The following is a 54,337-nucleotide window of genomic DNA, read 5'->3' on the forward strand; positions in this document are numbered from 1 at the left end:
GTCCGCCACACGATCTCGCCCTCGGGCCGGTACGACGCGACCACCCGGTGATAGTCCGCGAGCCACCGCATGGCGTCCGCGAGCACGCCTTGAGGACGGCGACGCGGTCGCCCATCGTCATGGCCTCGACCTGGTCGTGGGTGACGTAGACGGTGGTGACGCCGAGGCGGTGCTGGAGTTCGGCGATCTGGGTGCGGGTCTGGACCCGGAGCTTGGCGTCGAGGTTGGACAGCGGCTCGTCCATCAGGAAGACCTGCGGGTTACGGACGATCGCGCGGCCCATGGCGACGCGCTGGCGCTGGCCGCCGGACAGGGCCTTCGGTTTGCGGTCGAGGTACTCCTCGAGACCGAGCAGCTTGGCGGCTTCGAGCACGCGCTTGGCCCGCTCGTCCTTGTGGATGCCCTGCATCTTGAGCGCGAAGCCCATGTTGTCGGCGACCGACATATGCGGGTAGAGCGCGTAGTTCTGGAACACCATCGCGATGTCGCGTTCCTTCGGCGGGGCGTTGGTCACGTCGCGGTCGCCGATGTAGATGGAGCCCTCGTTCACCTCTTCGAGGCCGGCCAGCATCCGCAGCGCCGTCGACTTGCCGGAACCCGACGGCCCGACCAAAACCATGAACTCGCCGTCGGAGATGTCGAGGTCGAGCTTGTCCACCGCGGCGATGTCGGTGCCCGGGTAGACCCGGGTGGCTCCCTTGAACGAGACAGTTGCCATGTCGCGCTTCCTTTCCTTCGCCGGCAGGAACGTGCCGGACGATCCGTAGCAAAGGCCCCCAGGGTCTGGGTGTCTACCTAGGTGATGCATCACCAAAGCACTTGTTCCAACGGTTGAAGCCGGATTTACATTCCCGAGTGATGTAAACCACTTCATTGACAAGCGGATTTTTTACGTACAAACTTTTTTGTGTGATGAGAGACGTGATGCATCTGGAGCAGCTCGAACAGGCCGAGGCGCTGTTCAAGCCGCAGCGGATCGAGGTGCTGCGGCGGCTCGCCGAGCCGCACACCTGCGGTGAGGTGGCCGAGCAGCTCGGCCAGACACCGCAGCGCGTCTACTACCACGTCATGCGCCTCGTCGACGCCGGCTTGGTCACGCTCGTCGAGGAGCGCAAGGTGCGTGGCGTCCACGAGGGCATCTACCAGGCGACCGCCCGCTCGTACTGGCTGTCGCCGAAGCTCGTCGGCCGGATCGGCGGCCTGCGCCGGGCTCAGGACGAGCTGAGCCTCGGCTACCTGCTGGACCTGATGGAAGAGGTCCAGACCGACATCGCCGCGCTGGACCGGACAGCTCCGGAGCTGCCGTCCGTCGGGGTGTCCGGTGAGATCCGGGTCCCGCCCGAACGGCGGCGGGAGTTCTTCCAGGACCTGCAGAGCACGCTGCAAGACCTCTTCTCGCGCTACGGCGGCGCCGAGGGCGACGCCTTCAAGCTGGCCGTGGCCTGCTACCCCAAGGGAGACCAAGATCATGACTGAACCGCTCATCCTGCAAGTCCGCGCCAAGGCCGGCATCGACGAGGTCCGGCAGGCGCTGACCGACCCCAAGGCCCTGAACCTCTGGCTCGGCGAGCACTCGACCGTCGACCTGCCCGGTACCTTCGAGTTCTGGGGCCGCTACATCCCCGAGGGCGACGCGCCGCACCAGCGAGTGCTCGCGTACGACGGCCAGACGCTGAAGCTGGCCTGGTTCCTCGGCGGCGAGGAAACCACCACCGAGATCACCTTGACCCCCGAGGGCGACGACTCCACGGTCGTCAAGCTCGAGCAGAGCCACTTCGACTTCGCCGACGCGATCAGCGGGGCGAACATCCGCGGCGTACTGCAGACCTTCTGGTCGCTGGCGCTGGCCAACCTCGTCGACCACCTGGAGGGCCGCGAGCTCACCACGCGCCCGGACTTCACGTCGTCGACCTTCGAGGGTGAGGCGCTGATCGACGCGCCGATCGCCCAGGTGTACTCGGCGCTGACCGAGCCGGCGAAGGCGTCAGCGTGGTTCGGCTACCCGGTCGACATCGATCTGCGCAAGGGTGGCCGGTTCGCGATGGGCGGCTTCGACGCCGGGCCTGGCGTGGAGATCGTCGACCTGGTCGAGGGCCGGAAGATGTCGATGGACTGGGGTCCGGCCGGCATCAGTACCTGGGAGCTGGCCGACTCCGGTGGGAAGACGCGACTGACCTTCGTGATGAGCGGGTTCGACGAGGGCAACCCGCCGTACGGCGCCTGGCTCGGTTGGCTCAGCGGTGTTGCGTCGCTGCGTCGCTTCAACGAGCAGAAGGACTGGCAGTCGATCTGGGTTGCCTAGAAGTACGGTCCAGCTGACCGGACCGAGTCGGTGAGGAGATCGAGCAGGGCGGTCACCGCTCTGCTCGGTCTCCTGCTGCCCGTCGTGACCACGGACAACGTCCAGGTCAGGTCGGTGCCGGCGATGGGCTTCTCGACGACGCCTGGTGCGTTGGCCGGCTCCAGCTCAGGTACGACGGCAACACCGAGGCCGACGCGAACGTATTCGGGGATCGTCGTGAGTTCCGGCACCTCGACCTGGACTCGCCGTGGGATGCCGGCGTTCTCGAAGGCCCGGTCGACCGTGCTGCGGTTGCCGAATCCGCGCGGCATGTCGACGAACCGTTCGCCGATGAGCTCTTCGAGCCGGACCGCCGGCTCGTCGGCGAGTGGATGCGACGACGGCAGCAGTACGACGAAGGGCACCGTGGCGAGTTCGCGGACCTCGAGTCCGGGCAGTTCCGATCTGGCCTGGCCAACGAGCGCCACATCCATCCGGCCGTGCCGGATGTCGTCCGACAGCCCGCTCGAACCGGTCGGCGAGGTGGCCACCTGTACGTCGACCAGCGGGTACGTCCGGTGGAACGCCCCGAGCAGCTCAGCCAGATTGACCAGGTTCAGCCGTGCCAGCGTGCCGATCCGGATGTTGCCGCGCAGTCCGGCAGACGCCTCCTCGACCGCGGCCCGCGCCCGGTCCAGGGCCTCCAACGCAGCCTTTGCCTCCGGCAACAAAGCTTGACCGGCCGCGGACAGCGCCACCCGCCGGGTCGACCGGTCGAACAGCGTCGTCTTCAAGTCCTTCTCCAGCGCGTGAATGGCGGCCGACACGCTGGACTGGACCGTGAACAGCCGCCGCGCCGCCCGGGTGAAGCTCAGCTCCTCGGCGACCGCGACGAAGTACTCGAGCTGTCGGCTGTCCATGTCCTCTCTTCCCCGGTGCGTTTCGGCGTACCGCTCCTGCTGAATTATCGATGCTCTCGATAAGAGCTTGCAAGAACTTTCGTTTCTCTCGATAGATGATGTGAGCCACTCTGGATGTATGTCCAGCTTGACTGCCCAGCACGCGTCGGCCTCGCGCATCCGGTTCGCCCATGGCCCGGGCTTCTGGGTGATCGCCGCGGCCTTCCTGACCACGATGGCGTTCTCCACGGTGCCGACGCCGCTCTATGCGATCTACCAGCATCGCGACGGGTTCCCGACGTACGTGATCACCGTCATCTTCGCGAGCTACGCGGTCGGCGTGATGGCCTCGCTGTACCTCGCCGGCCACGTCAGCGACTGGCTCGGCCGAAAGCGAGTCGCGCTGGTCGCCGTACTCGCGGAGGCGTTGTCGGCGGTCGTGTTCCTGCTCTGGCAGGACGTGCCCGGTCTGTTGATCGCGCGCTTCATCTGTGGGATCGGGATCGGTGTGTTGACCGCGACCGCGACGGCGCACCTGTCCGAGCTGCGGCAGATCGCGCGTCCCAGTGAGGATCCGAGCCGGTCCGCGCTGACCTCGAGCACTGTGAACCTCGGCGGGCTCGCGTTCGGTCCGCTGGTGGGTGGTCTGCTTGCGCAGTACGTCGGGTCGCCACTGGAGCGCCCGTACGAGATCTTCCTGGTGTTGCTGCTACTCAGTGCGCTGGGGATCGCGCTGGTGCCGGAGACGGTGGAGCGGTGGGAGGAGCGGCCCGCGTATCGGCCGCAGCGGGTCGCGTTGCCGTCGTCGGCGAAGCCGCTGTTCTTCGCGTCGGCGATTGGTGCGTTCGCGGCGTTTGCGATCTTTGGGCTGTTCACCTCGCTGGCACCGACGTTCTTGGCCGGGACGCTGCACCACACCTCGCGGGTGCTTGCTGGTGTGGTGACGTTCGCCGTCTTCATCGCGGGCGCCGGCAGTCAGGTCGTCTTCGTCCGGCTTACCCGCCGGCACCAGCTCCGTCTTGGTCTGGTCGCGATGTCGGTGGGGCTGGTCGGGGTTGCTCTCGGCGGACTACTTCCGAGCCTGGGGATCTTCGTCGTTGGCGGTGTGGTCGCCGGCGTCGGTGTTGGCCTGGTCTTCCGCGGCGCCGTAGCCACTGCCGCCTCGCTGGCTGACCCGTCCTCCCGCGGTGAGGTGCTGGCCGCGCTCTTCCTGATCGCGTACGCCGGCCTCGCGATCCCCGTCCTGTTGATCGGTCTCGGCATCGCACTGCTCCCCGCGGACGTCGCCCTGCTCGTCTTCTCCGCTCTGATCCTCCTGCTGGTCAACGCCGCAGTCCTCCGCATGCTCGCCGCCCACAAGTAGTCCCCCGCGGGTAGCCCCCTCGCGGCCCGCTACGCACGCTCCTGTCGTCGCGTGCTGCGCGGGCCGCCCCACCCACCCGTCTTCACGCGGCTACGCCGCTTCTTTCACGCGGCTGCGCCGCTTCATCGACCGCGGTCGTGGACTGTTCGTCGTACGGGACTGTGGTGGGCGATGGAGGTGGTAGTCCCTCGCGGCCTGCTGCGCGCGCTCCTGTCGTCGCGTGCTGCGCGGGCCGCCCCACCCACCCGTGTTCACGCGGCTACGCCGCTTCCTTCGCGCGGCTGGGCCGCTTCATCGACCACGGTGGTGGGACTGCTAGCCGTACGGGGGATTGTGGTGGCGGGGGAGGTGGTGCCGTCACCGACTGCCCGTCGTACACGGGACCGTGGGGGACGCGGAAGGTGGTGATCACTCGCGCCCGCCCGTCGTACATGGATCAACCCGCGGTGGTATCGGTGCTGTCCTATCGTGCGGGGATGACTGTTGTGGGGTGGTTCGAGGACGACTATTACCTGCCGGAGGACGGGATTCTCGTTGTGCGGGACTCGAAGGCGGGATTCGGTGAGGACGAGATGTCCGCGAATGACGCGCATCCGTGCGGGACCGTCGTCCGCTCGGGGCAGGGATGGCTGTACGTGTCGGGCGGCGATGGGCCGTGTGTGGTGCGGCTGCAGATGCTCGACGGAGAACCGGACAACGGCGACGTGGACGACTGGGCCGATGTGGTCGAGGTTCCGTACCGGAGCCTTGCCGGCGACGTCGAGTTGGCGCTGCTCACGACCGGTTCGGGAGACGAAGACCTCCACCTTGGTGAGCCGGACCTTTATCGCGTTCGGGTTGCGCATCGTCCGCTGCCGGTGACTCCCCGGGTGGCAATGGAGGACGACGACGAGGATGAGCGCCTGCAACCCACCGACCTGTGGCAGTTGGACTTCTGGCCCGTCACCGGCGCACCCGAGCCGCCACGCTGGGTGCGGCGGCTGAGACCGGCCGTCCGGTCGGCCGATCCTGGCTGGTCCTGGGTGCTCGGGTTCCAGGCGATGGAGATCGCCGACCTTGTGCGATGGGTCAAACCCAGTGAAGGCCTGACGATCGAAGACCTGCGGACGTGGGGGATCGACCACTACCGCGGGGAGGCGTGGCTCGACCAACCACTCCGTATGACAGGAACGCGGGACGCCTATCCGAGCCTGGCGGAGATCGCCGCTCAGGTCGGCGTCGCAGGACCCGCGTCGAGACGCGAGATGCTGCCGCTGTTCGTTGCGCTCGGCTACCTGGCCTTCGATGGTGTCCGGTACGTCGGGGTCGAGCGACCGCCCATGGCGCAGCAGGTCCTGGAACTCTCCGCCGAAGGGGTGGCCTCCCTCGAGGCCTACCAGGCGGCACAGCAGTTCACTGGCTACGCCGCGGATCTGGTGTCGGTGGCGTTGTGGGGTGGCATCGAGCAGAGTGTCGCGTCTCTTGCTGCCCGCACTTACGCCTCCGAAGACGACGTACGGGGGGCACTTCACTACGTCGAGGGGCGAGGGCTCCTGCGGATCGACCGTCAGCCGGGCGATCGGTTCACCCTCGTGCCCCTCGGCGGGCGGGCAGGCTGACAGGACGTCAGGAGGTGGTGAGGATGACGAGTTGTTGGGTTGCTCGGGTCATTGCGACGTAGCGGTCGACGGCTCCTTCGATGCCGTTGCCGAATGAGTCTGGGTTGATGAGGATGACCAGGTCGAACTCCAGGCCCTTCGACAGCTCCGGGGTGAGCGATCGGACGCGCGTGGTGCCCTCGAAGGAAGGGTCGCCGATGATGCAGGCGATGCCGTCGGCGTGGGCAGCCAGCCAGGTGTTGAGGATCGAGTCGAGGTCCGCGACGGAGCCGTGGATGACGGGGAGGTCGCTGGTGCGGATGGAGGTGGGGACGTTGGCATCCGGGAGTACGGCGCGGATGACGGGCTCGGCCTCGGTCATGATCTCGGTGGGCGTGCGGTAGTTGACGCTCAGGGAGGACAGGTTGATGCGGTCGAGGCCGACGCGGTCCAGGCGTTCCTGCCACGACTCGGTGAAGCCGTGCCGGGCCTGGGCGCGGTCGCCGACGATGGTGAAGCTTCGGGACGGGCAGCGGAGGAGAAGCATCTGCCACTCGGCGTCGGTCAGTTCCTGAGCCTCGTCGACCACGATGTGCGCGAACGGGCCGGCGAGCAGGTCCGGGTCCGCGGTGGGCAGCGCGGATTCGTCGATCAGGGCTTCCTGGATGTCCTTTCCGCGCAGCATCGGCACCCAGCCTTCGTTGTCGTCATCGGCCTCGAGGATGTGGTCGATAACGCCGGCCATGCGTTCGCGTTCGGCAGCTGCGGCGGCCTTCTGGCGACGCTTCCGTCGGGACGACTCCGGGTCGCCGAGTCGCTGCCTTGCCGCGTCCAGGAGCGGCAGGTCAGACACCGTCCACGCGTCAGGGTCCTTGCGCTGCAGCTTCTTGACCTCCTCCGGGGTGAGCCAAGGAGCGCACATGCGCAGGTACGCCGGAACCGTCCAGAGGTCTCCGACGAGGTCGGTCGGTTCGATCAGCGGCCAGGCTTTGTTGAAGGTGGTGACCAGTGTGTCGTTCTGCTGCAGCGATCGGCGCAGCATCTCCTCCGAGATGTCCTCGTCCTCGTACTCCTCGGCGTGCTTGTCCACGAGGATCGTGAGCAGCTCGTCCCAGACCAGGTCGCGCGCGTCGTTGTGCGGCGTACCCGAGTCTGCTGCTCCAAACGCATCGGTCCAGTCGGCGGGGCTGAGCCGGATGTCGGACCAGTGGGTCTGGACGATCATCCCCTTGGTGGGCACTTCCTCATAGAGCCGTACGGCGGGCTCGATCGCCCCCACCATGTCCGCGGAGGCCTTCAACCGGGCCACCTCAGGGTCGGACTCGACCGCTGCTGTGGATCCTTCGGGAAGGAGGTCCCGCAGGGTGCAGGTCTGCACGCCCTCCTCGCCGAGGCTGGGGAGTACGTCGGAAACGTAAGCCAGATAGGGCTGGTGCGGACCGACGAACAGTACGCCGCCTCGACGGTGACCCAGGCGTGGGTCGGAGTACAGGAGGTACGCCGTACGGTGCAGAGCGACCACCGTCTTCCCCGTACCCGGACCGCCGTCGACGACCAGCGCGCCCCGGGAACTCGCGCGAATGATCGCGTCCTGATCGGCCTGGATCGTGCCGAGTACGTCGCGCATCCGGGGCGATCGGTCGCTGCCCAGGCTGGCGATGAAGGCGGACTGGTCATCGAGCGACGCGGCGTGCCCCTCGAGACCATCGGGGGTGAACACCTCGTCCCAGTAGTCGTTGATCCGGCCGCGGGTCCAGCGATACCGGCGGCGGCTCGTCAGACCCATCGGGTTGGCGTGGGTCGCGCCGAAGAACGGCTCGGCCGCGGGTGAGCGCCAGTCGATCAGCAGCCGGCGACCTTCGCTGTCCGTGAGGCCGAGGCGTCCGACGTACACGGGCTCGGAGTCGTCCTCGGTCACCATGTGGCCGAGGCACAGGTCCAAACCGAACCGCCGCAGGGCGCGCAGGCGCGTGGTGAGCCGGTGGATCTCCAGGTCCCGGTCCAGCGCCTCCTGACCGCTGCCACCGGGCGCCTTGCGTGCGGCGTCGAGGCGGTCGGACAGGTCGGCGATCGTCTGCGCGAGACTCTCGCCGATGGCCGCGAAATGCTTCTCGTCGCCGGCGATCAACCTCGAGTCGGCCTTGGCAGCGAGGTTGTCGGGAAGGTCGAACGCACTGACATCCCCAGACGTTGACGACACAACTCGCACGTTCACAAACCCCCAAGTTTCAGCCAGTTTTGCTGTCAGCCGACGATTGTGAGCTATGAACCGGGGCTTGCGGCAAGTCCCCCGGTGCGCTATACGTTAGACATGGCAGGGAGATCTATCTCCTTGCCCTTTCTTTTGCCTGATGACGGGTGAGTCCAGTGGTCCGACCCGCGGAGTTGGAGCGGGACTTCGGCCTGAGCGTCGCCGTACTGCGACCGCATGCGGGTGGCTATGAGAGCGACTGCTGGGTGGCGGACGACGCGTGGTTCGTCAAGATGTGGAAGCAGCCGGGCAAGCCCAACGGACTCGAACTTCTGGGAGACCTGCAGGTCCGCGGGTGGCCGACGGTCGCGCCGATCCGGACCACGTCGGGGAAGCTCTACGCGGTTCTCCACGGTCGACCGTACGCCGTTTTCCCTTATATTCATGGCCGTACGGCGACTCACGACGACTGGCGCGTGACGGCGGAGGCGCTCAGGCAGGTGCATGAGCTCAGCGAACCGCCGGACCTTCCGCGGGTCACCGTGGACGAGCCCGAGATTCGTCAGTTGGCTCAACGGCTGGATCATCCGTGGATCGTGGACCGGCGCGACGAGGTGGCCGCGGCGATTCGGCGACTGGACGAGGTGATCGGGCGGGTGAGCGCCACGCCGGTTCGTGAGGTCGTCTGCCATCGCGATTTCGGCGCGCTCAACCTGATGCTGGACGAGGACGGCGAGGTCGCGGCCATCCTCGACTGGGAACAGGCCGTCATCGGACCACGCGAGTACGACGTCTGGATCGCCGCCGAAGGCAACCACCTCGAGTCGTTCCTCACCGAGTACGGCGCTCACGACCTGGAACTCCATCACCTCGAGTACGCCCTCCTGGCCCGCGGTCTCCGAGACATGGCCGCCCGCATCCTGGACGGCGTCGACCGCCCAGGCGTAGACACCTGGGGCTTCGACCGCATAGCCCGCCTCGACCGCGACCTGACCGTGTTCAGCTCCTACTGCCGCCCGGCCGACGACCCGCACTAGGAGTCCTTAAGATGCGCTCATGGGTGTGACGGTGAAGGTTGGGGAGCAGGACGCTTATCTGGCGCGGGTGGGCCGGGCCGGGATGTTGTTGCTGCCGATGATCACGGGGATCGGGGAGCAGGTCCGGGTCTGGGCAGATGAGCTGGCGGGGGAGGGAATCACGGCGCTGGTGTGGGATCCGTTCAAGGGGCGGAGTACGGACAACTCGACGCGCGAGGAGCTCAGTGCGTTGCTGCGGGAGATGGATGACGACACCGCGTTGGCCGAGCAGACCGAGTTGCTCGACTACCTGACCGGCGAGCTCGGGTGCGCCAAGTCCGGAGTGATCGGGTGGTGCCTGGGTGGGCGGTTCGCGTTCCTGCTCGGCGCCCGGGACCAGCGAGTCGCGAGTGTCGTCGCGTTCCACCCGACCGTGCCGTCCAAGCTCCCACCGCATCACACGTACGACGCGATCGCCGAGGCCGGCGCGATCACAGCGCCGGTGCTGGTGAGCTACCCGAGCGCGGACACCGCCGTACCGAATGCCGACTTCGAAGCGCTGCAGACCGTCCTGCAGTCACGGACGACCGGCGCCACGTTCACGCAGTACTTCCCCGGGGCCGATCACGGTTTCTCCGACAAGTCGCGTCAGGACAAGGACGTCAACGCCAACGCATACCGTCTGGCGTGGCCGCAGGCGCTCGCGTTCATGAGGGCGACAGTCACCTAGCGGTCAGGCGGCGCGGCGATGCGCGGTGGGCGTGGTGCCGCGCACTCGCTTGAAGGCAACGCTCAACGCGAACGCGTTCGCGTACCCAACTCGCCGGGCGATCGTCTCGACGGTGTCCCTGGTCGCGCGCAGTTGATCCGCGGCCAGGGTGATCCGCCACCCGGTGAGGTAGCTCATCGGCGCCTCGCCCACCAGCGCGGTGAACCGACGGGCCAGCGATGCGCGCGAAACCCCCACCCGATCCGCCAGTTCGGCGACGTTCCACGGGTAGGCCGGATCCTCGTGCAGCAACCGTAATGCCGTGCCGGCGACGGGATCGGTCTGCGCCTGGTACCACCCCGGCGCGTGCGACTCCGGCCGCGCGAACCACGCCCGCAACGTGGTGATCAGAGCAAGGTCCAGCCATCGATCCAGCACACTCTGCTGCCCCGCCGCATCCCGCTGGATCTCGCCGATCACCATGTCCGTCACCGGGCCTGCGACTTCCGCCGCCGGTACGACGAGCACCGGCGGAAGCGCCGTCACGAGCCGCCGGCTGACGTCACCGGCCACCTGATAGGTGCCGCTGGCAACCATCACTTCTCCGGGCGCACGACTGCCGTACGTGCGCACCCCGAGCCGGGCCGAGTAGTCGACTGGTGCCCCAGGCAACGGTTCGCACACGCCGCCCGGGTGGATCCGCAACTGCGGCGCGGTCTCGACACTGTCCCCGACCACGTACGGCGCAGGCCCGGTGAAGATCGCGACATCGCCCTGGTCCATCCGCAGCGGCTCGATGCCGTCGCGGGTCACCCAGCCCGACCCGCGAACGAGCGTCGCCAGCGCGAGCGGTGCCTCGTCGCGGATCTCGATCGCCCACGGGGGATCCATGATCGTCAGGTTGAACACCCCGTCACGGGCGCGGGTCCCGGCCAAGAGGTCGTCGAGCACGTCCATGCTCCGATCTTAACCCGGTTGAGCGTCACAGACATTGAATTGCGTCGAACAGCCATGGTTTGTCTCACCGATCCTCGATGAACTGGAGCCATGACAACAACACCGATTCTGATCCTGAGTGGTAAGGGCAAGACCGGCCGCCGGGTGGCGGCGCAGCTCGACGCACGGGGCGTCCCGTACCGGCTGGCATCCCGGTCCAGCGAGCAGCGCTTCGACTGGTACGACGACAGCACCTGGTCGGCCACGATTGCCGGCGCGGACACGGCGTACCTGGCGCCCCCGGTCGGGCCGACCGGACTCGCGCAGGCCGGCCGGTTCATCCAGCAAGCGGCCGCCGAAGGTCTGCGCCGGGTGGTCCTGCTGTCCGGCCGCGGCGTCGGCAGCCCCGGACGCGACTTCGCCGTGTACGACGGCCAACTCGACCTGGAGCACGCGGTCAAGGCGAGTGGCGCGGACTGGACCATCGTCCAGCCGGCGTGGTTCGCCCAGGGGTTCAGCGAGGACTTCCTGCGCTACCACGTGCTCGCCGGAGAGATCCGGCTGTCGGTCGGGACCGGAGCCGAGGCGTGGATCGACACCAACGACGTCGGCGATGTGATGACCGCGGCGCTGCTCGACGAGTCGTACACCGGCCAGGTCCTCGCGCTGTCCGGCCCGCGCGTACTCACCATGACCGAGGTCGCCGATGCGCTCACGACCGCGACCGGCCGACCGATCACGTACGTCGACCTTGATCCCGAGAAGCACGTCGCCGAACTGATCGAGCAAGGCCTCACCCCCGAGGACGCCGAGGCCGTCCGCGATCTGTTCGCGGTCATCCGCAACCACCGCTCGGAGTACGTCTCCGACGGCGTCCAGCAGGTCCTCGGCCGCCCGCCCCGCGACTTCACGGATTGGGCCCGCGACACCGCGACGACCGGGATCTGGGCAACTGAGTAGGGCGGACGCCCAGCACTCATCAATCGACGCATCGCGGGTCGTCGCGCGCTCAGCCGTCACGTCCGAGGACGATTGTGGAGTGGTGGAGATCCGCCTCCCCGCCCACCTGAAGGCGGGGAGGCGGATCGCCGTCAGCGGTGCAGGGAGGTCCACTCGTCGTGGGTGAGCTCCTGCAGTTCCGAAGCCGGCGTCTTGGACTGGACGGTGCTGCCCTGGCCGACGGCGCCGCCGCCGAAGACGAGGCTCGCCCAGTTGTTCTGCGCGGTCAGCGAGGACGTGGCGTTGTCGTCGTTGATGTCCGCCGCGGTGGTGTCCACGGAGTCGCCGTCACAGTTCCAGTCGATCGGGCCGCTGGCCGGGCCGGCCGTCGTCCGGGTCGATCCGTTCGGGCACTTCCAGCTGGTCCTGAAGGCGGACGCCGTACTGCCGAGGCCGGTCGACTCCCTCAGGCTGGCCTCGTTCAGGGCCGGCGGGGCGACGTTCGAGTAGCCCCAGTAGGTGCTGCCGTCGGCCTTGAGCACGCCGCCGAGCTGGAAGAAGTAGTTCATCACGCTCAGGTAGTTCGGCTTGTAGTTCAGGTTGTCGGTGCCGCCGTGCTTGAGGCCGATGTTGTGGCCGAGCTCGTGCACGAACGTGCCGACGTTGTAGTTGTCGGTCGCGTTCCAGCCGCACTTCGGGCCGATCGTGACGATGAACGTGTCGTTCGGGATGTTGAAGGCCTGGCCGCTGCTGCAGCCGCCGTCGTAGCTGTCTCCCCAGATCATGTAGTGGAAGACGGCCTTGCGGACCGTGGCGAAGTTGGCGGCCTTGATCGCCTTGGTCTGCGTCGCCGACGGGTTCAGGTCGGCGTCGTACGGCACCTGGTTGCCGCCACCGAGGTTGTACGCCGTGCCGCGGGCGGAGCCTGCGTCCAGGTGGATCTTGACGCCGGTGGTGCCGTCCGGGTTGCTGACCGGTGCGGTGGCGAAGACCTGCACGATCCGGTCGAGCGCGGCCGTACTGGCGAGCCGGCCGTCCATGTAATCCATCTCGACGAACAGGTCCTTCTTCGTCGGCGAGGCGCCCAGCGCGGGCAGGTTCACGTCGATGACGCCGTCACCGTTGGCGTCGTACCCGTTCGTCTCCCAGGTGTCGGGGAGCGAGTCGCCGTCGGTGTCGGTCGCAGCCGGTGCGGCGACGGTCCGGACTCCGTCGGCGGATGGAGGAACGGCCGCCACCGCGCTCGTGGTGGCGAGCGCGGCGACGGCCAAAGAACTCAGCATGGTCAGAAAGGCGGGGCGGGGCCTCATCAGATCTCCTTGGGGGCGGTGGGTGATCTGATCGCTACCGTAGGTGATCCGATGCAGGTTGGGCGGCTCAGAAGAGCCATTGGCCCAATTGGGTCAGGCGGCTGAGCGCAGCATCGCCCGGATGCCGACGGTCAGGCCGAGAGCGGCGGTCACGATCGCGGCGATCCAGCCCCACAGCACCGCGCTCGAGAGCGCATCACCGGAGAACAGCGTCCGCTCGGCGTCGACGACGTACGACAACGGGTTGAACTTGGCCGCGATCCGCATCCACTCCGGGCCGGTCTCCAGCGGCAGCAGCATGCCGGACAGGATCATCAGCGGGAACAGGAACGTCTGCTGAACCACCCAGAACATCCAGTCCTGCTTGCGCACCGCGATCGCCAGCGCGTAGCTGAACGAGCCCAGCCCGATCCCGAATACCGCCAGCAGTGCCAGCCCGACCAACGCACCACCGACGTGCAGGTCGAACGCGAACGGCGTCATCACCGCGATCACGATGATCGCCTGCCCGAACAGCGGCACCATCTCCTTCAGTGCGCGCCCGACCAGCAGGGACGACCGCGACAGCGGGGTGACGAGCATCCGTTCGTGGGCGCCGGTCTGGAACTCGAAGAGCAGGTTGGCGCCGGTGGTCGACGTACCGAAGAGCGTCGTCATCACCAGGATCGACGGGACGAACCACTGCCACACGCCGTCGCCGAACGAGCCGCCCATCGATCCGGACAGCAGCGGGCCGAACAGCGCGAGGAAGATCAGCGGCTGGATCATCCCGAACAGCAACGAGAACGGGTCACGCAGGACGGGCTTCAGTTCGCGTGTCATCACGATGCGGATGTCCCGCAAAAGGTTCCGCGACGGCTGGTCGGCGGCCGGAGCCTGCAGGTTTGCAACAGTCAGCGTGGTCATCAGGCTGCCTTTCCGTTCGAGTCTTCCCGCAGGCTGCGGCCGGTGAGGTTGAGGAACACGTCGTCGAGCGTCGGCCGGTGGACCTGCGCCGCCGCGACCGGTACGCCGTTCTGCTGAGCGACCGTGATCAGCTCGGGCAGCGCCGCCGGGCCGTCCGCGACCCGGACACTGAGCTCGTCGCCGACGGCAACCACTTCACGAGCCCCGGGCAACTTCTCCGCCAGCCTGGACAGATGTGCGAGGTTGCTAGGAGCAACAGTCAGGGCGATCCGATCCCCGGCCAGCTTGGCCTTCAACGCGTCGGCGGTGTCGTCCGCGATCACCTGACCGTGGTCGACGACCACCACCCGCTCGGCCATCGAGTCGGCCTCGTCCAGGTAGTGCGTGGTGAGCACGATCGTCATCGCGTACTGCTCGCGCATCCGCAGGATGTGATCCCACAGGTTCGCCCGGTTCTGCGGGTCGAGGCCGGTCGACGGCTCGTCCAGGAACAGCAATGACGGCGCGTGCACGAGCCCCATCGCGACATCCAGCCGCCGCCGCTGACCACCGGACAACTCCGACACCTTGCGCTGGGCAAGTTCCCTCAGCTCCAGCGACTCCAGGAGTTCGGACGTACGCCGCTTCGCCGCCCGCCGGTCGAGTCCGTAGATGACCCCCTGGCCGACCAGTTCGTCGGCCGCGCGCTGGTTGTGACCCGCGCCGTTGCCCTGGCCGACGTACCCGATCCGGCGGCGGACCTGGCTGGGCTGCGCGGTCACGTCGTACCCGGCGACCGTCGCCGTTCCCGACGTCGGGGTGATCAGGGTGGTGAGCATCCGCAGGGTGGTGGTCTTGCCGGCACCGTTCGGGCCGAGGACGGCGACGAGCTCACCGGGTTCGACGTCGAGGCTGATGCCGCGGACCGCGTGCACGGTCTCGGTACGGCTCACCACGAAGTCCCGGGTGAGCGCTCGGGTGCTGATCACGATGTCTCCTTCGGTCTTGGCTTGATGCCTCAGACATTTCCAGCAGAAGAGGACAGGTCTTGACCGTTACTCGTGGCAATCTGAAGTCATGTCCGAGACCTCAGCCCGACTGCTCTCGCTGCTGTCCCTGCTCCAGGCCCGCCGCGACTGGCCCGGCGCGCTGCTGGCCGAACGCCTCGAGGTCAGCCCGCGCACGGTCCGCCGCGACGTCGACCGGTTGCGCGACCTCGGTTATCCCGTGCGTGCGAGCAAGGGGCCGGACGGCGGCTACCGCCTCGATGCGGGGGCGGACCTGCCTCCGCTGCTGTTCGACGACGACCAGGCGATCGCCGTCGCGGTCGCCCTGCAAACCGCGACGACCACGGTCACCGGGATCGAGGAGGGCGCGTTGCGCGCGCTCGCCACGGTCCGCCAGGTGATGCCCGCGCGCCTGCGCCAACGGGTCGACGCGCTGCAGGTGACGACCGTCGATCGGTACGCCGACACCCGCCGTACGACGGTCGACTCGGACCAGCTGATCGCGATCGGGATGGCGGTCCGGGCCCGAGAGGTACTGCGGTTCGACTACAAGTCACCGGGTGCGTCGGAGGAGGAGTGGGTGCCGCCGCGGAAGGTGGAGCCGCATCACCTGGTGACCTGGGGTGGGCGATGGTACCTGGTCGCCTGGGACCTGGAGCGGAAGGACTGGCGGACGTTCCGGGTGGACCGGATGAATCCGAAGACGCCGACCGGTCCGCGCTTCACCCCGCGGGAGTTGCCGGCGCCCGACGTGGCGACGTACATCTCCAGCCGGTTCAAGACCGGGGACCAGTTGACCTGCCGGGGCGAAGCGATCCTGCAGGCGAAGGCGTCCGACATCGTCCAGTGGGCCGGTCGCGGCGCGATCGTCGAGGAGATCACCCCGACGAGTTGCCGCCTGATCCTGACCGCCTGGTCGTGGACCGGGCTGGCCGCGACCTTCGGGATGTTCGAGTGCGACCTGGAGTTCGTCGGGCCGCAGGAACTGAAGACCGCCGCCGCCCACCTCGCCGCCCGCTACCACGTGGCCGCGTCATGATCGCCGAACTGATCGTCGCCGACGTGATCGCTTGGCGCGCCTGGCTCGGCGAGCACCATCAGGAGCCCGACGGGATCTGGTTGGTCCTCGCGAAGAAGGACGTGACCACGCCGACGAGCCTCACCTACGACCAGGCGCTCGAGGAGGCGCTGTGCCACGGGTGGATCGACGGTCAGCGCCGGAGCCGGGACGAGCAGACGTTCATCCAGCGCTACACGCCGCGACGCTCGCGCAGCATGTGGTCGCAGCGGAACGTCGAGATCGTCGCGCGACTGGCACGCGAAGGCCGGATGCTCGCGGCCGGTCACTCCGAGGTCGAGCGGGCCAAGGCGGACGGACGCTGGGACAAGGCGTACGGCGGCTCGGCCAGTCGTGAGGTCCCGGCAGACCTGGCCGAGGCGCTCGCCGCCGAACCGCGGGCGCAGGCCATGTTCGAGATCCTCACCAGCGCCAACCGATTTGCGGTGATACACCGGGTGACCAGCGTGAAGCGGCCGGAGACCAGAGCCAAACGGATCGCACAGTTCGTCGAGCAGTTGGCTCGCGGCGAGACGATCTACCCGCAGAAGCGCACGCTCTGATCAGTACAGCAACGGGTTGAAGGGTGAGGAGACGGTTTCGCCGGGCTGGTTGCCGGGCATCCAGGCGGCGAGGTCGGCCTCCTGGAAGCGGTTGGCCGGCGGGGCGATCTCCATCGCGGCGTCGACGTAGATGACCGTCATCACCCGGCGCGGTACGTCGGTCTGGTTCGCCGGAGCGTGGTGGAAGGTCCAGCCGAGGTGGTAGCTCACCTCGCCCAGTTCGTACGGCTCGGACACCTCCGGGAACTCCTGCTCGGCCAGCGCCTCCTGCAGGACCCGCTCGGACTCGTCGCTGATCGGCAGGTCCCGTCCGTGCTCGAAGACGTGGCTACCCGCGGCGAACGAGAGCGGACCCATCTCCATCGGCGTCTCCTGCAACGGCACCCAGACCGTCACACACCGGTCCGTCGCGAACGGCCAGTAGTACTGGTCCGCGTGCCACGGCGTGACGCCGCCACCGGACTCTTTGTACAGCGCCTGGTCGTGGTACAGCCGGACCGACGGGACGCCCAACAGTTGCGCCGCGATCCGCGCCAGCCGCGGTGACGACACGAACTCCAGCACCCGCTCGCTGTCCTGCCACAGGTTCATCACCTGCAGGAACGCCTTCCCGTAGGTGTCGCGCTCCTCCAGCGGCAGGTGCTGCGTGTTCAGCTCGATCACCTTGCCGGTGATCTCCGGCTCGTACGCCGCGATCGTGTCGGGACTGAGCACGTTCTTCAGCTTGACGAAGCCGTGCTCGGCGAAGTGCGCGATGTCGGACCGGCTGAGGGTGTAGTCGGTCTCGAGCTCTGGGCGGGTCAGAGTCATGGGACCTAAGCGTTCCGGTGTGCTTTATCGATGTAAAGATCAGTGATCAAATCTTTGCCCTATTAGTTAACTGATTCAGCCCGGTCGGCGAATCGCTCCAAAGCGGTGAGGACCAGATCTCGGGTGCTCTGCCCACTGGCGCCGTGACCCTCCTGCTCGACGAGGTGGAGCTCCGCGTCCGGCCACGCCTGAGCCATCCGCCAGGCGGTGTCCGGCGGGCTACTGATGTCGAGTCGGCCGTGAATCAGCACGCCGGGAATCCCGGTCAGCTTGCCCGCTTCACGGACCAGCACATCCTCGTCCAGCCATGCTGCGTGACCCCAGTAGTGGGTGACGAGCCGCGCCATCCGCAACCGGAAGACGGGATCGTCGTACCGGGAGTCGGGCCGCCAGTTCGGATGCGTGCGTACGTGCGTGTCCTCCCAGTCGCACCAGTCCCGCGCTGCCGTGTCCCGGATCGCGGGATCCGGATCGTGCAGCAGTCGGCTGTATGCGAGCGCGAGGTTCCCGTCTCGCTGGTCCTCCGGTACGCCGTCGCGGAAGCGCACCCATTCCTCGGGGAAGATCCGGCCCATGTCCCGGGTGATCCACTCGACCTCACGCCGGGTCGTATTCGTGACGCTGAACAGGACGATCTCCGAGATCGCGTCCGGGTGCTGCTCGGCGTACGCGAGACCCAGCGTCGCACCCCAGGACCCACCGAGCAGCAGCCACTTCTCGATCCCGAGCCGGCGCCGGAGTTGCTCGAGGTCCGCGATCAGGTGGGCGGTGGTGTTGGTGCTGAGGTCCACGTCCGGCTCGGCGGCGTCCGGCGTACTGCGGCCGCAGTTCCGCTGGTCCATCAGGACCACCTTGTACTTGGCGGGATCGAAGTACCGTCGCCACCACGAACCGGCGCCGGAACCCGGGCCGCCGTGGATCACGACCGCCGGCTTGCCGTCGGGGTTGCCGCAGACCTCCCAGTAGACGCGGTGTCCGTCGCCGGCATCGAGCATTCCGTGGTCGTAGGGCTCGGTCTCTGGATACATGCCGGGATTACAGCACCCCGGTGTAGGTCAGGGCGAAAGTGCCACAGGGGAAGAGGAACAGCGACGCCAGCACGATGATCCCCTTGAAGGACTGCGTCGGTCCGATCAGCTTGCGGTACGCCGCGATCAGCACCGGGACCATCACGACTTCCAGCGCCAGCATGCTTCTCGGGATGATCGTGTCCGTCGCGGCCAGGACCACCGAGAGTGCGGCGGCCGCGATCCAGGCGCCGTACCCGATCAGGTACGTCGTACGCGCGCCGAAACGGACCGCGATCGTGTCGTACCCGGCGGCGCGGTCGGCCTCCAGATCGGCGAGGGTGGTCGGGAGGTAGAGGCCCACCGCGGCAAGCGTGCCTTGCAGGCCCATCAGCCACGGGAAGTCGCTCAGGTCCGGGTTGATCGCGGCCCAGCCGGCCAGCGGTCCGAACGCGCCGAGGGCTAGGGCGTTCACCGCGACATCGAAGCCGGCGCGGGTCTTCAGTCGTACGGGCGGGACGCTGTACGCGTATCCGAGCAGGACGGCGAGGAGCACGCCGAGGGCGAACACGATGCCGACGTGCAGGCTCAGCCCGACGGCCGCGACCGCTGCCGCGAAGGCCAGGCGTTTCGCGGCGCGCAGGGTGATGCGGCCGTCGAGGAGCGGCGACTTCGCCTTGCGGGGGTTGAGGCGGTCGCTCGGCAGGTCGTACGCGTCGTTGACCGCGAGCACGGCCAGCCACACGAGCGGACCCATCACCACCGCGCCGACGATCAGCCGCGGCCACTCGTCCAGAGGCGGGATCAGCTCACGCGTGGCGAGCAGGATGCCCGTGTAGTACGGCACGATCGAAACAACCCAGAACGCCGGCCGCCCCACCGCCAGCACATCCCGAACCCGCGGTCCCGCAGCCCTCAGCCCCACCACCGTGGTCACACCACCACTGTCCTCCCGTGGAGCTCGCCCAGTCCTCCCTCCCGCGAGTGAACCCCCTCACTCTCCCGACTGACTGTGGTCTTCCCCACGATGGTGCTCGGGTCAGACGGCCACGTGGGCGACTGAACCCTTCTCCAGGGCGACCCAGACTGAGCCGTCTGTGGCGACGGCCAGGCCGTGGGGCTCGGCGCCTTCGCCCAGGTCGTACTGGGTGACGATGTTGCCGTGGGCATCCAAGTGCGTGAGGGCGGATACGCCCCACAGCGTGATCCAGCGGACGCCGTCCTCGGTCGCGACCACGGCGTGCGGCTTGGATCCGCTCGGCAGTGGGAACTCCTCGATCTTCCCGTCCGACGTGATCCGGCCGGCCCCGTCCGGTCCCACGCACAGCCCGTACGGCGCCCCGGTGATCGCGATCGCCGACACGGTTCCGTCGTACCCGATCCGCCCGAGGTGATCGTCGCCGTTGCGGGTGAACCAGACAGCGTCATCCGGCCCCGGCACGATCACACTCGGCCGAGACCCAGGCGCATCCACATCAAACTGCTGGTCGACGGCGCTGGACACCTTCGCGACCAGGCCGGTGTGAACGAGGGTTGTCCACACCGCGCCGCCGGCGACCGTAACGCCGCCCGCTCCGGCGTCCACCGCACCACCGTCTACCGCCGCTGGAAGACTGTCGCCGGTCTGCTCGTCGACCTGCTCCACGCCGGAATCGACGACACCTGGGAACCAGCGAACACCGGCGAACTCGAGGGTGACCTGATCAAGCTCAACCGCGAGGTCCACGCCGCCCTGACTGCGAGCCCATCGATCACCCAGGCCGTCATCGCCGCCTCCTTCCGTACGCCGGAAGCCGCCGAGGCCCTCACCCAGTTCTGGTCCGACCGCTACACCCGCAGCGAAGTCGTCGTACGCCGAGCCCTCGATCGCGGCGAGGTACCACCGGGAACCGACGCCCACCAGGTGGTGATGACCGCCACCGCCCCGCTCTATCACCAGCTCGTCCTGCTTCGGCGACCGATGCCTCGTGCAACCGCTGACCGCTACGCGAGAGCGGCCGCCGCAGGGGCGCGAGCGGGACTAGGGTCGTCTCACACCTGAGTTGAGGAGACTGTTTTGACTGGACGTCTGGTGAATGAGGTCGTACTGGTGACCGGGGCCGCGCGGGGGATCGGGCGAGCGGTTGCGGTGAAGGCCGCCGCGGAGGGGGCGGCGGTCGCGCTGGTCGACGTACTCGCGGATCAGTTGACCGCGACGACCGCGGAGATCGCCGAGTCCGGGGGCAAGGTGGCGGCCGCGGTCGGCGACATCACCGACGAGGTGTCGGTCCGGCAGGCGGTGGCGAAGCTGACCGACGACCTCGGCAAGCCGGTCACCGTGCTGGTCAACAACGCCGGCAAGAACGCGTACGCCGATGCGACCAAGATGTCCGTGGCCGAGTGGGACAGCGTGTTCAACGTCGACCTGAAGGGCGCCTGGCTGATGGCGCGCCAGGTGCTGCCGCCCATGATCGAGAACCGGCACGGCGCGATCGTCAACATCGCGTCGATCCACTCCAGCCTGACCACCGCCGGGATGTTCCCGTACGCCGCGGCCAAGTCCGGCCTGGTCGGGATGACCCGGTCGCTGGCCCTCGACGTGGCGCCGCACAACGTCCGCGTCAACGCGGTCAGCCCCGGTTACATCGGCACCGACCTGCTCGAAGAGTTCTTCGACACCATCCCTGGCGAACGCGAGAAGGCCCTCGGCGTCCACCCGCTCGGCCGGATCGGCACCCCGGAGAACGTCGCCGAGGTCGTCTGCTTCCTCGCCTCCGAAGCCGCCGCCTTCGTCACCGGCGCCAACTGGGCCGTAGACGGCGGCCTCGGCGTCCGCTACGCCTAGGCAGCGCGCGCACAGCCCCAGCGCTGACTCATCCCGGCGGGCCTGGTTTGTAGGCGCAGGCTGAGGTTAGGTCGCCTGGGTCGGTGGCGGGGGTGGTGGTTGGTTTGGTTGTTGTTCGGTGGGTTGGGGCGGTGGTGGGCGTGGTGCGGCGGGGTTTGGGGGTGGGGTTGAGGGCCTGCTGGACGAGGGTGCGCATGCCGGCGTAGTTGGGGTTGCGGCCGTTCGGGTAGTTCTTCTTCTTGTCGAGGTCGATGTTGGTGATCTTGGCGGTCTTGACCCGCTGGCCGAGGGTGACGAAGTCGCCGAGCAGGTTCTGCGGGATGTCGGTCTTGATCAGCTGCTCGCCGGCCTTGGCGATGGCCTGGTAGTTCGCGAGGACGTTCTGCGGCGTGGCGCGCTCGACGATCGCCTTGACCGTGCACCGCTGGCGGGCCTGCCGGGCGAGGTCCGCGGTCGGCACGTTGTACCGTCCGCGGGCGAACCACAGGGCGTCGGTGCCGTTCAGTTCCCGGTTCGGACCGGGCTGGAGGTACCGGCTCGCCGGGATCTTCTTGTCGTCGTTGCCGCCGACCGGGACGGGGTAGTTGATGTTCACCGTGATCCCGCCGAGGGCTTCCACCAGTTGCGCGAACCCGGCCAGGTTGATCTGCACGTAGTAGTGCAGCTTCAGCCCAAGCGCCTCGCCGACCGACAGCTTCAGTACGTCGGCGCCCTCGTTGTCCGACGGCCCGAGGATGCCGTGATGTTGCGCCGGGATCATCCGGTACATCGCATCGAGGTAGAAGTTCGGCTGTTCGACCGGACCGTTCGGATCCCAGAATCCGGTCGGGTAGATCTTGTGCAGCGGCGAGTCCTCCGGGAACGGCATCCGCATCCAGTTCCGGGTCAGCGAGATCAGCGCGGTGTCGCCGGTCTTCGTGTCGATGCTCGCGACCATCACCGAGTCGGTCCGGGTGCCTTGGCGGTCCTCGCCGTCGTCCGCGCCGAGCAGCAGCACGTTCAGGCGCGGCAACTGTTGCCAGACGTCCTTCTTCGGGTTGATCGTGGGCCGCGTCTGGCTCTTCGCCTTCTTCCCGGAGAACACGTTCTGGACCAGGCTCCGCTGTGCCATCAGCGTCTGCGCACCAGTCGCCGTACTGGCGGCCATCGCGAAGCACACCACCCCGATCACCAGCGAACCGAACATCCGCGAGCCCGGTCCGGCGGTGAGCGGCCGCAACATCTTGTACGACGTGACGAGTACGACGACCCACACGAGCGCGACCACGCCGAGTCCGACGACCATCCACAGCAGCAATCCGGGATCGAGGGCCCAGAGGATCACGTCGTCCCGGCGTCGCAGACCGACGTACGCCGCTGCGCCGTACAAGGCGATGCTGCACGTCGTCACCAGGGTCCCGAGCCAGGTCCGGCGGGCGATCAGGTACGCCGTACCCGGCAGGAGTGCACAGAGGACCGCGAGCGCCAGCGCGCCGACGGAGGTCCCCCGCCGAGGCCTGGCCCGACGGGCTCGACCGGGCGCGGCACGACGGGCTCTGCTGCTCGGGGACATGCGCTCCCTCATCGATCGACGACAGAAGAAGTGGACACGTCCCCGGTGCGTGTCCAGTTCCTTCGATTCACTGACGCGGCAAAAAGTTGGCATGATTTCGGCTGTGACCGACATTCAGGTACGCCGGGCCAAGCCGGACGATGCGGAAGCGCTGGTCAACCTTCGAGGTCTGATGGTCGCCGCGATGGGCGCCGACGTCGGCGGACCGGATGCTCCGTGGCGTTCGGCCGCCGTCGAGTGGTTCGCCGGGCAACTCGCGTCACCGGACACGTTCGCGGCGTACGTCGTGGACGACCCGGCGGCCGGTGTGGTCGCGGGCGCGGCGGGCAACGTGTACGTCCACCCGCCGGGTCCGAACGACCTGACCACGGTCCGCGGCCACGTGTACAACGTCAGCACCGAGCCGGACTTCAGGCGCCGCGGTCTGGCTCGCGCGTGCATGGTCGCGCTGATGGACTGGTTTCGGGATGAGACCGCCGTCGGCGTGGTCGAGCTGCATGCGACCGACGACGGCATCGACCTCTACCGTGCGCTCGGCTTCTCCGAGTCGCGCTACCCGACGCTGCGCTTCCGCCGAAGCTGACCCACCAGGGCGTCGCTCCTTCGTCCTCAAACTAACACGTATGTATCAAAACCAGCAGGTGGAAACCTGGTCTCCACGCGTGGGCGGAGAAGGGTTTGTGGGCACTGAGGCAAGTAGTCAGTGAGGACGCGCCCGCCTGGGCGCGGTGTGAGGAGCTCACCAGATGCGCCGCTGGACTGTAGTCAGGACGATCGGGTCGGCGATCGCGGTTGTGGTCGTGATCGGGGCGCTGTACCAGCTGCCCGCCAGCCCGTTCGCCCGCCACGGCTACCCGGATCGCCGCTCCGCGGAAACCGGCTCGGTCGGTACTACGTCAGGTGCTGTCCAGCAGAGGCGCGCCGACCCGGTGGAACGGTCGTCCTCCGCGCCGCCGGTGAAGCCGCAACCGGTGATCACCTATCCCGTGGCAGGGACCCGCTCGTACGCCGTTCTGCCCGGCAACCCGGCCGTGATCGGGCGCGCCGGGCGGCTGATGACGTTCCAGATCGCGATCGAGGGCGGGATCACCGGGATCGACCGAACCGGGTTCGCTCAGTTCGTGCGAGCGACGTACGGCGCGCCGCAGGGATGGGCCTCACACGGGCTGTGGCGGTTCCGGCAGGTCGGGCCGGGACAGGACCCGGACTTCACGCTGATGCTGGTCACGCCCGAGACGCGCGACTCCATCTGTGGCGCGGTGCCGGATCGCTACACCAGTTGCCGGATCGGCGATCGCGTCGTGCTCAACGTCGCCCGGTGGGCGCACGGCGTACCGAAGTACGGTGCGCCGCTCACGACGTACCGGCAGTACATGATCAACCACGAGACCGGGCACCGGCTCGGCCGCGGGCACGAGCTGTGCCCGGGGCCTGGCCGGCCGGCGCCGGTTATGCAGCAACAGACGCTCGGTCTGCACGGCTGTACGCCGTACGCGTGGCCGTATCTCGACGGCGTCCGCTACACCGGGCGCTTGGGTCAGTACGACGACCCGGTTCCTCAGTCCTGAATGATCGAGACGACGTTGCCCGCCGGGTCCTTGAACCACGCGATCAGCGGGCCCTCATCGCCGCCGCGGACGATGCCGAGCTCGTCGTGCTGGTCGCTGTACCGTTCGAAGGTGACGCCCCGCGCGATCAGCTCCCGCGCGGTCGCCTCGATGTCCGTGACCGGGAAGTTGAGGACCGTGTACTCCGCCGGCACGTGATTCTCCTTCGGATAAACCAGCACCGGGTTGCCCCCGGCGATGTTCAGCCGCAGCATCCCGTTGGCCTCACCAACATCCAGCCCAAGCGTCTGGCTGTAGAACGCCTTGGCCGCCGGGATGTCATCCACCGAAAACCCACTGAACGCCTTCGTGTCCTTGAACATCTGATGTCCTCCTCGCTTGCCTGACATCAGTTACGTCGACACCGCCGACGCGATTTCGACACTAGTTGTGCAGCGCGGCCTGCGGAATCGCCCGGTTGACGGCGGCGGCTACGGTGGCGGACTCGAGGCCGTCGGCGACGGTGTTGAGGAGGCGGACCAGAAGGGCGGCGTCGGTGGGGCCGAGGATGCCGGTGACGACGTCGAGGACGCGGACGGTCAGCCCGTCGAGCTGGGACAACCGGGCCTGACCCATCCCGGTGACCGTGAGCCGCGGCGTGGTCCGGACCATGCCGAGGGCTTCCAGGTCCGCGATCGCGAGCTCGGCCTCACCTGACGTGATGCCGACCTGGTCGGCCACCTCGTCCGGGGTGGTCCGGCCGTTGGAGATCGCGTTCAGCACCAGTGCGGCCGGCATCTTCATCCCGACCGCGTCCTGCAGACCGAGGATCAGTGGGTGAGCGTGGCCGCGAACGCGTTCGACCGCGTCCAGCAGCCGGAGCGCATCACCGACGTCCCCGATCAGCTGCTCGGTCTGCACGGCCTCGAGTCCGGACCGACCGCGCCGGTCAGGGGATTGAACGACCCCGCCGATCACCCGCTCGGGCACCGCCAGGGCCTTCGCCTCGACCACGGACCGAGGCTTGATTCCAGCGTCTTCGATGGTCACGCCTCCAGCGTACGGAGTGGTTCTGACAGCTCGGCGTGTCGTTCCTGAGGAAACCCTGTGAATCTGAAGACATCGATCATCTACCCTCGCGGACATGCAGCTGAGCGGGAAACGAGCACTGGTGATCGGTGGCGGTGGCGGCGGGATCGGCCGGGCGGTGACCGAGGCCTTCGGCAACGAAGGGGCGGCGGTCGTGGTCGCGGACCTCGACCCGAGCCGGGCCGAGGAGGCCGCCGAATCCGTGCGCAGGCAGGGCGGTACGGCGTACGCGGTGTCCGGCGACGTCCGTGTCGCGGCCGACGTCGAGGCGATGGTGGCCGGCGCGGTCGAGAAACTGGGCGGCCTCGACGTCCTGGTTACGGTGGTCGGCGGGCAGGTCGCGTTCGTACCCGCGGTCAAGCTGCACGAGATGGCCGACGAGGACTGGGACACCATCTACGAGGTCAACCTCCGCTACGTGGCGCGGGCGGTGCGCGCGGTGCTCCGCGTTTTCCTGGAGCAGGGTGGCGGCGGCACGATCGTCAGCGTCGGCTCGGTCACCGGTTTCATGGCTGCGCCGAAACAAGCGGCGTACGGCGTGATGAAGGCCGGCCTGCTCAGCCTGGCGCGGACCGTGTCCGCCGAGTACGCCCGTGACGGCATCCGGATGAACGTCGCCGCGGCCGGCGCGATCGCGACCGCGGTGGCGAACGCGGCCGTAGCTGCCGACGTGGTCGAGGAGATCCCGCTCGGTCGCTTCGGCCGGTCCGAGGAGGTCGCCGGTGCGGTCGTCTACCTCGCCTCGGACGCCTCCGGCTACATCACCGGCCAGCAGGTCGTCCTGGACGGTGGCGTCTCCGTCCGCGGCCCGTTCGACGAGTAATCACGACAGTCGAAGACCTGCTCGAACAATTGGGGTCTGCCCGGTTCCGGAAAAGTTTGCCCGGAGGCGGACAAATCGCGATCGGGGCGTGACTTAGCGTCTCGGTCCTCCGTTGGACCTGACGTGACGGTGAACACACGGCGCACCGACACCGCGCTCGCTCCGCGTCCCAGGCCGACCATTTCGAAAGACAGCCAGGAGGACCTGTGACAACCGCCACCGCCACCCAGACGTCCGAGCGCCGACGCGTCCGAGTCTGGTTCGGTGAGCACGTGATCGCCGACTACAACGCCGAGCCGGCGTTGGCCGAGCGGTACGCACACGCCATGAGCCGTCGGTTCGCCGGACTTCGGGTCACCAACGACCCGATGCCCGCCGTCGACCGGCTCCCCGACCCCCTGCCCGGCGAGCGCATGTGGGACGTAGCACCCCGCTGAGAAGAGCCCCCGGTCCCTTTCGCGTTCCGTTTCTCACCAGACAACCCACCCGGAACACGGCAAACGGGTCGAGAACCTCACCTCGATCACCTAAAGGCACCGGTCTAGTGCTCCTCGCCGGGTGTGCTTCGGCACCAGTGGCGCCCAGGCACGCACCTCGCGGCACTGGAGAGACATCCACGATGCTCCGCATCGAGGACGTCTCTCCAGCACCCCGATGCACGCACCTGGACGCCACTGGCACTCGAACCACACCCGGCGAGGAGCACGGGCGGCAAGCGAGTCTTGGGCAGTCTGCCCCTCGCTTGCCGCCAGTTCTCTGCAGTCAATGCGCCTGACAAAACTGAAAACGTCTCACCGTCCGCACCGGGTGCCCAAGTCCGGTGCGGACGTTTTCTTTACAGGTTCGCGTAGTACTCCGGCTTCATCTGGATGAGCTGGACGTAGTTGCCGTCCGGGTCGATCAGCGTGGCGAACCAGCCGACGCCGCGGTCCTCCGGGTGCACCAGCCACTCGACGTCCAGCGTGCGCAGGTGGGCGGCGGTCGCCTCGATGTCCTCGACGGCGAAGTTCACGATGAAGCGGCCGGGCTCGACGGTCTTGGTGGTGACGTCGTCGCGCTGCTCGATGACCAGGCCGAAGCCGCCGAGGTTCAGGTTCCCGTACCCGTCGACCTCAGCGTGGAAGCCGTCGCGGTACCACGCCTTCAACCGCTCCGGGTCGGTACTGCCGAGCAACATGCTGTTCAGAACGGGTCGAGCCACGATCTCTCCTCAGTCCACCGAGCTGCCGATCAGCTCACACACCCTGTACGTCGGAGCCCGCTCAGCCCTCTCGACATCCGGCGACGAACTCCTCCACGATCGGGCCGAGCACCCCGGGGTCGACGTCGTGCGGCTGACCGTCCATCGTCAGCCGCCGCCCGCGCGGCAGGAGGCCCGCCACGACCTGCGCGGTGTTGCGCCTCCACTCCCGGCTCTCCCCGCCGTCGATCACCAGCGCCGGCACGGTGATCGCGCTCGCCCAGTGATCCGGAATGCTGAAGTCGCCCATCAGCAGGACGTCGTACGCGAGCGTCGGCGCCAGCGCCTCCAGCTCCTTCCACAGCGGAGCCGTTCGCATCGGCGCGACCACCTCGGCCGGCATCTCCACGGCCGTGACCAGGAACAGCTCGGTCGCATCGCCGTACCGGTCCTGCCCGACCAGCTCCTGCAGCCGCTCCGCCAGGTCCAGCGGCACGGATCGCGTGTCGTCGATGATGAACGGCGGCTCGATCAGCAGCAGCCCGCGGATCGGCACACGCCGCGCGGCCGCCTCCGCTGCGAACACGGCACCCGTCGAAACCCCCAGCGCATACGCCGAACCGCCCACCAGCTCGACCACCGCCGCGAGATCCTCCAGCTCACGCTCGACCGCCCACGGCTGCACGTCACCACTGTCACCACGCCCACGCCGGTCGTACGTCGCCACCGTGAACCCGCCCGCCAGTCGCTTCGCCAGCGGGATGAACGTACGCCGGTCGTTCAACGCCCCACCGACGAGCACGATCGCCGGCCCGCTGTCGCCGTACACCTCGACGACGATCGGCGTACCGTCCGCCGACAGCACGGTCTCGACTCGCGGCCTCATTGCCGTCGGCAACGACCGCTGTGACGTGGCCGGGCCGTACAGACCGCCCAGGTAGGCGAACAGCTCGCTGTGCCCGTAGAGCCGCGGCTCGGTGTGCTGCGCCAGGCCCTCGAAGTAGCGCTCGTATCGCCGCCGCACGATCTCGACCTCGTCCGCCTCCTCCAGCCGCTGCAGGCAGAACGCGCGGACTGTTTCGAGCAGCCGATACCGCGATCCCGAGGTCCCGTCGACGCGGACCACGAGGGAACGATCGACCAACCTGCTCAGCAGTTCCGCGACGTCGGCCACCGGTACGTCGTCACCCGTGCAGACAGCCTCGGCCGCGGCGAGCGTGCACCCGCCGGGATGTGGAGCGAGCCGGCGCAGTACCGCTTGCTCGCGATTGCCGAGGAGATCCCAGCTCCACTCGACCATCGACGACAAGGTCTGCTGGCGATCCGGCAGACCGCGCTGCCGGTACCGATCGTCGAACCGGTCGGCCAGGTCGCGAACATCCATTGCACCCACCCGGCTCGCGGCCAGCTCCAACGCGAGCGGCAGCCCGTCCAGCCGCTCGCACAGAGCCACCACCGCGGCGGTGTTGTCGCCAGTGAGCCGGAAGCGTGGATCGGCGGCCGACGCGCGGGCGACGAAGAGCTGCACTGCCGTGCTGTCGGCCGGGTCGCTCCCGGCCACCGGGAGGTCAAGCGGCGGCACCGGGTAGCGGTGTTCGGCCGCGACGGAGAGCGGCTCCCGGCTGGTAGCGAGGATCCGCACACCGGGCAGCTCACGCAGCAACCGGTTCACCACCTGCGAGGCGGCCTCGATCACGTGCTCGCAGTTGTCGAGCACCACCAGCACGTCGGCGCCAGCCTCGACGGCGATGTCGACCAGGTCCGACACCGCGCCGGCGCCGGGTTCGATCGTGGCGTCGACCAGGTCCGACACCGCGTCCGCGTCGGCGCCCGGATCAAGAGTCGCCAGGTCGACCAGCCAAACCCCGTCGTCCGGAACGCGGCGGGCAGCCGCCAGCGCGAGGCTCGTTTTGCCCACGCCGCCCGGGCCGGTCAATGTCACCAGCCGCGATGTCTCGAGCTGCACCACCACCTCGTCCACCGCGGTGTCCCGGCCGATCAGCTCGGTCAGCGCGGCCGGCAGGTTGGTCCTACGCTGCGCCGACGCCGTTGGTTCCGACGTCAGGATCGTCTGATGTAGCGCAACCAGGTCGGCACCCGGATCCAGCCCGAGCTCCTCGCGCAACCGATCGCGCAGCGAGGCATAGCTCTCCAACGCCTCCGCCTGCCGACCGGCCTGATGCAACGCCTTCATCTGTACGGCGCGCAACCGCTGACGCAACGGGTTGCGGGCAACGAGCTCGGCCAGCTCCGCGACCAGTTCCTCGTGCTCACCCAGGACGAACCGGGCTTCGGCGTACGCCTCCTGCACCGCCAACCGTTCCTCGTCGAGCCGATCGATCGCAGCCCGGGCGAACGCGTCCGCCGCGACATCGCCGTACGCCGGACCGCGCCACACCGTCAGCGCGTCAGCCAGAGTCGCCGCACGCATCCGGGCATTGCCGGTCTGCCGGGCCCGAGCGGCCAGCGCACGGAAGCGCCCCGAGTCCATCGCCTCGGGCGCAACCGAGATCAGATACCCGGCCGGGCTCGTCTGGACCAGCTCACGGGCACCCGGCTCGGCGTCGTCGAGCGCGCGACGCAGCTGGGACACCCGAGTCTGCAAGGTCGCGGTCGGATTGACCGGGAGCTCATCACCCCACAAGTCGTCGATCAGCGTGGCCGCGCCCACCGGACGCCCGGCGTGCAACAGTAGATCGGCCAGCAACGCCCGTACCTTCCGATCCGGCAGCCGCACGGCCTGACCGTCATCGGTCCACGCGGCAACAGGTCCCAGTACGCCGAAACGCATGCGGGCAGCCTAAGTCCAAAGAGTTTCCAAAGGGGCCGATCGCAGGCTGGCCGGCATGACAACCAGTACGCAGCAATCGGCACCGTCACTCCTGCTCGCGGGCGCGCTCGCCGGCCCGCTGTACGTCGGCATCGGGACCGTCGAGGCGATCGTCCGCGACGGGTACGACATCCGCCGGCACTCCCTCAGCCTGCTCGCGAACGGCACCGGCGGCTGGATCCACTCCACGATGATGGTCGTCACCGGCCTGCTCACCGTCGTCGGCGCGCTCGCCCTCCGCGGCGGCGGACTCCAGTCGCGCTGGGCCTGGGGCGGCATTCTCGTGTACGGCGCCGGCGTGGCAGCCGCGGGACTGATGCGCGCCGACCCGGCCGACGGCTTCCCGATCGGTACGCCGCTCGGACTCCCGGAGACCGTTTCGTGGCACAGCTTCGGTCACGTCATCGCCGGGTTCATCGGCTTCATCGGCCTGATCGTCGCCTGCTTCGTCCTCGCCCGCAGGCTCGGTCGCGACAACGATCGCGCCTGGTCCCGCTTCTCGCTGATCACCGGCATCGTTTACGTCCTCAGCGTGGTCGGTCTGGGCGCCGGTGCCGGCACGACGGCCGGAAACCTGGGCTTCACCGTCGCCGTCATCCTGGGCTGGGCCTGGTTGACTCTGTTGATGATCCGCACCCGCACGGAGGAGATCCGATGAAGTTCACCGCCGAGCTCGAGTCCAGCGGCAAGAACACGGCCGGCTTCGTGGTTCCGGCCGACGTCGTCGAGGCCCTCGGCGGCGGCGCGCATCCCAAGGTCAGCGTCACCGTCAACGGGTACACGTTCCGTACCTCGATCGCCCGGATGGGCGGCCGGTTCATGCTCGGCTTCAGCGCGGAACGCCGTACCGAGGCCGGTGTCACCCCGGGCGAGGTGCTCGACGTCGAGGTGGAGCTCGACACGGCTCCGCGCGAGCTCGACGTTCCCAAGGAACTGACCGCGGCGCTGGCCGCGGACGCGAAGGCCAAGGAGTTCTGGGACACGCTGAGCTACAGCAAGCAGCAGTGGCACGTCCTGCAGGTGACGACGGCGAAGACCGACGCGACCCGGGACCGGCGGATCGAGAAGTCGGTCGGGATGTTGCGCGAGGGCAAGGCGCGCTGATGCGGTTCATCGCCGTACTCCGGACTGCCGAGGCGCACGGATTCCCGCCACCGGAGCTGGCGGAGGGAATCGCCGCTCTGGGAGCGGAGGCAGCACGCCGCGGGATCCTCATCGACACGGCCGGATTGTTGCCTGCTGCAACGGCTGTCCGCGTCGGAGTCTCCGCCGGCGAACTGACGGTCACCGACGGCCCGTTCGACGACCCCGCACCGCTCGGGGCCTACGCGGTGTACGACGTGGCCACCCGCGACGAGGTCGTCGACTGGACCAAGCGTTTCATGGACCTGCACCGCCGCACCTGGCCCGGCTGGGAAGGCGAATCCGAGATCCGCCAGGTCTTCGGCCCGGAGTTCTGAGACTCTACGGTTGCGGTATGGGGTGGTGGCCGGACGGGGTGATGACGGGACCGCTCCGGCCTGAGCACACGCCCGCCGCGGTCGAGGTGGCGAACGCGATCGCCACGGCCGACGACAGCGGCGCGTACGTCGTCCTCGACGACCTCGTCGAGTCCCTCAACGAGGCGGAGTCCTTGGGCCTCTGGCTGGACCGCCGACTCGCGGGGTACGGCCTCGTCTTTCCGCCGGACATCGTGGACGGGCAGCCGATCGTCGCGGTCAAGGGCGGGATCGACCCGGCCTTCCGGCGTCGCGGTCTCGGTGGTCCGCTCCTTGATTGGCAGCTGCGAACAGCGGGGGAGCACGCGGAGCTGGTCGACGTCGGGGTCGAGGCAGACAACGCCGGTGGCCTTGCCTTGGTCGCATCCCGCGGGTTCCGGCCGGTCCGCTACTACCGCGTGATGCAGCGCTGGTACGACGATCGACTGGTGCAGGTGCCGTCACCGCCCAACGGCTTCGCGATGATCGCTTTCGAGCCGTCGTACGACGAGCGGCTGCGGCTCGCGTACAACGAGATCTTCGCCGGCCAGTGGGGAGTCCTGCCCCATGACGAGGACCATTGGCGGACCTGGTTCACCGGTCACCGCGCCTTCCGGCCGGACCTGTCGAGGGTCGTGGTCGCCGGGGATCGGATCGCGGCGTTCGCGCTGGGCTACGAATTCACGGTCGACACCGAGCACACCGGCGTACGCGAACTCTGGATCGGCCAGGTCGGCGCCCGCCCGGAGTACCGGGGCCGCGGGCTGGCCCGGGCGGCCATGAGCGGCGTACTGCGGGCTGGTCAGGAGGCTGGGTTCGAGCGGTCCTCGCTCGGCGTCGACGCGGACAATCCCACGAGTGCCTCCCGGCTGTACGACTCCCTCGGTTTCGTGATCGTGTCGAGCCAGATCCAGCACCGGCTCTCCCTCGTACGGCGGAGTGCCGACGGGTGATGTCCGTCGCGGGAGCGAGGCCCGCGGCCGGTCGGTGAGTCAGACTGGGGCCGTGGGTGGACTCGAGCGGCTCGGCATCCCGGGCCCACGGACCGTGGACCGGGTGATCGATGTCGCCGTGGTGATCGCGGTCGCGATCGCGTCCTCGGTGCCGTTCCTCGACCGCGCTCCGGGTGAGATCACCGTGCTCGGCCTGCTGCTCAACCTCGGGACCGTGATCCCGCTGCTGTGGCGGCGCCGGTGGCCGTTCGGGGTGATGGTGGTCGTCGGTACGGCCGCGACCCTGGTCTCGCTCCACCACCGGCCGGGGCAGTACCTCCAGTACGGCGGTCTGGTCGCGATCTACTCGCTCGCGAGCCTCGGCCGGAAGCGGTGGCAGCGGATCGGGCTGCTCGTCCTCATCCTGGTCACGTTTCCGCCGGCGTCCTTGCTGCTGAAGCACAACGACCTGGCCGAGTTCATGTTCACCTTCCTGCTCCCGGTCGCCGCCTTCTTGGCCGGATCGCTCGAACGCAGCCACCGCGAGCACGCCTCGGCGCTGCGGGAGCGGGCGAACCAGCTCGAACGCGAGCGGGTCGCCGAGGCCGCCCGCGCCGCAGCCGAGGAGCGCGCCCGGGTGGCCCGCGACATGCACGACATCCTCGCCCACGCGGTGAGCCTGATGGTCGTTCAGGCCGAGGCCGGTCCGGTGGTCGTCCGCACCGACCCGGACCGGGCCGAGCGAGCCTTCGACGCGATCGCCGACGCGGGCCGGGACGCGATGGTGCAGCTCAGGCGGCTGCTCGGCGTACTCAAGGCGGGTGAGGACCGGGCACCGCAGCCCACGCTGGCGTCGCTGCCCGAGTTGGTGCGCGACGTGACCTTCGAGGAGACCGGCGTACGTCGTCCCGTGCCGCCGGACACCGAGGTCGCGGTCTACCGGATCGTCCAGGAGGCGTTGACGAACACCGTGAAACACGCCCGCGCGACGCAGGTCGCCGTACGCCTGAAGTGGTCGACGGACGAGGTGGAGCTGTCGATCACCGACGACGGCGTCGGGGGCGAGGCGGCGCCGGGTGGGCACGGGCTGGTCGGGATCCGGGAACGGGCCGCGGCTTGTGGAGGTACGGCGGAAGCCGGGCCGCTGAGCGGTGGTGGGTTCGAAGTAAGGGCCAGATTGCCTTGTCTAGAAGGGGTTTCATGATCCGGGTGGTACTGGCGGACGACCAGGAGCTGGTCCGCAGCGGGTTCGCGATGATCCTCGAGGCGCAACCCGATATCGAGGTCGTCGGCGAGGCGGCCGACGGCGCCGAGGCGGTCTCGTTGGTGCGCTCGCTGGCCCCGGACGTCGCTCTCCTCGACGTCCGGATGCCCCGCGTCGACGGGCTGGCCGCGGCCCGGACGATCTGCGCGAGCACCCCGGCGAAGGTGGTCATGCTCACCACCTTCGACTCCGACGACTACGTGTACGACGCTCTGTACGCCGGGGCGAGCGGGTTCCTGCTGAAGGACGTCCGGCGGGACGATCTGGTCCACGCCGTCCGCGTCGTCGTGGCCGGTGAGTCGTTGCTCGCACCCAGTGTCACGCGGCGCCTGATCGCCGACCTCACGCGCAACCGGCCGCGGACCACCCCGGCCGCGGCCCTCGACGTCTTGACCGGCCGCGAGCGGGAGACTCTCGTCCTGCTCGCGCGCGGTCTGTCGAACGCGGAGATCGCGACGGCCCTCACGGTCAGCGAACACACGGTCAAGACCCATGTCAGCAACACGCTGACCAAGCTCAACCTGCGTGACCGGGTCCAGGCCGTGATCGCGGCGTACGAGACCGGCCTCGTCACTCCCACGAACCAGTAGGTGCCGCAAGCTCCCTCTCGTCGGCGATGTGCGGCCGCGCGCAGTTGCCGAGGCTCGAGGTATGAAGAAACTCGGCATCACCGCCGGTGGCCTATTCGTTGCCTACGGCATCATCCGCCTGATCGACGGCGCGAACGGCGACCGCGGCCCTGGACTGGCCTGGACCAGCGGTCACCTCCTGTTCCTGGTAGGTCTGCTGCTGTTTGGCGCCATCCTCCTGCTCGCCCGGCGTACTCTCACCCGGCGCCGCTCACTCGCCACCGCGGCCGTGGTCGTCGGCCTCATCGGCGTCGCGGCCTTCGTCCGCGTCATCCTGACCGACCTGATCGTCGGCTTCCGCGCTGAGGACCACGCGGACATGTCGCGCGTCAGGCTCGAGTACGACGGTTGGCCGGGCCACCTGGCCATCTACGAGCCGCTCCAGGCGCTGGGCCCGATCCTGTTCCTGGCCGGCCTGCTGAGCCTCGCCGTACTCCTGACCCTCGAACACCACCTGACGATCTGGTCGCCGGTGCTCCTGCTGGCCGGCTTCATCGTGATCAGCGCACAGCTGGATCTGATGCCGCTGGGTGGAGCGATGCTCGGCGCGGCGTTCGCGATCAGCAGTACGACCGGCACCCGCGATCGACGCCGTATGAGCGCCGCGTCTTCGCGGTCAACGTGACCGGCGAAAGCCAGCCGCCGTCGTGCCAGCTGTTGAGGAACGCCTGCGGCGGCACGACACCACGCCGGATCCACCACTTACCCGCGGTCGTCGGCCAACTGATCGCAAAATGCAGATGCGGCGGGGTGACGCGAGCACTCCCGGTCTTCCCCGTCAGCCCAAGCGTCTGCCCAGCCCGCACGGCCACCCCAGGCCGGATCTCCGCCGCGATCGCTGACAAGTGCGATCCGTAGTACCGCACCCCATCAACTCCCACGACCGACACAGACAACCCACCCCGCTCGGCCCCCACGTTCGTCTTCGGATCCCACCGATCCACCCGCGTCACCTCGTCAACCCGCCCGTCCACCGGGGACACGAACTTGCATCCGGCCTTCGCAAAGATGTCCGACGCCGGGTAGTCGTGATGCTCCTGCGAAGCATCCGCCCGGCACCCCGCGATCGGGAACGTGTACCGCGGCGGAGCCTGGATCGTCGGGGTCGGAGTCGGTATCGGGCTCGCGGGCGGTGGCGGGCTCGGGGTCGGGCGCCGGGTCAGCGAGGCACTTGGCGTCGGAGACGGACTCGCGGGAGCCGGACCTGCCTGGTCGCCCTCGGTGGTCGCGCAACCGGTGACCGCGGCGAGTGCCACAGCCACCAGCCAGACCATCCGGGCCGAACGCATCGCCACAGCGTACGCCGAGCCGCTCCTGCGAACGGGTCGCACAAGGGCTGAATGGTTCATCGGGACAACACCTGGTGGTCATCAGAACGGGCGATGATCCCGGCGGATTTCCGCCGGCCAGGAGGACGCACACATGGGGCACTCGCACGACCACTCGCACGGTCATGGTCATGGGCATGGGCATGGTCACGGGCACAGTCATGGGGAGGACCATCACCACCCGAACGGCGAGCTGGACGCGTCGACGTTGGCGGCGTTGGACGAGTCGGTGCCGGACAGTGACTTGTCGCCGGCCGAGGTGACCCGGCGGGGGTTGTTGCGGTCGGCGGGCATCCTCGGAGGTACGGCGGCGCTCGCGGTCAGTGGCGCGCAGTTCGCGGCGGCGACCGCGCCGAAGGACGGGTTCGTGTTCAAGCACGGCAACCGCCCGAACGTCTGGCTGGCCGGCGACCACCACATCCACACCCAGCTCAGCTCCGACGGCATGTACCGGGTGATCGACCAGGCTCGGCACGCGGCGGCGTTCGGCCTGGACTGGCTGGTGATCACCGACCACGGCGGCGCGACGCATGCCCGGATCGGCGTCGACCTGGTCAACCCGCAGATCAAAGCGGCCCGCGCGGAGCTGCGCGACACGCTGATCTTCCAGGGACTGGAGTGGAACATCCCGGCCGCCGAGCACGGCACGGTCTTCGTCGCCCCGGGCAGCCGCGAGGTCGACGTACTCAAGCAGTTCGAGAACAGCTACGACGGCAGCGTGAACAACGCGGGCGCGAACTCGCCCGCCAACGAGGCGCTCGCGGTGTCCGGCATCCAGTGGCTCGGCCAGCAGGTCGACAAGCGCCGGGTCGCGGACGCGCTGTTCCTGGCCAACCACCCGGCTCGCAACGGCATCGACAGCCCGCACGAGATTCGCAACTGGCGCGACGCCGACCCGCGGATTGCGGTCGGGTTCGAGGGCGCGCCCGGCCACCAGGCCGGCGGTCTGCCGAAGGGGATCGGCGCGGGCGGCCCGCGCGGCCTCTACGGCAACGCGCCGAACCCGAACTCCTTCCCCGGCTACCCGGCCGAGAGCTACCGCACCTGGGGCGGCTTCGACTGGATGACGGCGACCGTCGGCGGCCTGTGGGACAGCCTGCTCGCTGAGGGCAAGCCGTGGTGGATCAGCGCCAACTCCGACTCGCACGTGAACTGGAACGAGACCTCCCGCCGCCCCGACGGCTCCTCCCAGGAGCAGTTCGACCGCGACGGCCGCTACATGGACCCGGTCTACGGCAACGCGGTCAACTCGACCGCGAGCGACTTCTGGCCGGGCTTCTACAGCCGGACCCACGTCGGCGCCGACCGGCGCGACTACCTGTCGGTGATGGAGGGCCTGCGCAACGGCCGCGTCTGGGTCGACCACGGCGCGTTGGTCAAGGGTGTCGAGGTCGAGGTCCGCGAGGTCGGCAAGCGGTACGGCGAACCGCTCGGTGGCGCGCTGGTGGTGCGCAAGGGCCGGCCGGTCGAACTCGTCGTACGCATCACCACGCAGACCATCCCGAACTGGGCGAACTTCGTCCCGACGCTGAAGCGAGTCGACGTGATCATGGGCTCGGTGACCGGCCCGGCCAGCGATCGGGACACGTTCACCACACCGAACACGAAGGTCGTCAAGCAGTGGGACACCTCGGGCAAGCGCGGCACCTTCGAGCTCGTGTACCCGCTGGGCAAGGCGGAGGAGGCGCAGTACGTGCGCGTCCGCGGTTCCGACGGGCACCGTAGTCAGCCCGGATACCTCGGTGCGGCGGTCGACCCGGCCGGACCCCAGCTCGACGTGGTCGGCGATGCGGACCCGTGGGTCGACCTGTGGTTCTACACCAACCCGATCTGGGTGCTGCCGAAGTAAGGACCTGACGTGATCATCGCGATCGACGCGGACAGCCAGGACACGGCCGCGGCCGACCACCTGCTGTACGACCTGCTCGACGCCGTGGACCAGCCGGTCGTCGCCTGCACTCACATGATTCCAACTATGGTGTTAGGCGCCGACCGCCCACATGTGGCGGTGTCACTGACCAGCACCGCCGACCTCGCCGAACCGATCCGGTCGGCCGTCGCCGGGCGGGACGTCGGTCTGGCGATCACGCGACCTGGTGCCTCCGAGCCGGAGCTGGCCGGCCCGAGCCGTCTCGTCCGCGGCGCGTACGTCGCCGCCGTCGAAGCAGCCCTCGGTACGACGGGACGCGTGGTCCGCTGGCCCGGTCACGAGCTGGGCCACGGCGTCCTGCCCGCCGCCGAGCTCCGCACCCGCTGCGGCATCGACCACCTGGAAGGCCTCGGCGGTGTGTCCATCGAGGACGACACGTTGATCGACACGCTCGACTTCCTCCGCCCACTACGCCGCGACGGCCGCCTGGTCCTCCAGGTCCAACCAGCCGCCGGCGACCTACTCATCCCCTTCGAACTCCAACACCAACAGAAGTGCTGCGCCGACCACTGACGCACAGCGAGCTACTGTCGGAGAATGGGCAGTAAGACCGGAAAGTTCCTCGGCGTCCCGTACGACTGGCGACGCCCGACCTTGGACCGGACAAGGTCACGCTGGTGGAATCCCGACGACCCGCGGTTGTTCACGCCGAAGGTCCTCGGCTGGGGCTACGACCTCAACTTCGCCCGGCTCTTCGGCCGGCATCCGAAGAACTAGCTCCACGCAGTCGAGTCCCGCAGGACGTCGGGCAACTCGCCGATGACGCCTAGTCGTTGGGTGCAGCGGGTGAGGGCGACGTAAAGGTCGCGGAGGCCGCGGGGTGACTCGATCACGATGCCGTCGGGGTCGACGACCAGGACGGAGTCGAACTCGAGGCCCTTCGCCTCGCGGGCACTGAGGACCGTGACGCCGGTGAGGTTCGCGACCGCCTCCTGGACGAGTTCGAGCCGGCTGCGGGACGTGATGATCCCGACCTGTCCGTACTGCGTCTCCTCGGCGGCGATCTTGTCGACGTACAGCGCCTGCTCCGGCGCGGGTACGTCGGCGTGCCACGGCTTCACGCCGGTCGACCGTACCGACTGTGGTGCCCGCGCCGACGGGTCGACGTCGCGCAGGACATCACCCGCGAGATCCATCACCTCGGCCGGGGTGCGGTAGTTCAGGGTGAGCTCGGCCAGCCGCCAGCGATCGCCGAACGTCTCGCCGAGTGCGGCCGACCAGCTCGTCCCGCCGCCGATCGCACCGGTCTGCGCGACGTCGCCGACCACGGTCATCGAGCGCAGCGGACAGCGGCGCGCGATCGCCCGCCACGCCATCGGGGTCAGCTCCTGCGCCTCGTCCACGATCACGTGCCCGTACGTCCAGCGCCGATCGGCCGCGGCCCGATCCGCGAGCGTGCGGTCGTCGTCCGCCTCGTACCGCTCGGCCAGCGCCTCGGCGTCGAGGATGTCCTTCGCGGTCAGGATCTCCGCGTCGTCGTCATCGTCGAAGTCGGTCGAACCCGAACCGGACAGCACGTCGAGCGCGCCCTGTGCGTAGGCGACCGCCCGCGCACGGGCCGCCCGTTCGCGCGCCGCTTCCGTGCCGTCGTCGCCGAGCAACTCGGCTGCCTCGTCGAGCAGTGGCACGTCGGACGGACTCCAGTCATCGCCGTACCGCAGGAGATGCTCCCGCTCGAGTGCGCTCAACTGCGGCGCGGCCAGCGCCAGCCGGTCCTCGTCGCCGTACAGATCCTCGAGGAGCTTTCGCGGGCTGAGCAGTGGCCAGAGCTGATCGAGGAGCGCCTGGATCGCGGGCTCGGCGGTCACCTCCTTGCGCAGCTCGGCGAGGTCGTACTCATCGAGGATCATCTCGCCGTCGAGAGGGTCGATCCCGATCAGCTCGGCGTACTGGTTCGTCAGGTGGTCGACCATCTCGGTCAGGAAGAACGGGCGGGCCTGGTTGTGGGTGAGGTTCCGGTTGCGGGCCCTGGTCTGCGCTGCCAGGCAGACGGACGGTTCGAGGCGGAGCTCGGTCCGGTCGACGGTGACGTGGATCGGGCGGTCCGGGAGCCACTGCCGGTCGGCGACCGCCTTCGCGACCACCTCGGCCATCACCGTGCGGCCCTTGACCTCGGCGCTCTCCGGCGTCTCCGGCCGGGTCGCGGTCAGGCCCGGGTACAGCTCGGCGATCGTGACCAGGCGGACGCCGTCCTCGCCGAGTGACGGCAGCACCTGGCCGATGAACCGCAGGAACGCCGCATTCGGCCCGACGACGAGAATTCCGCGCTTTTCCAGTTGCTCACGATGCGTGTAAAGCAGAAATGCGGCCCGGTGCAACGCGATCGCGGTCTTTCCGGTCCCCGGACCGCCCTGGACGACCAGGATTCCGGGCAGCTCGGAGCGGATGATCCGGTCCTGGTCGGCCTGGATCGTCTGCACGATCGACTCCATCCGGCCGGTCCGGCGGGCCTCCAGCGCCTTCATCAGGACGGCCTCGCCGATCACACCGGTGCCGGGCTTGGACGCGTCCGCCGCGTCCCGCTCCAGGTCGAGTTGCTCGTCCTGGACGTCGACGACTTTCCGCAGCCGGGTCTGGATGTGCCGGCGCCGGACGATGCCGTGGTTCGCCACCGCGGTCGCGACGTAGAACGGCCGCGCGGCGGGGGCACGCCAGTCGACCAGCAGGGGTTCGTAGTCCGCGTCGTGCAACCCGATCCGCCCGAGGTGCAGGATCTCGCCGTCGGCGCTGTCCAGGCGGCCGAAGTACAGCCCCTCCTCGGCCGCGTTCAGCCGGGCCTGGCGCAGCTTGAGATCACGGATCCGGCCGTCGCGCTGGTGCAGGGCCTGGGCGTTGCGGGTCTGGACCAGTTGGGCGTCGTTCGCGCGCTGTTCGGCTCGCTCGCGCTCGGCGTCCAGCGCGGCGTAGAACGTGGTCAGGTGCGCCTGTTCGGCGTGGACCGGATTCGGCAATTCCTACCCCTTGTGTTAAAATGCGTCCCGTTGGTTATCAGGCCACATTTCGGTATTTCCAGTGGCAGCCAACAAATCCTTGAGTTTATCTCCTCCAGCGGCTTTTCTGTACCGTGCTCTGTCCTGGGATCGCCCCCGTGGTGCACCATCGGGGGATGGTGTCCCACTACATCGTCCCGCCGTACCTGCTCGAGCAGCTCGCGAGCACCGTGGACGACCCCAACCTCCGTGCCCGGTTCCGGCAGTCGCTGCAGCACGACGCCGTACTGCGAACACGCCCCGCCGCCGGGCTCGGTCGGGCGACCGAGGCCGGCGGCCTGCAACGCGCTGTGTACGACGCTGCGCACGAGACGAACCTGCCCGGCACTCCGGCCCGCGCCGAAGGTGAGGACCCGGTCCAGGACGAGGCCGTGAACCAGGCGTACGACGGGACCGGCGCGACCTGGAAAATGTTCAGCGAATGCTTCCGCCGCGACTCGATCGACGGCCAGGGACTCGTGCTCACGTCGACCGTGCACTACGACCGTGGGTACTCGAACGCGTTCTGGGACGGCGCGCAGATGGTCTTCGGTGACGGGGACGGCGAGATCTTCGCCGGCTTCACCGGGTCGGTCGATGTCACCGGACACGAGCTCACCCACGGCGTCACGCAGTACACCGCGAACCTCGCGTACGAAGGCCAGTCGGGCGCACTGAACGAGAGCATCTCCGACGTCTTCGGCTCCCTCGCCAAGCAATATCACCTCGGCCAGAGCACCGAAGAGGCCGACTGGCTGATCGGCGCCGGCCTGTTCATGCCCACAGTCCAGGGCGTCGCACTCCGCTCGATGAAGGCCCCGGGTACGGCGTACGACGACCCGCGGCTCGGCAAGGACCCACAGCCCGACCACATGTCCGGCTACATCGAGACCGAGAACGACAACGGCGGCGTTCACCTGAACTCCGGCATCCCCAACCGCGCCTTCTACCTGACCGCCGCGGCCATCGGCGGCAACGCGTACGACGACGCCGGCAAGATCTGGTACACCACCCTGACCTCGGGCGGGCTCTCCGAGACCAGCACCTTCCAAGACTTCGCCGAGGCAACCCAGGCCAGCGCACGCCAGCTGTACGGCGAGGACTCCGACCAACTCGCCGCCGTCACCGAGGCCTGGCAAACCGTCGGCGTCCTCCCCGGCGCGACCTCCGACGAACCTGAGACACTCGAAGAACCTGAGACCACCGCTCAGCCCGATCTCATGTCCGCTGCCCAAACCGAGCTGCAACCCAGCACCCCACCCTCCCTGCCGCCCACAGTGAAAGACGAGGATTGACCTCAAGTGTTGTTGAGGTATTAGCGTCGCCCGCGTGACTGTTCATCCGCTGCGGCTGGCGCTGCTGACGCGCAACCTGGACGCCGGGCGGTTCGGGACGCTGGTCACGCAGTGGTTCGCCCAACAGGTCGAGCGCAGCGACGAGTTCAAGTTCGATCTGGTCGATCTGAACGCAGTCGGCCTCGCGGACCTGCCACGCCGGATCGATGATGCAGACGCGGTGGTGATCGTCACGGCGGAGTACAACCACGCGTATCCAGGCGACCTGAAGACGGCGATCGACGCCGTACGGCGGCCTTGGTACGGCAAGCCGGTCGCCTTCGTGGTGTACGGCGGCCGATCGGGCGGCCTGCGTGCGGCCGAACAGCTCCGCCTGGTCTTCGGCGAGCTGCACGCGGTCACGATCCGCGACACCCTCGGCTTCCACGAGACGGACTTCACTCGGGCCGGCGAGCCGGTCGACCCCACGACGCCGGGTGCCGCCGCCGCACTGCTCCGTCAGCTCGCCTGGTGGGCGCGCTGTCTCCGTGACGCTCGAGCGCAAACGCCGTACCCGGAATAGGTCGCGATCGATCGCGGTTGCTGATTGAACGTGACAGCCGAACCGATGCCCCTGTCCGTGCTCGACCTCTCGCCGGTGCCGACAGGCTCGCGGCCGTCGCAAGCGCTGCACGAGACGCTCGAACTGGCCCGCACCGCCGAGGCCGCCGGCTACCACCGGTACTGGCTGGCCGAGCACCACAACATCCCCAGCGTGGTCAGCACGAGCCCTGAGGTGATGATCGCGGCCGTCGCCGCCGCCACCTCCAGCATCCGGGTCGGCTCCGGCGGCATCATGCTGCCGAACCACTCACCGCTCAAGGTTGCCGAGACGTTCCGCGTCCTGGCCGGTCTGTATCCGGACCGCATCGACCTCGGCATCGGCCGAGCCCCCGGCACCGACCAGCGCACCGCGCTCGCCCTGCGTCGCAGTCGGGAGGCGCTCGGCGCCGACGACTTCACCGAGCAGTACGCCGAACTCCGCGCGTACGCCGAAGGCTTCCCGGCCGGCCACCCCTTCGAGCCGATCTCGGCCCAGCCGGACGACGTACCGCTGCCGCCGGTCTGGATCCTCGGATCCAGCACGTACGGCGGTCAGGCGGCCGCCATCCTCGGGACCGGGTTCGCGTACGCCGGTCACTTCGGAACCCTCGATCCGGCCGGTGTCATCTCGGAGTACAAGACGAACTTCCAGCGGTTCGAGCACGAGTCCGAGCCGCACGCGATCCTCGCGCTCGCCGCGATCGTCGCGGACACCGAGGAGCGGGCTCAGCAGCTCGCCCGCGCCAACGCGCTGTCGATGCTCCGCCTCCGCTCCGGCCGCCCGGGCCCGCTGCCGTCCCCGGAGGAGGCCGAGGCGTACCCGTGGTCGGACGGCGAGCTCGCCGCCGTCGAGGAGTGGGCCGGCCTTGTCTCCGTCGGCACCCCCGAGCAGGTGGTCGCCGACCTGAGCCGCCGAGCGAACTCGGCCGGCGCCGACGAACTCATCATCACGACCAACATCCACGACCCGGCGGAGCGCCGTCACTCGTTCGAGCTCCTGGCCGGCGCCTGGGGCCTGAAGCCGCGCTAGCCCCCAGCACCCCGGACGTGCTCGAAGATCAGGCTCGTCTCGGCGTGCACCACGGCTGGATCCGCCGTCAGGTGGTCCAGCACGAATTCGCGCAGCGCGTCCGGTGACGCCGCTGACACGTGCAGCAGGTAGTCGTTCGCGCCACTGACGTGAAAGAGCGACAGCACCCCCGGTAGCCCTGGGACCTTGCGACGGAACCGGTCGATCTCGTCGCGTGAGTGCGCGCCGATCCGGATCGCGACCAGCGCCTGCAGCGGCTGCCCGAGCGCGCCCAGATCCACGTCGGCGTGGAACCCGCGGATCACTCCGCGCTCGCGCAACGAACGCACCCGCGTCAGGCAGGTCGACGGCGCGATACCGGTCGCCTCGGCGAGGGCGTTGTTCGGCATCCGGCCGTCGGCGGCGAGCAGCCGGACCAGCTCCCGATCCACTTCGTCGAGCCCGCCGGGCAGCGGCCGCGGGGCCGGTCCGGGGCTCCGACGATCCTTCGGCATGGCACCACTGTAGAGCGCGTCCACAGAATCCACAGCGTGTGGACAGGCCTGTGGATGAACTTTCTTCGGAACTATTGCACTCAATCCGCAGAAGATTCCATCCTCGACCTCGACCGCAGCTGTGGAGGAGGCCCCATGACCCAGTTCGACACCCGGTCGGTGCACGCCGGCCGCGACGACCTGACCGCGCTCGGCGTCCACGTTCCGCCGATCGACCTGTCCACGACCTACCCGCTCCCCTCGGTGGACACCGGCGGGACGTCGTACGACGCACTTGCGGAGGGCCGCGGTCCGGACGGCGGCAGCCTCGTCTACCAGCGGCTGTGGAACCCGACCGTCGCTCGCTTCGAGGACGCTCTGGCCGAGCTCGAGCACTGCGACGGCGCGGTCGCGTTCGGCTCCGGCATGGCCGCGCTCACCGCCTCCCTCCTCGCTGCTGTCGCCGCTGGCCGTCCACATGTGGTCGCCGTACGACCGCTGTACGGCGGTTCCGACCACCTGTTATCCACAGGCCTCCTGGGGACAACGGTCACCTGGGTCGCGGCCACGGACGTCGGCTCGGCGGTCCGGGCCGACACCGGGCTGGTGATCGTGGAGACGCCGGCCAACCCGACCGTGGACCTTGTGGATATCTCGGCGGTGGTGCGCCAGGCGGGCGACGTACCCGTGCTGGTGGACAACACCTTCGCGACCCCGGTCCTGCAGCAGCCGGCGCGGCACGGGGCGAGCCTGGTGTTGCACTCGGCAACCAAGTACCTCGGTGGTCATGGCGACGTCATGGGAGGCGTCGTCGCGGCCCGCGTGGAGTGGGTCGGCCGGCTTCGGCAGATCCGCGCGGTGACAGGTGGTCTGCTGCACCCGTTGGCGGCGTACGAACTGCACAGGGGACTGCAGACGCTGCCGGTTCGAGTACGGGCGCAGCAGGCCACCGCCATCAAAGTCGCCGACTGGCTCTCGGCTCAGCCCGCCGTCGAGCGGGTGTATTACCCGGGACTGTCCGACGCGCAGGGACTCATCGGCCGCCAGCAAGCCGGCCCAGGCGCGGTCCTGGCCTTCACCCTCGCGGACGGCTACCCCGCCGCCGTCCGCGTCGCCTCGTCCCTCCGCCTGATCACCCACGCGGTCTCACTCGGCGGCGTGGACACCCTGATCCAGCATCCGGCGGCAGTCACCCACCGCCTGGTCGCCCCCGAGGCCAAGCCGCCCGAAGGCCTCCTCCGCCTCAGCCTCGGCCTCGAAGACCCAGAGGACCTCACATCTGATCTCCAGCAGGCATTTAGCCAGGTACTGCGACCGGTCGGGTGAGAACCCGGTCGATGATGCCGTACTCGCGGGCGGCCTCAGGGGTGAACCAGCGGTCCCGGTCGAAGTCGGTGGTGATGCGGTCGAGCGACTGCCCGGTGCGGTCGGCGATCAGGTGGGCGAGGTCTTCCCGCGCCTTGATCGCTTGTTCGGCCTGCACCTTGATGTCGCTCGCCGTACCTCCCATGCCACCGGTCGGCTGATGCATCATGATCCGTGCGTGCGGCAGCGCGTACCGCTTCCCGGGCGTGCCACACGTCAGCAGCACCTGCCCCATCGACGCGACCATCCCCATCGCGTACGTCGCCACGTCGTTGCTGATGAAGCTCATCGTGTCGTAGATCGCCAGCCCGGCCGACACGGAGCCGCCGGGGGAGTTGATGTAGAGCGAGATGTCCGCCTTCGGGTCCTCGGCGTTCAGCAGGATCAGCTGGGCGCACAGCGCGTTGGCGTTCTCGTCCTTGATCTCGTCGCCGAGGACGAGGATGCGCTGCCACAGCAGTCGCTCGTAGATGTGCCGGTCCAGGTTGTTCGGTAGCTCGCTCATGCTCCCCAGCCTGCGGGCGGAGCGTCCGGAAGTGGTCAGGAATCTGCCCGTGGCAGATCTGCCCACTGCAGACCCGGCCGGGATGGCACACTCGATACAGGACATCCGGAGGCGAGGAGGGCCACGACGTGTTGCTACGCCAGGTGATCGGGAACGTCTTCCGCCGGTTGCGGCGCGAGCGGGGGATCACCCTGCGCGAGCTCGCCGAGCTGGCTCAGGTGTCGGTGCCCTACCTGTCCGAGATCGAGCGCGGCCGCAAGGAGCCGTCCTCGGAGATCCTCGCCGCGATCTGCCGCGCCCTGGACCTCGAGCTGACCGACCTGCTGGCCGAGGTGCAGTTCGACCTCGCCACCGCGGTCCGCGCCAGGCTGCCGATCCACCTCCAGACCGCGTCCATCCGGGTCGAGCAGTCGTCCCCGCACCGCATCCCGTCGTCTCCGCACGCGCACTCCGCTTCCGCCCAGGCATTCGCCCTGGTCGCTTAGTTGGTGCACTGGTACGAGAACGCGGCCGCCCGATCCTGGCGTACGGCGCCTGCACCGGCGGAGGTACTGGCGTTCCACCAGAGCCTCCCCGGCTACCGGCCGACCCCGCTGACCGCTGTCCCGTCGCTGGCGTCCGGGCTCGGCGTCGGCCAGGTCCTGGTGAAGGACGAGTCGCACCGGCTCGGCCTGCCCGCGTTCAAGGCGCTCGGAGCGTGGTGGGCGATCCACCGTGCGCTCCAGGATCGCCCTGGTCCGGTGGAGCTCGTCACCGCGACTGACGGCAACCATGGCCGGGCCGTCGCGCGCCGGGCCGCGATGCTCGGTCTGCCGTCCCACGTGTTCGTCCCTGATGTGGTGAGTGACGCGGCGATCGACGCAATCCGGTCCGAGGGAGCCACGGTGACCGTCGTACCCGACTCGTACGACGCCGCGGTCGCCGAGGCAGCGTCGTACGCCTCGGAGGACCGGTTGTTGATTCAGGACTCGGCGTGGCCTGGGTACGAGGTGGTGCCGCAGCACATCGTCGACGGGTACTCGACTTTGTTCCGGGAGATCGACGTACAGCCCGATCTGGTCGTCGTACCCATGGGAGTGGGCTCGATCGCCCAGGCCGCCGTCACCCACTACCGCAGTGGTCCGATCACACCCGCCGTGCTCGGAGTCGAGCCCGCCACCGCGTCCTGCGTCACCACCAGCCTCCTGGCCGGTGAACTGGTGACTGTGCCTACTGGCAAGACGGTCATGGCCGGCCTGAACTGTGGCACGCCATCCACCCTCGCCTGGCCCGTACTGCGCTCAGGCCTCGACTACGCGGTCACCGTCTCGGACGAGGAGGCTTTGCGGGCCGCGGACGACCTGAAGGCATCCGGCATCTCCTCAGGCCCGAGCGGCGCCGCCACCCTCGCCGGCCTCCGCGCAGCCCGCAACCGCCTGGCCCTCGCCCCGGACACCACAGTCATCCTGATCAACACCGAGGGCGTAGCTGCGGGGGTGCTTTCGTGAAGTACGTGGTCAGGTTCCCGGTGGACGATCGGGAGTTGTCGACGTTGCATGCGCTCGCGTTCGAGAGCGAGCTCGAGGTCAGTGCGTGGGCGGAGCGGCTGGAGCGGTGGGCGCTGACCTGGGTGGGGGCCTTCAGCAACGATCAGCTGGTCGGGTTCGTGCAGGTGTGCTGGGACGGCGGTGCGCATGCGTTCGTACTGGACACCGCCGTCCATCCGGATCACGGTCGGCAGGGGATCGGGAAGCAGCTCGTGCTGACCGCGGCCGAGGAGGCCAAAGCCGCCGGGTGTGAGTGGTTGCATGTCGACTACGAACCGCACCTGAAGGCCTTCTACGAGGACGCGTGCGGCTTCCGGCCGACCGACGCCGGGCTGCTCAAACTCCGATAGCCGTCAGGCGCTCGGTCGAGATACACGAGGTCAGGCAGCGTTCCTTCTGGTCGCCCAGGAGATCCGCGGTCCACGTGGTGAAGCCGCCGTCGCCCAGCTCGGACCCATCACGGCCAATGCCCAGCGCCGTACCGGAGTAGTAGTTCGCGCTCTTCGTCCGCTCGGTGTCCTCGGCGAGCTCGACCTTCAACGCCGGACGAACCGTGTCATCGATCCGCTCGCGCACTGCCGACGGCGTGAACACAGTGAAGCTGAGGTCGGCCCCATCGCCCAGCACGTCGTGCCAGAAGCGCAGGTGATCGATCAGCAGCTCCGCCTCGGTCCGCCCCGAGCCGGTGTCCCGCGCACTCGACACCAGGACGAACAACTCGAAGTGCGCGAACATCCCCGGTCCGTCGACCGCCTGCGCGCGTACCACCCGCTGGCACGCGGCCAGGTCGACCCGGGTCTGTCCGGCCCGACGCCGTACGGCGGCCTCGATCGCGAGCTCGTTGGTCGGGTCGCTGGCGACCTCGGTCCCGCGGATCGTGCTGAGCACCTGGTGCTGGTTGATGGTCGCCATCGCCGAACTCGTGCCGAGCGGTGTCACCGGCGACAGCTCGACGCCCGCGAACTTCGCGGGCAGCCGCTCCCAGAGGTGCTGGTGAGTCTTCGCCAGCCGGCGCGGATCGGTGGTCGACGGCCGGACGAACCGGTCCTGCTGCCACCGCTGCAGCAGCCTGGCCGGCGTCACCTTGGCGGCGCGCTCGCGACTCACGTCCAGCAGCACCGACTGCAGCTCGGACTGGCTCAACTCGTCGACGAGGGCGTCCCGGCTGCCATCCGGCAACTTCGCCCAGAACCGCGCGCTCACATCTCCCATCGCCCCACTGTGACGGAACGCGGTCTCCCGGCGCTCCCCAATTAGCTCTGTACCTACTAGTATGTTCGGCATTCGACCGAGAGGGTGGACGCTGTGTACGCGATGCAGTACGAGATCTCGTTGCCGACCGACTACGACATGGGGATCATTCGTCGCCGGGTGGAGACGACCGGGCATCGGCTCGACGACTTCGACGGACTCGGCCTGAAGGCGTACCTGATCCAGGACCGGGCGAACGGCGCGATGGTCAACCAGTACGCGCCCTTCTACCTGTGGAACGATCCGGCCGGGATGGGCCGGTTCCTGTGGGGTGGAGGCTTCTTCACCGCGATCTGTACATCGTTCGGCCGGCCGCCGGTGCGGCACTGGACCGGGGTCGAGGCGCTGTCCGGGCCGGCTGTGGATCAGCCGGCGTTGAGTGCCACCAAGCACACGCAGTTGCTGACTCCCGACGTGGACCCAGCGGATCCGGTGGCGGCGGCGGTGGAGACGCTCCGCGAGACGGCGGGCCTGGCGCAGGTGCACTCAGCCGCGCTGGCGGTGGATCCGACCCGGTGGGAGCTCGTTCACTTCACGCTGTGGAGCAGTGCGGAGCCGGGTGCGGTGCCGGGAACTCGGTACCAGGTCCTGCACTTATCCACACCTGGCACAAAAGACCTGCTCGGCGGCTGAAATCGCCGTATCTTCTTGGACATGAGATACCCGAGCCCGCACCTTTGACGTTCTGACCGACCCGACCGCCTCCCACGCGGCTTGTCCGCGCGCATCGTCGCCTTCGAGGCGCTGCAGGACTTCATCCCGTTGTATCCGCTGTACCAGTTGCTGTTCGCCGATCACGGACTGTCGGCGACCCAGATCTCGACGCTGTTCGTCATCTGGTCGACGACCGCGTTCGTCCTCGAGGTGCCGTCGGGTGCCTGGGCGGACACGTACTCCCGGCGCAAGCTGCTGGTTCTCGGTGCACTGATCAGCGGGCTGGGCTACGCCGCGTGGATCACGCTGCCGTCGTTCGCCGGCTTCGCGCTCGGTTTCGTGCTGTGGGGTACGTCGTCGGCGCTGATCTCCGGCACCTTCGAAGCCTTCGTGTACGACGAGCTCGCGGCCCGCGACCGCACCGACCGTTACGCGAGCCTGCTCGGCCGAGCCAGGTCCGCGTCGTTCGTGGCGAACCTCGTGGCCACCGCGTTGGCGACGCCGCTGTTCAACCTCGGCGGTTACACGTTGGCCGGTGTTGTCAGTGTCGCCAGCTGCCTGACCCAGGTAGTGGTGGCGTGGTCCCTGCCCGAAGCCCGGCCGGTGGAGACCGCTCGAGAGTCGGATGAGCCAGGCGCGAAGGCGGCCTTCACCAACTACCTTCGCATGCTGCATTCCGGTGTGACGGAGGTGTTGACCAGTCGTCTGGTCCGGCGAGCAGTGGCGCTGGTTGCGTTGCTCGGTGGATTCCTGGCGTTCGACGAGTACTTCCCGCTGCTTGCCCGGGAAGCCGGTGCCAGCATTAGTGCGATCCCGTTGCTGATCGCCGGTACGGTCGCCGCCCAGGCGATCGGCGGTGCGCTCGCGGGACCGGCGTACAAGTTGCCTGCAGCAACCTTCGCGGTTGGGCTGGCGGCGACGGCGGTGCTGATCGCCGCGGGGTCGCTCAGCCGGTCGGTCTGGGGCTTCCTGCCGATCGCGCTCGGGTACGGCGTGATGCAGCTGGTGATCGTGATCGCCGAAGCGCGGCTGCAGGACTCCATCGCCGGACCGGCGCGGGCGACCGTCACGTCGGTCTCGGGGTTCTTCGCCGAGGTCTTCGCGGTCGCGGTCTACGCGGGGTTCGCGGTGGGGTCGATCTGGTTCACGATGTCGATCCTGGTCGCGGCGCTGACGATCCCGGTGGTGCTGACGGCACTCGTCGTGCCGTTCGCGCTCCCGGCGCCGCGCGATTCGGTGAGCGCCGAAGCAACCGACACCTAGCCTCACATCATGAGCAGAGAGAGCGTTCCAACAGCATGAGGAAACAGGGTGTGCTGACTGCCGGCGCGGCCGCGGTGACGGTGGTGTTGTGGGCATCGGCGTTCGTCGCGATCCGCCACGTCGGTCAGGAGATCTCCGCCGGCGCCCTGTCCCTGGGCCGGTTGCTGGTCGGCAGTGTGCTGCTCGGCATCTTCGTGTTCACCCGGCCGCGGCGCTGGCCGGCACGGACGGACTGGAAGTTCCTGCTGATCTGCGGCCTGCTCTGGTTCGGCGTCTACAACCTCGCGCTGAACGAGGCCGAGCGCCGCCTCGACGCGGGGACGACGGCGATGCTCGCGAACATCGGCCCGCTACTGATCGCACTGCTGGCCGGCGTACTGCTGCACGAGGGATTCCCGCGTCAGCTCGTGATCGGCAGCGTCGCCGCGTTCGGTGGTGTCGTCCTGATCGGTCTCTCGTCGTCTTCGGGGACAGCCGAGACCTGGGGTGTCCTGCTTTGCCTGGTGGCCGCTGCGGCGTACGCGATCGGTGTCGTGTCGCAGAAGCCGTTGCTCGCCCGGCTGCCCGCGCTCGAGGTGACTTGGCTGTCCTGCCTGATCGGTGCGGTCGCGTGCCTGCCGTTCGCGCCGACGCTGGTCCGGGATGCGGGCGACGCCAAGCCTTCGACCATCTGGTGGGTGGTCTTCCTCGGTGCGTTCCCGACCGCGATCGCCTTCACGACGTGGGCTTACGCGCTGGCCCGGACCACGGCCGGTCGAATGGGGGCTACGACGTACCTGGTTCCGCCGCTGACGATCTTCCTCGGCTGGCTCCTGCTCGACGAGAGCCCGGCGCCGCTGGCGTACCTCGGCGGGGTGCTCTGTCTGATCGGTGTCGCGATCTCCCGTTATCGGCGGCGAGCCGTGGCGGCGACTCCCGCTGTGAAGGTGGACAGTCCGGATTCGAAGCCGCTGTCGAAGTCGTAGGCGAGCCCTTCGGAGCCGAGCTCGCCGACGATGCGGGTGAGGATAGGCGCCTTGCCTGCCGGCAGCCCGTCGACTCGGGTCAGCAGATCGGGAGCCAGCTCGAACGTGTCTGCGCGGACCGATGCCTCGCCGAGACTGAAGCCGTGGATGAAGTCGATGAGCGTATTCGCCGCCTCGAAGACTTGCCGCGGTGACAGCCCGGCCCGGTCGAGCGCGCGGTAGAACGGCTCCATCGTGACCACCACGACGTCCGACACCGCCGAGGTGTCCGACAGCACCTGCAGGGCGAGGTTCGGATGGGCCCGGAGCGCGTTCCGGTAGGCCCGCGCGGCGTCCTTCAGCTGTTCGTCCCATGGCACGGTGTCGCCCGGGTCGGGGTACTCGAGCCCTGCGAACACCAACTCCGCGAGACCGGCCAGGACGGCAGCCTTGTTCGGCAGGTGGTGGTAGAGCGACATCGGGTTGACCTCGAGCGTCGCGGCGAGCCGGCGCATGGTCAGCGCGTCGATGCCCTCGTCGTCGACGATCCGCAGCGCCGCGGTCAGGATCGCCTCCCGGCTGAGCCGCTCCTCGCCGGCCCGGGGCCGTCCGGAGCGCTTGCCAGGGTTAATCATACGTCGTATGGTACATAACCATACAGTGTATGGAAAAGGAGGAGGCGGCATGAAGCCGTTGGCGGGGAAGGTGGCGCTGGTGGCCGGCGGGAGCCGGGCGGCAGGGCGGGGGATCGCGGTCGAGCTCGGCGCCGCCGGTGCGACGGTTTACGTGACCGGCCGCAGCACCCGGGCCGGGCGTTCCGAGATGAACCGGCCGGAGACGATCGAGGACACCGCGGAGCTCGTCGACGCGGCCGGCGGCCACGGCATCGCCGTACCAGTCGACCATCTCGTGCCCGAGCAGGTACGCGACCTGATCGACCAGATCGAGCGTGAGCAGGGCGCGCTGCATATCCTGGTGAACGACATCTGGGGTCAGCACGGCGAGCCCGAGTGGGACAAGACCGTGTGGGAAAGCGACCTCGAGGGCGGCCTGCGGTTGCTGCAGCTGGGCGTACACACCCACGCGATCACCAGCCACTACGCGCTGCCGCTGCTGATCAAGTCGCCCGGCGGCCTCGTCATCGAGATGACCGACGGGACGAACGACTACAACGCCGACCACTACCGCGTGTCATTCTTCTACGACGTCGCGAAGGGCGCCGTCAGCCGGATGGCGTTCGCCCTGGCCCACGAGCTCGCCCAGTACGACGCAACCGCCGTACTGCTCACCCCCGGCTGGCTGCGCTCCGAGGCAATGCTCGACGGCTTCGGCGTGACCGAGGCGACCTGGCAAGACGCGACCGAACGCATCCCGCACTTCGCGATCTCCGAAAGCCCGTCGTACGTCGGCCGCGCGGTAGCCGCCCTCGCTTCCGATCCCGACGTACGCCGCTGGAACGGCAAGTCCACCTCCAGCGGCGAACTGGCCCAGCTTTACAACTTCGCCGACCTGGACGGCACCCGCCCCGACGCCTGGCGCTACATCACCGAAATCCAAGACCCCGGCAAACCAGCCGACACCACCGGCTACCGCTGAAGCCGGCATTCGGCCGGACCACGTCGCCAGCTGACGGCTACCGCTGAAGCTGGCAGGCAGACCACGTCGCCAGCTGACGGCTACAACTTGTAGGGCGGACAGACGACGTCGCCGGCGCCCGCCGCTGCAACCGGCCGCGCGTCTGCCGACAGGGCCGCATGCGGATGTGAGGCTGCGATCGGGATCCCCAGCGTCGCCGCCATCGCGAGCACCTCTCGCCGCGACGTCACGGCCACCGCCGGATCCCGCTCGTACACATAGGTGAGCTCAGGCCACCGAGCCTGCGCGGGATGCACGAGCACATCACCCCCGAGCACCGCCCGCTCCGTCACCACCGACTGATGTCCAGGCGTATGCCCCGGCGTCGGCACCAACCGCATCCCCCGCAACGCGGTCTCCCCTTCCACCACCCGCAACTGCCCCGCGTCGACGATCGGCCGCATCATCCGCTCGTACGTCACCCCACCCCGCACGTGCTCGATCTCATCCCGCTGCACCACGTACTCCGCCCGCGGAAACATCGGCATCGCCCCATCCGCAGCCCACCCCACGTGATCCAGATGCACGTGCGTCAGGACCACCGCATCAACCTCATCCACCCCCACACCAGCCAACCCCAACAACCCCGGCAACCGCCCCGAAACCCCCAACCACTCCCCAGCCTCACCCCCAGCCGGCCCCACCCCCGCATCCACCAACACAACCCCCGAATCCCCACTCACCAAGTAACTATGAAAATGCAGCCACCACCCATCCCCCCGCACGTTCCCCGGCATCACGTCAGCAGTCCACCCGGCATACTCAGCCGTCCACCCAGGCAACGCATCCGAAACCCCCTCCGGAAACACCGCCACCGCATCACAGAGCACCGTCACATCCATCCGCAACCTCCCGTCACCCGACCCACGGCCGCTCAGCTGCCCAGCCG

The 54,337-nt window shown here is 68.6% G+C and carries 60 protein-coding genes (2 of these 60 running past the window's edge); 36 read left to right on the forward strand and 24 right to left on the reverse strand.

Going from position 1 to position 54,337, the window contains the following annotated elements; translation table 11 throughout:
* The coding region (locus AB0E63_RS04015; RefSeq protein ID WP_360360994.1) for an ATP-binding cassette domain-containing protein at positions 1 to 718 on the reverse strand (718 nt) is incomplete at its 3' end.
* 194 nt (positions 719 to 912) lie between these two features.
* Here AB0E63_RS04015 and AB0E63_RS04020 point away from each other — a divergent pair.
* Both AB0E63_RS04020 and AB0E63_RS04025 read left to right on the forward strand, forming a co-directional pair.
* Positions 913 to 1,476, forward strand: coding sequence for a helix-turn-helix domain-containing protein (locus tag AB0E63_RS04020; RefSeq protein ID WP_360360997.1), 564 nt, complete (start codon positions 913 to 915; stop codon positions 1,474 to 1,476).
* A complete protein-coding gene (locus AB0E63_RS04025; RefSeq protein ID WP_360361000.1) occupies positions 1,469 to 2,302 on the forward strand; it encodes an SRPBCC domain-containing protein in 834 nt (277 codons plus the stop codon). The genes AB0E63_RS04020 and AB0E63_RS04025 overlap by 8 nt, the downstream gene beginning before the upstream one ends.
* Here the strand turns inward: AB0E63_RS04025 and AB0E63_RS04030 are convergent.
* Positions 2,299 to 3,201 carry a LysR family transcriptional regulator gene (locus AB0E63_RS04030; protein ID WP_360361002.1) on the reverse strand — a complete coding sequence of 301 codons (903 nt, stop codon included), beginning with the start codon at positions 3,199 to 3,201 and terminating at the stop codon, positions 2,299 to 2,301. The two genes, AB0E63_RS04025 and AB0E63_RS04030, sit on opposite strands and share 4 nt — an antisense overlap.
* 118 nt (positions 3,202 to 3,319) lie before the next feature.
* On the opposite strand from AB0E63_RS04030, the gene AB0E63_RS04035 reads away from it, so the two are divergent.
* Positions 3,320 to 4,543 (forward strand): MFS transporter, encoded by a 1,224-nt coding sequence (locus AB0E63_RS04035; RefSeq protein ID WP_360361005.1) that lies wholly within the window; start codon positions 3,320 to 3,322, stop codon positions 4,541 to 4,543.
* Positions 4,544 to 5,019: 476 nt separating this feature from the next.
* Positions 5,020 to 6,141 (forward strand): hypothetical protein, encoded by a 1,122-nt coding sequence (locus AB0E63_RS04040; RefSeq protein ID WP_360361008.1) that lies wholly within the window; start codon positions 5,020 to 5,022, stop codon positions 6,139 to 6,141.
* 7 nt (positions 6,142 to 6,148) lie between these two features.
* Here the strand turns inward: AB0E63_RS04040 and helR are convergent, their stop codons facing one another.
* Positions 6,149 to 8,320 carry an RNA polymerase recycling motor ATPase HelR gene (helR, locus tag AB0E63_RS04045; RefSeq protein WP_360361011.1) on the reverse strand — a complete coding sequence of 724 codons (2,172 nt, stop codon included), beginning with the start codon at positions 8,318 to 8,320 and terminating at the stop codon, positions 6,149 to 6,151.
* A gap of 167 nt (positions 8,321 to 8,487) precedes the next feature.
* Here helR and AB0E63_RS04050 point away from each other — a divergent pair, with 167 nt between their 5' ends.
* Together AB0E63_RS04050 and AB0E63_RS04055 are read left to right on the forward strand one after the other, a co-directional pair.
* Positions 8,488 to 9,348, forward strand: coding sequence for a phosphotransferase (locus AB0E63_RS04050; protein WP_360361014.1), 861 nt, complete (start codon positions 8,488 to 8,490; stop codon positions 9,346 to 9,348).
* A 19-nt stretch (positions 9,349 to 9,367) separates the two neighbouring features.
* Entirely contained in the window at positions 9,368 to 10,057 is a 690-nt protein-coding gene (locus AB0E63_RS04055; RefSeq protein ID WP_360361016.1) for a dienelactone hydrolase family protein, read from the forward strand.
* A gap of 3 nt (positions 10,058 to 10,060) precedes the next feature.
* Here the strand turns inward: AB0E63_RS04055 and AB0E63_RS04060 are convergent, their stop codons facing one another.
* Positions 10,061 to 10,993, reverse strand: coding sequence for an AraC family transcriptional regulator (locus tag AB0E63_RS04060; protein WP_360361019.1), 933 nt, complete (start codon positions 10,991 to 10,993; stop codon positions 10,061 to 10,063).
* 90 nt (positions 10,994 to 11,083) lie between these two features.
* On the opposite strand from AB0E63_RS04060, the gene AB0E63_RS04065 reads away from it, so the two are divergent.
* Positions 11,084 to 11,932, forward strand: a complete 849-nt coding sequence (locus AB0E63_RS04065) for an NAD(P)H-binding protein (RefSeq protein WP_360361022.1) — start codon at positions 11,084 to 11,086, stop codon at positions 11,930 to 11,932.
* 131 nt (positions 11,933 to 12,063) lie between these two features.
* Here AB0E63_RS04065 and AB0E63_RS04070 read toward each other — a convergent pair whose 3' ends face one another.
* The 3 genes from AB0E63_RS04070 to AB0E63_RS04080 all read right to left on the reverse strand — a co-directional run bounded on the left by AB0E63_RS04070 (position 12,064) and on the right by AB0E63_RS04080 (position 15,095).
* Positions 12,064 to 13,221 carry a hypothetical protein gene (locus AB0E63_RS04070; RefSeq protein WP_360361024.1) on the reverse strand — a complete coding sequence of 386 codons (1,158 nt, stop codon included), beginning with the start codon at positions 13,219 to 13,221 and terminating at the stop codon, positions 12,064 to 12,066.
* Positions 13,222 to 13,314: 93 nt separating this feature from the next.
* The gene (locus AB0E63_RS04075) at positions 13,315 to 14,127 is read right to left on the reverse strand and encodes an ABC transporter permease (protein WP_360361027.1); all 813 of its coding nucleotides are present in this window, start codon (positions 14,125 to 14,127) and stop codon (positions 13,315 to 13,317) included.
* The gene (locus AB0E63_RS04080; RefSeq protein WP_360361030.1) at positions 14,127 to 15,095 is read right to left on the reverse strand and encodes an ATP-binding cassette domain-containing protein; all 969 of its coding nucleotides are present in this window, start codon (positions 15,093 to 15,095) and stop codon (positions 14,127 to 14,129) included. Before AB0E63_RS04080 ends, AB0E63_RS04075 begins: the two co-directional genes overlap by 1 nt.
* 88 nt (positions 15,096 to 15,183) lie before the next feature.
* Between AB0E63_RS04080 and AB0E63_RS04085 the strand changes: the two genes are divergently transcribed.
* Both AB0E63_RS04085 and AB0E63_RS04090 read left to right on the forward strand, forming a co-directional pair.
* Entirely contained in the window at positions 15,184 to 16,152 is a 969-nt protein-coding gene (locus AB0E63_RS04085; protein WP_360361033.1) for a WYL domain-containing protein, read from the forward strand.
* On the forward strand, positions 16,149 to 16,733 hold the full coding sequence (locus tag AB0E63_RS04090) for a YdeI/OmpD-associated family protein (protein WP_360361035.1): 585 nt from the start codon (positions 16,149 to 16,151) through the stop codon (positions 16,731 to 16,733). The genes AB0E63_RS04085 and AB0E63_RS04090 overlap by 4 nt, the downstream gene beginning before the upstream one ends.
* Here AB0E63_RS04090 and AB0E63_RS04095 read toward each other — a convergent pair whose 3' ends face one another.
* The 4 genes from AB0E63_RS04095 to AB0E63_RS04110 form a co-directional block, all read right to left on the reverse strand.
* A complete protein-coding gene (locus AB0E63_RS04095; RefSeq protein ID WP_360361038.1) occupies positions 16,734 to 17,543 on the reverse strand; it encodes a phytanoyl-CoA dioxygenase family protein in 810 nt (269 codons plus the stop codon).
* A 62-nt stretch (positions 17,544 to 17,605) separates the two neighbouring features.
* Complete coding sequence (gene pip / locus AB0E63_RS04100) at positions 17,606 to 18,571, reverse strand: prolyl aminopeptidase (RefSeq protein WP_360361039.1); 966 nt, start codon at positions 18,569 to 18,571, stop codon at positions 17,606 to 17,608.
* Positions 18,572 to 18,578: 7 nt separating this feature from the next.
* Complete coding sequence (locus AB0E63_RS04105; protein WP_360361041.1) at positions 18,579 to 19,487, reverse strand: UbiA prenyltransferase family protein; 909 nt, start codon at positions 19,485 to 19,487, stop codon at positions 18,579 to 18,581.
* 102 nt (positions 19,488 to 19,589) lie between these two features.
* The gene (locus tag AB0E63_RS04110) at positions 19,590 to 20,093 is read right to left on the reverse strand and encodes a hypothetical protein (protein ID WP_360361044.1); all 504 of its coding nucleotides are present in this window, start codon (positions 20,091 to 20,093) and stop codon (positions 19,590 to 19,592) included.
* On the opposite strand from AB0E63_RS04110, the gene AB0E63_RS04115 reads away from it, so the two are divergent.
* Both AB0E63_RS04115 and AB0E63_RS04120 read left to right on the forward strand, forming a co-directional pair.
* The gene (locus AB0E63_RS04115) at positions 20,073 to 20,591 is read left to right on the forward strand and encodes a TetR-like C-terminal domain-containing protein (protein WP_360361047.1); all 519 of its coding nucleotides are present in this window, start codon (positions 20,073 to 20,075) and stop codon (positions 20,589 to 20,591) included. The genes AB0E63_RS04110 and AB0E63_RS04115 overlap by 21 nt on opposite strands.
* Before the next feature lie 15 nt (positions 20,592 to 20,606).
* A complete protein-coding gene (locus tag AB0E63_RS04120) occupies positions 20,607 to 21,374 on the forward strand; it encodes a glucose 1-dehydrogenase (protein WP_360361050.1) in 768 nt (255 codons plus the stop codon).
* Positions 21,375 to 21,402: 28 nt separating this feature from the next.
* Here AB0E63_RS04120 and AB0E63_RS04125 read toward each other — a convergent pair whose 3' ends face one another.
* Positions 21,403 to 22,938, reverse strand: a complete 1,536-nt coding sequence (locus AB0E63_RS04125; RefSeq protein WP_360361052.1) for an LCP family protein — start codon at positions 22,936 to 22,938, stop codon at positions 21,403 to 21,405.
* Positions 22,939 to 23,029: 91 nt separating this feature from the next.
* On the opposite strand from AB0E63_RS04125, the gene AB0E63_RS04130 reads away from it, so the two are divergent.
* Positions 23,030 to 23,509 carry a GNAT family N-acetyltransferase gene (locus tag AB0E63_RS04130; RefSeq protein ID WP_360361055.1) on the forward strand — a complete coding sequence of 160 codons (480 nt, stop codon included), beginning with the start codon at positions 23,030 to 23,032 and terminating at the stop codon, positions 23,507 to 23,509.
* 163 nt (positions 23,510 to 23,672) lie between these two features.
* A complete protein-coding gene (locus AB0E63_RS04135) occupies positions 23,673 to 24,494 on the forward strand; it encodes a DUF3152 domain-containing protein (protein WP_360361058.1) in 822 nt (273 codons plus the stop codon).
* Here the strand turns inward: AB0E63_RS04135 and AB0E63_RS04140 are convergent.
* The gene (locus AB0E63_RS04140) at positions 24,485 to 24,856 is read right to left on the reverse strand and encodes a VOC family protein (RefSeq protein ID WP_360361061.1); all 372 of its coding nucleotides are present in this window, start codon (positions 24,854 to 24,856) and stop codon (positions 24,485 to 24,487) included. The genes AB0E63_RS04135 and AB0E63_RS04140 overlap by 10 nt on opposite strands.
* Positions 24,857 to 24,917: 61 nt before the next feature.
* Positions 24,918 to 25,523 carry a MarR family transcriptional regulator gene (locus AB0E63_RS04145; protein ID WP_360361064.1) on the reverse strand — a complete coding sequence of 202 codons (606 nt, stop codon included), beginning with the start codon at positions 25,521 to 25,523 and terminating at the stop codon, positions 24,918 to 24,920.
* Between the two features lie 94 nt (positions 25,524 to 25,617).
* Here AB0E63_RS04145 and AB0E63_RS04150 point away from each other — a divergent pair, with 94 nt between their 5' ends.
* Both AB0E63_RS04150 and AB0E63_RS04155 read left to right on the forward strand, forming a co-directional pair.
* Positions 25,618 to 26,385: an SDR family oxidoreductase gene (locus AB0E63_RS04150; RefSeq protein WP_360361067.1), complete on the forward strand. Its 768-nt coding sequence runs from the start codon at positions 25,618 to 25,620 to the stop codon at positions 26,383 to 26,385.
* A gap of 206 nt (positions 26,386 to 26,591) precedes the next feature.
* Entirely contained in the window at positions 26,592 to 26,822 is a 231-nt protein-coding gene (locus AB0E63_RS04155; RefSeq protein WP_012924486.1) for a hypothetical protein, read from the forward strand.
* A gap of 398 nt (positions 26,823 to 27,220) precedes the next feature.
* Here AB0E63_RS04155 and AB0E63_RS04160 read toward each other — a convergent pair whose 3' ends face one another.
* Positions 27,221 to 27,586, reverse strand: a complete 366-nt coding sequence (locus tag AB0E63_RS04160) for a VOC family protein (protein WP_360361070.1) — start codon at positions 27,584 to 27,586, stop codon at positions 27,221 to 27,223.
* A gap of 61 nt (positions 27,587 to 27,647) precedes the next feature.
* Positions 27,648 to 30,356: a BTAD domain-containing putative transcriptional regulator gene (locus AB0E63_RS04165; protein ID WP_360361073.1), complete on the reverse strand. Its 2,709-nt coding sequence runs from the start codon at positions 30,354 to 30,356 to the stop codon at positions 27,648 to 27,650.
* Positions 30,357 to 30,411: 55 nt separating this feature from the next.
* On the opposite strand from AB0E63_RS04165, the gene AB0E63_RS04170 reads away from it, so the two are divergent.
* From AB0E63_RS04170 to AB0E63_RS04200, 7 genes are all read left to right on the forward strand, one after another.
* On the forward strand, positions 30,412 to 31,053 hold the full coding sequence (locus AB0E63_RS04170) for a DUF998 domain-containing protein (protein ID WP_360361076.1): 642 nt from the start codon (positions 30,412 to 30,414) through the stop codon (positions 31,051 to 31,053).
* The gene (locus tag AB0E63_RS04175; protein WP_360361079.1) at positions 31,050 to 31,499 is read left to right on the forward strand and encodes a YdeI/OmpD-associated family protein; all 450 of its coding nucleotides are present in this window, start codon (positions 31,050 to 31,052) and stop codon (positions 31,497 to 31,499) included. The genes AB0E63_RS04170 and AB0E63_RS04175 overlap by 4 nt, the downstream gene beginning before the upstream one ends.
* Positions 31,499 to 31,855 carry a hypothetical protein gene (locus AB0E63_RS04180; protein WP_360361082.1) on the forward strand — a complete coding sequence of 119 codons (357 nt, stop codon included), beginning with the start codon at positions 31,499 to 31,501 and terminating at the stop codon, positions 31,853 to 31,855. The genes AB0E63_RS04175 and AB0E63_RS04180 overlap by 1 nt, the downstream gene beginning before the upstream one ends.
* Positions 31,856 to 31,872: 17 nt before the next feature.
* Positions 31,873 to 32,826, forward strand: a complete 954-nt coding sequence (locus AB0E63_RS04185) for a GNAT family N-acetyltransferase (RefSeq protein ID WP_360361085.1) — start codon at positions 31,873 to 31,875, stop codon at positions 32,824 to 32,826.
* A 52-nt stretch (positions 32,827 to 32,878) separates the two neighbouring features.
* On the forward strand, positions 32,879 to 34,009 hold the full coding sequence (locus tag AB0E63_RS04190; RefSeq protein WP_360361088.1) for a histidine kinase: 1,131 nt from the start codon (positions 32,879 to 32,881) through the stop codon (positions 34,007 to 34,009).
* The gene (locus AB0E63_RS04195) at positions 34,006 to 34,659 is read left to right on the forward strand and encodes a response regulator transcription factor (RefSeq protein ID WP_360361091.1); all 654 of its coding nucleotides are present in this window, start codon (positions 34,006 to 34,008) and stop codon (positions 34,657 to 34,659) included. Before AB0E63_RS04190 ends, AB0E63_RS04195 begins: the two co-directional genes overlap by 4 nt.
* 61 nt (positions 34,660 to 34,720) lie before the next feature.
* Positions 34,721 to 35,323 (forward strand): hypothetical protein, encoded by a 603-nt coding sequence (locus AB0E63_RS04200; protein ID WP_360361094.1) that lies wholly within the window; start codon positions 34,721 to 34,723, stop codon positions 35,321 to 35,323.
* Here AB0E63_RS04200 and AB0E63_RS04205 read toward each other — a convergent pair.
* Positions 35,259 to 35,987 (reverse strand): M23 family metallopeptidase, encoded by a 729-nt coding sequence (locus AB0E63_RS04205; RefSeq protein WP_360361097.1) that lies wholly within the window; start codon positions 35,985 to 35,987, stop codon positions 35,259 to 35,261. The two genes, AB0E63_RS04200 and AB0E63_RS04205, sit on opposite strands and share 65 nt — an antisense overlap.
* A 133-nt stretch (positions 35,988 to 36,120) precedes the next feature.
* Between AB0E63_RS04205 and AB0E63_RS04210 the strand changes: the two genes are divergently transcribed.
* The 3 genes from AB0E63_RS04210 to AB0E63_RS04220 are packed head-to-tail and all read left to right on the forward strand — an operon-like array spanning position 36,121 to position 38,673.
* Complete coding sequence (locus AB0E63_RS04210; RefSeq protein ID WP_360361100.1) at positions 36,121 to 37,875, forward strand: histidinol-phosphatase; 1,755 nt, start codon at positions 36,121 to 36,123, stop codon at positions 37,873 to 37,875.
* A gap of 9 nt (positions 37,876 to 37,884) precedes the next feature.
* Positions 37,885 to 38,469 carry a hypothetical protein gene (locus AB0E63_RS04215; RefSeq protein WP_360361103.1) on the forward strand — a complete coding sequence of 195 codons (585 nt, stop codon included), beginning with the start codon at positions 37,885 to 37,887 and terminating at the stop codon, positions 38,467 to 38,469.
* A gap of 24 nt (positions 38,470 to 38,493) precedes the next feature.
* Positions 38,494 to 38,673: a DUF5808 domain-containing protein gene (locus AB0E63_RS04220; protein ID WP_360361106.1), complete on the forward strand. Its 180-nt coding sequence runs from the start codon at positions 38,494 to 38,496 to the stop codon at positions 38,671 to 38,673.
* Here AB0E63_RS04220 and AB0E63_RS04225 read toward each other — a convergent pair.
* Complete coding sequence (locus AB0E63_RS04225; RefSeq protein WP_360361109.1) at positions 38,670 to 40,907, reverse strand: AAA family ATPase; 2,238 nt, start codon at positions 40,905 to 40,907, stop codon at positions 38,670 to 38,672. The genes AB0E63_RS04220 and AB0E63_RS04225 overlap by 4 nt on opposite strands.
* A 155-nt stretch (positions 40,908 to 41,062) precedes the next feature.
* Here AB0E63_RS04225 and AB0E63_RS04230 point away from each other — a divergent pair, with 155 nt between their 5' ends.
* The 3 genes from AB0E63_RS04230 to AB0E63_RS04240 are packed head-to-tail and all read left to right on the forward strand — an operon-like array spanning position 41,063 to position 43,832.
* A complete protein-coding gene (locus AB0E63_RS04230; RefSeq protein WP_360361112.1) occupies positions 41,063 to 42,220 on the forward strand; it encodes a M4 family metallopeptidase in 1,158 nt (385 codons plus the stop codon).
* 34 nt (positions 42,221 to 42,254) lie between these two features.
* Positions 42,255 to 42,782: an NAD(P)H-dependent oxidoreductase gene (locus AB0E63_RS04235; protein WP_360361115.1), complete on the forward strand. Its 528-nt coding sequence runs from the start codon at positions 42,255 to 42,257 to the stop codon at positions 42,780 to 42,782.
* A 30-nt stretch (positions 42,783 to 42,812) separates the two neighbouring features.
* The gene (locus tag AB0E63_RS04240; RefSeq protein ID WP_360361117.1) at positions 42,813 to 43,832 is read left to right on the forward strand and encodes an LLM class flavin-dependent oxidoreductase; all 1,020 of its coding nucleotides are present in this window, start codon (positions 42,813 to 42,815) and stop codon (positions 43,830 to 43,832) included.
* On the opposite strand, the gene AB0E63_RS04245 is transcribed toward AB0E63_RS04240, so the two are convergent.
* On the reverse strand, positions 43,829 to 44,326 hold the full coding sequence (locus AB0E63_RS04245) for an Lrp/AsnC family transcriptional regulator (protein WP_360361120.1): 498 nt from the start codon (positions 44,324 to 44,326) through the stop codon (positions 43,829 to 43,831). The two genes, AB0E63_RS04240 and AB0E63_RS04245, sit on opposite strands and share 4 nt — an antisense overlap.
* A gap of 135 nt (positions 44,327 to 44,461) precedes the next feature.
* Between AB0E63_RS04245 and AB0E63_RS04250 the strand changes: the two genes are divergently transcribed.
* Positions 44,462 to 45,631: a PLP-dependent aspartate aminotransferase family protein gene (locus AB0E63_RS04250; protein ID WP_360361123.1), complete on the forward strand. Its 1,170-nt coding sequence runs from the start codon at positions 44,462 to 44,464 to the stop codon at positions 45,629 to 45,631.
* On the opposite strand, the gene AB0E63_RS04255 is transcribed toward AB0E63_RS04250, so the two are convergent.
* Positions 45,603 to 46,175, reverse strand: a complete 573-nt coding sequence (locus AB0E63_RS04255) for an ATP-dependent Clp protease proteolytic subunit (protein ID WP_360361126.1) — start codon at positions 46,173 to 46,175, stop codon at positions 45,603 to 45,605. The genes AB0E63_RS04250 and AB0E63_RS04255 overlap by 29 nt on opposite strands.
* A gap of 128 nt (positions 46,176 to 46,303) precedes the next feature.
* Here AB0E63_RS04255 and AB0E63_RS04260 point away from each other — a divergent pair, with 128 nt between their 5' ends.
* The 3 genes from AB0E63_RS04260 to AB0E63_RS04270 are packed head-to-tail and all read left to right on the forward strand — an operon-like array spanning position 46,304 to position 48,051.
* On the forward strand, positions 46,304 to 46,660 hold the full coding sequence (locus tag AB0E63_RS04260) for a helix-turn-helix transcriptional regulator (protein ID WP_360361129.1): 357 nt from the start codon (positions 46,304 to 46,306) through the stop codon (positions 46,658 to 46,660).
* 3 nt (positions 46,661 to 46,663) lie between these two features.
* Positions 46,664 to 47,662: a pyridoxal-phosphate dependent enzyme gene (locus AB0E63_RS04265; RefSeq protein ID WP_360361132.1), complete on the forward strand. Its 999-nt coding sequence runs from the start codon at positions 46,664 to 46,666 to the stop codon at positions 47,660 to 47,662.
* The gene (locus tag AB0E63_RS04270; RefSeq protein ID WP_360361135.1) at positions 47,659 to 48,051 is read left to right on the forward strand and encodes a GNAT family N-acetyltransferase; all 393 of its coding nucleotides are present in this window, start codon (positions 47,659 to 47,661) and stop codon (positions 48,049 to 48,051) included. The genes AB0E63_RS04265 and AB0E63_RS04270 overlap by 4 nt, the downstream gene beginning before the upstream one ends.
* Here AB0E63_RS04270 and AB0E63_RS04275 read toward each other — a convergent pair.
* Entirely contained in the window at positions 48,038 to 48,913 is an 876-nt protein-coding gene (locus AB0E63_RS04275; protein WP_360361138.1) for a hypothetical protein, read from the reverse strand. The genes AB0E63_RS04270 and AB0E63_RS04275 overlap by 14 nt on opposite strands.
* A 102-nt stretch (positions 48,914 to 49,015) precedes the next feature.
* Between AB0E63_RS04275 and AB0E63_RS04280 the strand changes: the two genes are divergently transcribed.
* The 3 genes from AB0E63_RS04280 (at position 49,016) to AB0E63_RS04290 (ending at position 51,834) form a co-directional block, all read left to right on the forward strand.
* Positions 49,016 to 49,585: a DUF4865 family protein gene (locus AB0E63_RS04280; protein WP_360361651.1), complete on the forward strand. Its 570-nt coding sequence runs from the start codon at positions 49,016 to 49,018 to the stop codon at positions 49,583 to 49,585.
* An 81-nt stretch (positions 49,586 to 49,666) separates the two neighbouring features.
* A complete protein-coding gene (locus AB0E63_RS04285) occupies positions 49,667 to 50,869 on the forward strand; it encodes an MFS transporter (protein ID WP_360361141.1) in 1,203 nt (400 codons plus the stop codon).
* A gap of 35 nt (positions 50,870 to 50,904) precedes the next feature.
* Positions 50,905 to 51,834 (forward strand): DMT family transporter, encoded by a 930-nt coding sequence (locus AB0E63_RS04290; protein WP_360361143.1) that lies wholly within the window; start codon positions 50,905 to 50,907, stop codon positions 51,832 to 51,834.
* Here AB0E63_RS04290 and AB0E63_RS04295 read toward each other — a convergent pair.
* Positions 51,756 to 52,448 carry a TetR/AcrR family transcriptional regulator gene (locus tag AB0E63_RS04295; protein WP_360361146.1) on the reverse strand — a complete coding sequence of 231 codons (693 nt, stop codon included), beginning with the start codon at positions 52,446 to 52,448 and terminating at the stop codon, positions 51,756 to 51,758. The two genes, AB0E63_RS04290 and AB0E63_RS04295, sit on opposite strands and share 79 nt — an antisense overlap.
* A 49-nt stretch (positions 52,449 to 52,497) precedes the next feature.
* Between AB0E63_RS04295 and AB0E63_RS04300 the strand changes: the two genes are divergently transcribed.
* Positions 52,498 to 53,409: an SDR family oxidoreductase gene (locus tag AB0E63_RS04300; RefSeq protein ID WP_360361149.1), complete on the forward strand. Its 912-nt coding sequence runs from the start codon at positions 52,498 to 52,500 to the stop codon at positions 53,407 to 53,409.
* Positions 53,410 to 53,489: 80 nt separating this feature from the next.
* Here AB0E63_RS04300 and AB0E63_RS04305 read toward each other — a convergent pair whose 3' ends face one another.
* A protein-coding gene (locus AB0E63_RS04305) for an MBL fold metallo-hydrolase (protein WP_360361151.1) crosses the window boundary here: on the reverse strand, positions 53,490 to 54,337 show its 3' portion. The gene runs 19 nt beyond the window's last position; only the last 848 of its 867 coding nucleotides appear in the window; its start codon lies beyond the right edge, outside the window; it ends in the stop codon at positions 53,490 to 53,492.
* Positions 54,304 to 54,337 carry the end of an Abi family protein gene (locus AB0E63_RS04310; RefSeq protein ID WP_360361154.1) on the reverse strand. Its footprint extends 929 nt past the window's final position, so the window shows 34 of its 963 coding nt (coding positions 930-963); the start codon falls outside the window, past its right edge; it ends in the stop codon at positions 54,304 to 54,306. Before AB0E63_RS04310 ends, AB0E63_RS04305 begins: the two co-directional genes overlap by 53 nt.

Source organism: Kribbella sp. NPDC026596, from assembly GCF_040638415.1.
Classification (GTDB): domain Bacteria; phylum Actinomycetota; class Actinomycetes; order Propionibacteriales; family Kribbellaceae; genus Kribbella.

What these genes read in the sequence shown, in the direction of transcription:
- AB0E63_RS04020 (WP_360360997.1), top strand. Translation starts at nt 913, where the DNA reads ATGAGAGACGTGATGCATCTGGAGCAGCTCGAACAGGCCGAGGCGCTG.
- AB0E63_RS04025 (WP_360361000.1), top strand. Translation starts at nt 1,469, where the DNA reads ATGACTGAACCGCTCATCCTGCAAGTCCGCGCCAAGGCCGGCATCGAC.
- AB0E63_RS04030 (WP_360361002.1), bottom strand. Translation starts at nt 3,201, where the DNA reads ATGGACAGCCGACAGCTCGAGTACTTCGTCGCGGTCGCCGAGGAGCTG.
- AB0E63_RS04035 (WP_360361005.1), top strand. Translation starts at nt 3,320, where the DNA reads ATGTCCAGCTTGACTGCCCAGCACGCGTCGGCCTCGCGCATCCGGTTC.
- AB0E63_RS04040 (WP_360361008.1), top strand. Translation starts at nt 5,020, where the DNA reads ATGACTGTTGTGGGGTGGTTCGAGGACGACTATTACCTGCCGGAGGAC.
- AB0E63_RS04055 (WP_360361016.1), top strand. Translation starts at nt 9,368, where the DNA reads ATGGGTGTGACGGTGAAGGTTGGGGAGCAGGACGCTTATCTGGCGCGG.
- AB0E63_RS04060 (WP_360361019.1), bottom strand. Translation starts at nt 10,993, where the DNA reads ATGGACGTGCTCGACGACCTCTTGGCCGGGACCCGCGCCCGTGACGGG.
- AB0E63_RS04065 (WP_360361022.1), top strand. Translation starts at nt 11,084, where the DNA reads ATGACAACAACACCGATTCTGATCCTGAGTGGTAAGGGCAAGACCGGC.
- AB0E63_RS04070 (WP_360361024.1), bottom strand. Translation starts at nt 13,221, where the DNA reads ATGAGGCCCCGCCCCGCCTTTCTGACCATGCTGAGTTCTTTGGCCGTC.
- AB0E63_RS04075 (WP_360361027.1), bottom strand. Translation starts at nt 14,127, where the DNA reads ATGACCACGCTGACTGTTGCAAACCTGCAGGCTCCGGCCGCCGACCAG.
- AB0E63_RS04085 (WP_360361033.1), top strand. Translation starts at nt 15,184, where the DNA reads ATGTCCGAGACCTCAGCCCGACTGCTCTCGCTGCTGTCCCTGCTCCAG.
- AB0E63_RS04090 (WP_360361035.1), top strand. Translation starts at nt 16,149, where the DNA reads ATGATCGCCGAACTGATCGTCGCCGACGTGATCGCTTGGCGCGCCTGG.
- AB0E63_RS04095 (WP_360361038.1), bottom strand. Translation starts at nt 17,543, where the DNA reads ATGACTCTGACCCGCCCAGAGCTCGAGACCGACTACACCCTCAGCCGG.
- pip (WP_360361039.1), bottom strand. Translation starts at nt 18,571, where the DNA reads ATGTATCCAGAGACCGAGCCCTACGACCACGGAATGCTCGATGCCGGC.
- AB0E63_RS04125 (WP_360361052.1), bottom strand. Translation starts at nt 22,938, where the DNA reads ATGAGGGAGCGCATGTCCCCGAGCAGCAGAGCCCGTCGTGCCGCGCCC.
- AB0E63_RS04135 (WP_360361058.1), top strand. Translation starts at nt 23,673, where the DNA reads ATGCGCCGCTGGACTGTAGTCAGGACGATCGGGTCGGCGATCGCGGTT.
- AB0E63_RS04140 (WP_360361061.1), bottom strand. Translation starts at nt 24,856, where the DNA reads ATGTTCAAGGACACGAAGGCGTTCAGTGGGTTTTCGGTGGATGACATC.
- AB0E63_RS04150 (WP_360361067.1), top strand. Translation starts at nt 25,618, where the DNA reads ATGCAGCTGAGCGGGAAACGAGCACTGGTGATCGGTGGCGGTGGCGGC.
- AB0E63_RS04165 (WP_360361073.1), bottom strand. Translation starts at nt 30,356, where the DNA reads ATGCGTTTCGGCGTACTGGGACCTGTTGCCGCGTGGACCGATGACGGT.
- AB0E63_RS04170 (WP_360361076.1), top strand. Translation starts at nt 30,412, where the DNA reads ATGACAACCAGTACGCAGCAATCGGCACCGTCACTCCTGCTCGCGGGC.
- AB0E63_RS04175 (WP_360361079.1), top strand. Translation starts at nt 31,050, where the DNA reads ATGAAGTTCACCGCCGAGCTCGAGTCCAGCGGCAAGAACACGGCCGGC.
- AB0E63_RS04180 (WP_360361082.1), top strand. Translation starts at nt 31,499, where the DNA reads ATGCGGTTCATCGCCGTACTCCGGACTGCCGAGGCGCACGGATTCCCG.
- AB0E63_RS04185 (WP_360361085.1), top strand. Translation starts at nt 31,873, where the DNA reads ATGGGGTGGTGGCCGGACGGGGTGATGACGGGACCGCTCCGGCCTGAG.
- AB0E63_RS04195 (WP_360361091.1), top strand. Translation starts at nt 34,006, where the DNA reads ATGATCCGGGTGGTACTGGCGGACGACCAGGAGCTGGTCCGCAGCGGG.
- AB0E63_RS04200 (WP_360361094.1), top strand. Translation starts at nt 34,721, where the DNA reads ATGAAGAAACTCGGCATCACCGCCGGTGGCCTATTCGTTGCCTACGGC.
- AB0E63_RS04205 (WP_360361097.1), bottom strand. Translation starts at nt 35,987, where the DNA reads ATGCGTTCGGCCCGGATGGTCTGGCTGGTGGCTGTGGCACTCGCCGCG.
- AB0E63_RS04210 (WP_360361100.1), top strand. Translation starts at nt 36,121, where the DNA reads ATGGGGCACTCGCACGACCACTCGCACGGTCATGGTCATGGGCATGGG.
- AB0E63_RS04220 (WP_360361106.1), top strand. Translation starts at nt 38,494, where the DNA reads ATGGGCAGTAAGACCGGAAAGTTCCTCGGCGTCCCGTACGACTGGCGA.
- AB0E63_RS04230 (WP_360361112.1), top strand. Translation starts at nt 41,063, where the DNA reads ATGGTGTCCCACTACATCGTCCCGCCGTACCTGCTCGAGCAGCTCGCG.
- AB0E63_RS04245 (WP_360361120.1), bottom strand. Translation starts at nt 44,326, where the DNA reads ATGCCGAAGGATCGTCGGAGCCCCGGACCGGCCCCGCGGCCGCTGCCC.
- AB0E63_RS04250 (WP_360361123.1), top strand. Translation starts at nt 44,462, where the DNA reads ATGACCCAGTTCGACACCCGGTCGGTGCACGCCGGCCGCGACGACCTG.
- AB0E63_RS04255 (WP_360361126.1), bottom strand. Translation starts at nt 46,175, where the DNA reads ATGAGCGAGCTACCGAACAACCTGGACCGGCACATCTACGAGCGACTG.
- AB0E63_RS04275 (WP_360361138.1), bottom strand. Translation starts at nt 48,913, where the DNA reads ATGGGAGATGTGAGCGCGCGGTTCTGGGCGAAGTTGCCGGATGGCAGC.
- AB0E63_RS04280 (WP_360361651.1), top strand. Translation starts at nt 49,016, where the DNA reads ATGCAGTACGAGATCTCGTTGCCGACCGACTACGACATGGGGATCATT.
- AB0E63_RS04290 (WP_360361143.1), top strand. Translation starts at nt 50,905, where the DNA reads ATGAGGAAACAGGGTGTGCTGACTGCCGGCGCGGCCGCGGTGACGGTG.
- AB0E63_RS04295 (WP_360361146.1), bottom strand. Translation starts at nt 52,448, where the DNA reads ATGATTAACCCTGGCAAGCGCTCCGGACGGCCCCGGGCCGGCGAGGAG.
- AB0E63_RS04300 (WP_360361149.1), top strand. Translation starts at nt 52,498, where the DNA reads ATGAAGCCGTTGGCGGGGAAGGTGGCGCTGGTGGCCGGCGGGAGCCGG.